Raw genomic sequence first — 57,215 nt, forward strand, 5'->3', positions numbered from 1 at the left:
GCCCCACCCCGGCCCCGGCCCCGCACCCCTCCAGGCGCCCGCCCCCGCCCAGCCGCTCCCCCACCCGGCACCCGCCTGGCAGCAACCCGCACCGCCCACCCAGCACCACCACCCACACGCCCACCACCCACACGCCCCCGACGCCAACGCAAACGCCCCCCTCGGCTACACCGCCGCCGTCGAACTCTCGGCCGACCGCCTGGTCAACAGCAAGCGGCAGAAGCAGCGGAGCAAGGCGCCCAGCGCGAGTGCCGGGCGGTTCAAGTTCGGGGGGAAGAAGGAAGAGGAGGAGCGGCAGCGGAAGCTGGACCTCATCCGCACTCCGGTCTCGTCCTGCTACCGGATCGCCGTGATCAGCCTCAAGGGCGGCGTCGGCAAGACGACCACGACGACGGCCCTCGGCTCGACGCTCGCCTCGGAGCGCCAGGACAAGATCCTCGCGATCGACGCCAACCCGGACGCCGGCACCCTCGGCCGCCGCGTACGCCGCGAAACGGGCGCCACCATCCGCGACCTGGTCCAGAACATCCCGCACCTGCACTCGTACCAGGACATCCGGCAGTACACCTCGCAGACCCCCTCCGGCCTGGAGATCATCGCCAACGACGTGGAGCCGGAGGTCTCGTCGACGTTCGACGACGCCGACTACCGCCGCGCGATCGACCTGCTCGGCCGGCACTACCCGGTCGTCCTGACCGACTCCGGAACGGGCCTGCTGTACTCCGCGATGCGCGGAGTCCTCGACCTCGCCGACCAATTGATCATCATCTCGACCCCGTCCGTGGACGGCGCGAGCAGCGCCAGCACCACCCTCGACTGGCTCTCCGCGCACGGCTACACCGAACTCGTCCGGCGCTCCCTCACCGTCATCTCCGGTGTCCGCGACACCGGCAAGATGATCAAGGTGGACGATATCGTCGGCCACTTCAGGACCCGCTGCCGCGGCGTGGTCGTCATCCCCTTCGACGAGCACCTGGCGGCCGGTGCCGAGGTCGACCTCGACATGATGCGCCCGAAGGTGCGCGAGGCGTACTTCGACCTCTCCGCGATGGTCGCCGAGGGCTTCGCTCGCACCCAGCTGCCACCACCGCCGCAGCAGTAGCCGCCCTGCACCCATACGGGTGCTATTACGGGTGCCATCCCCTGGCCTGCAAAGCATCAAAGGTCTCGACCAATGTGCGTGAAATGCAGGTCAACTCGTTATTTCCGCAGGCCACATGGGGTTCACCCACCGTTGACGTTCCTCAACTGCCGCTGATAAACCAACACTTCAGTCGACCTGAATTCTCAGATCCAGCCCAGCTGTGCGAGCGATGCGCGAGGTCACCGCCGATGGACACACCAGCTCAGCAAGACATGGACCACAGAACGGCCCGCCCCCAGCGGCGCGGAGTGCGGATACTCCTCGCGGCCGGCGCCGCGGCGTTCACCCTGACCGCAGGCCTCGCCACGCCGCTCAACCCGGCGCCGCAGCAGGCCGAGGCGAAGGCGGCGAGCGGCAACGCCGCGGCCAAGGCCGACAGCGGCAAGAAGAAGACGCTCACCGTGGCCGTCGCGCAGAGCGTCGACTCGCTGAGCCCGTTCCTGGCGACCCGCCTGGTCAGTACGAGCATCCACCGCCTGATGTACGAGTACCTGACCAACTACGACCCGAAGGACAACCACGTCATCCCGGGCTTCGCCACCGAGTGGAAGCCCTCGGCCGACAAGCTGACGTGGACGTACACCATCCGCTCCAACTCGAAGTGGTCCGACGGCCAGAAGGCCACCGCCCACGACGCCGCCTTCACCTTCAACAAGATGATGACGGACGACGCGGCGGCGACCGCCAACGGCTCGTTCGTCGGCAACTTCAAGAAGGTCACCGCGCCCAGCGACACCAAGCTCGTCGTCGAGCTGAAGAAGCCGCAGGCGACGATGACGTCCCTCGACATCCCGATCGTGCCCGAGCACATCTGGAAGGACGTCAAGGACTACTCGAAGTTCAACAACGACAAGGACTTCCCGATCGTCGGGAACGGTCCGTACGTCGTGACCGGGTACAAGACCGACCAGTACGTGAAGCTGAAGCGCAACCCGGACTTCTGGCGCAAGACGAAGACGCCGCAGTTCGACAACATCGTCTTCAAGACGTACAAGGACCAGGACGCCGCGGTCGCCGCCCTGCGCAAGGGCGAGGTGTCCTTCGTGGCCGGCTCCCCCGCCCTGACGCCCGCCCAGGCTGCGTCCCTCAAGGGCGAGAAGGACATCAAGGTCAACGAGGGGCCCGGGCGCCGCTTCTACGCGATCGCCGTGAACCCCGGCTGGAAGACCAAGAGCGGCAAGAAGTTCGGTGACGGCAACCCGGCACTGCTCGACGAGAAGGTGCGCCAGGCGCTGTTCAGGGCCGTCGACACGAAGACCATCGTCGACAAGGTCTTCCAGGGTCACGCCGTGCGCGGCCAGGGCTACATCCCGCCGCGCTTCCAGGACTACTACTGGCAGCCCTCGGGCGACCAGCAGCTGGGCTACGACCCGCAGGCCGCGGGCAAGATGCTCGACGACGCGGGCTACAAGATGAAGGACGGCAAGCGCGTCGGCAAGGACGGCAAGCCGATCAACCTGCGCATGCTGTGCCACGCCACCGACCCCAACGACAAGGCGGTCGGCAAGTATCTCAAGGAGTGGTGGGGCAAGATCGGCATCGGCCTCAAGCTCAACTGCGTCGACGATGTCTCCGTGCCCTGGTACGCCGGTGAGTACGACCTCGCCTTCGACGGCTGGTCGGTCAACCCCGACCCGGACTTCGTCCTCGGCATCCACACCTGCGCCGCCCTGCCGAGCAAGCCGAAGGAGGTCGCGCAGACCGACAACGGCATCTGCGACAAGACCTTCGACAAGCTCTACAACCAGCAGCTCGCCGAGTACGACCCGGCCAAGCGCGCGGACACCGTGAAGAAGATGGAGTCCTGGCTCTACGACTCCGGCTACATGAACGTCATGGCGTACCCGAACGCGGTCGAGGCCTACCGCACCGACCAGATCAAGTCGGTCCAGACGATGCCCACCGCGGCAGGCAACATCTACGGCCAGGACGGGTATTGGAGCTGGTGGTCGGCCGAACCCGCGTCCGCGTCCGACAGCGAGGACAGCGATTCGTCCAGCTCCACCGGCATCGTGATCGGCATCGTGGTCGCGGCACTCATCGTCATCGGCGGCGGAGTGTTCTTCGCGCGCCGCCGGCGCACGACGGCGGACGAACGCGAGTAGGCGACGCACAGCTACGCGAGTAAGAAGACATGTGAACCATGACAGCTGACAGCACTCCGGCGCTCGTGCGGCCCGCGGACGGCAGTGACGGCGACCCGGCTTCGGCCGGGCCGCCGTCGGCCGCCCGCGGGCCCCGGGCCCGCAACACCAAGGCGTACGTCCAGTACGCGCTCGCGAAGATCGGCGGCGCGATCGTCTCGCTCTTCGCCGTCCTCGTGACCAGTTTCTTCCTGTTCCGGCTCATCCCGTCCGACCCGGTCAAGCAGATGACCGGCGGCCGAAAGGTCTCCTCCGAGCAACTGCAGAACCTGCGCCACCAGTACGGCCTCGACCAGCCGATGTGGAAGCAGTTCACGTCGTACATCGGGGACGCGCTCACCGGTGACTTCGGGATCTCGTTCCAGTTCCACACCCCGGTCATGGACAAGATCCTCGACGCGCTCCCGGCGACGCTGCTGCTCACCGGCACGGCGTACGTCCTGTACTCGGCGCTCGGCATCTGGCTGGGCACGCGCACGGCGTGGCGCAACGGATCGAGGAGCGACCGCTTCAACACCGCCTTCGCGCTGACCCTCTACTCGGTCCCGGCGTTCTGGCTGGGCCTGCTCCTCATCATCGTCTTCGCCGTCGGTATCGGCCCGATCCCCGGCATGTTCCCGACGGGCGGCCTCGAATCGGGCGGCGAGACCGGGTTCGCGTACATCCTCGATGTCGCGCACCATCTGATCCTCCCGGTGATCACCCTGGTCGCGGTCGGCTACGCGCAGACGCTCCTCGTCATGCGCTCCTCGCTGCTCGACGAGATGGGCAGCGACTATCTGACGACCGCGCGCGCCAAGGGGCTCAGGGACGACCTGGTGCGCCGCAGGCACGCGGTGCCGAACGCGATGCTGCCGACGTTCACGCTGATGTTCGTGAACCTGGGGCACGTGGTCGCCGGGCAGATCCTGGTCGAGACGGTGTTCTCCTGGCCGGGCCTCGGCGGGCTCTTCTACTCGGCCCTGTCCGTGCCCGATCTCCCGCTCGTCCAGGGCCTGTTCTTCGTCTTCGCCACCGCGGTGATCCTCGCGAACACCCTCGCCGACATCCTCTATCCGCTGCTCGACCCGAGGGTGGGCCGATGACGACGACCGACACCGAGACCACGCCCACCGAAACACCGAAGGCGCCCAGCGCGCGCTCCCTCGCGCGCGCCCGCAAGCGCCAGTCCCTGGCCCGCTTCTGGCGGTCCTACCGCGCGCACCGCAGCGGTCTGTGGGGCCTCGGTCTGCTGATCCTGATCGCCCTGATCGCGATCTTCGCGCCGGTCCTGGTCGGCTCGGACGCGCAGAGCGTCACCGACGCGCCCGGCGGGCCCATGGAAGGTCCGAGCTCCGAATTCCCGCTGGGCACCGACCAGTTCGGCCGCAGCGTGCTCGCCCTGCTGGTGTACGGGGCGCGGGTCTCGCTCACCGTGGGCCTGCTCGCGGCGTTCCTGTGCGTGGCCATCGGCACCGTCATCGGCATCGTCGCGGGCCACTTCCGAGGCTGGTACTCGACCGTCCTGATGCGCGTCACTGACTGGTTCCTCGTCATGCCGACGCTGGTCCTGGCCATCGCTCTCGCGACCGTCATGGACCGCTCGATGTGGACCGTGATCATCGCGATCGGCGTGACGACCTGGCCGACGACCGCGCGCCTGGTGCGCGCCCAGACCCTCTCGGTCGAGGCGCGCCCGTACATCGAGCGGGCGCGCGCGCTCGGCGGCAGCCACAGCCACGTCATGACGCGGCACGTGCTGCCGAACGTGATGCCGCTGGTCCTCGCCCAGACCACGATGATCATCTCCTCGGCGATCCTGACCGAGGCGACCCTCGCGTTCCTGGGCCTGTCCGACCCGACGGTCACCTCCTGGGGCGGCATGCTCCAGGACGCGCGCGAGGCGGGCGCCGTCAGCGCGGGCGACTGGTGGTACCTGGCCCCGCCCGGCATCGCCATCGCCATCGTCGCCCTCTCCTTCACCCTGTGCGGCCGCGCGGTCGAATCCGTCCTCAACCCGAAGCTGGGGGTGCGGTCATGACGCTGCTTGAGGTACGGAACCTCGAAGTGACGTATGCCGGCGGGGCGCAGGCCGTCCGCGGCGTGAACCTCTCCGTGGAGGCGGGCCAGAAGCTCGGCATCGCGGGCGAGTCCGGCTGCGGAAAGTCCACACTGGCGCTCGCGCTCCTGCGCCTGCTCCCCAAGGACGCCGAGGTCACCGGCGAGATCCTGCTGAACGGCGAGGACGTCCTCGCCATGAAGTGGGGCCGGGTGCGGGCCGTCCGCTGGGCGGGCGCCTCGATCGTCTTCCAGGGCGCGATGCACTCGCTCAACGCGGTGCACCGCATCGGCGACCAGATCGCCGAGCCGATCCTCCTGCACAAGAAGGCGACGCAGGAGGGCGCGAAGAAGAAGGTCGCCGAACTCCTCGAACACGTAGGGCTCCCGGCCACTCGCGCGAACGCCTACCCGCACGAGCTCTCCGGTGGCCAGCGCCAGCGCGTGATGATCGCCATGGCGCTCGCCTGCGAACCGGACCTGATCATCGCCGACGAGCCGACGACGGCCCTCGACGTGATGATCCAGGCCCAGATCCTGCGCCTGATCGAGCAGTTGGTGGCGGAGGAGAACCTCGGCCTCATCATGATCAGCCACGACCTGGCGGTCCTCTCCGACACCTGCGACCGGCTCTCGGTGATGTACGCGGGCCGCGTCGTCGAGGAGGGCCCGGCCCTCCAGGTCTACGAGGATGCGGTGCACCCCTACGCGAAGGCGCTGTCGGCGGCGTTCCCGACGATCGGCGACCCGGCGTCCCGGTTCGCGCCGCGCGGCCTGCCCGGCGACCCGCCGGACCCGTCGGCCCTGCCGTCCGGCTGCACGTTCCACCCGCGCTGCCCGGTGGCGCTCGACGTGTGCGCGAGCGAGGACCAGGTGCTGCGGATCGCGGGCCCCGGGCGGCGGGCCGCCTGCGTCCACGTGGGCTCCGCCGAGGTCGCCGCGACGGAAGTTGAAGCAAGGAGCACCACGGCATGACAGAAACGCTGCAGACGCCCGAGGTGTCGAAGAACGCGCGGGCGCTGCTCAGCGCCGACCAACTGCACGTCACGTTCCCCGGCCGGCGCGGCGCCGCCGAGGCGCGGGCCGTGGACGGCGTCGACCTGGACATCGCGCCGGGCGAGATCGTGGCGCTCGTCGGCGAGTCGGGCTGCGGCAAGACGAGCCTGGCGCGCACCCTGCTCGGCCTGGAGAAGCCGACGACGGGCAAGGTCACCTTCGCGGGCAAGCCGCTGGACTACGCCTCGAAGGCGCTCAAGTCGTACCGCAAGCGCGTCCAGTTGGTCCTCCAGGACCCGAGCGGCTCCCTGAACCCACGGCACACGGTGTACGACGCGGTGGCCGAGGGCCTGCGCATCCACGGCTACACGGGCGACGAACGCGAGGCGGTCTCGAACGCCCTGTCCCGCGCGGGACTTCGCCCTCCGGAGCGCTTCTTCCTGCGCTATCCGCACGAGCTGTCGGGCGGCCAGCGCCAGCGCGTGGTCATCGCGGGCGCGCTGGTCCTCGACCCGGAACTGATCGTCGCGGACGAGCCGGTGGCGTCCCTGGACGCGTCCGTACGGGGTGAGATCCTCGCCCTGCTGCTGCGCCTGCGGGACGAGTTGGGCCTGTCCGCGCTCGTCGTCACCCACGACCTCGGCCTCGCGTGGAACATCGCGGACCGGGTGGCGGTGATGTACCTGGGCCGCATCGTGGAGACGGGCAGGGTGGAGGACGTCCTGACCTCACCCCAACACCCGTACACCCAGGCCCTGTTGTCGGTACTCCCGGAGGCCCCGGGCGAACCGGTGGTCCTCACGGGCGAGCCACCGGACCCGTCCCGCATCCCGGGCGGCTGCCGCTTCCACGCCCGCTGCCAAGTCCTGGCGGACGGCCGGGCGGACGAGGCCGGGGTCGCCGACGCGTGCCGGACGGTGGATCTGCCGGTACTGACGGGGGCTGCCACGTCTCAGGTGGCGTGCCACTGGGCGGCGGCCGGGGCAGAGGACTCCGGCGACTCCCGCTGAGCGACGTACCTGCTCGGAAAAGTGTCGCAGTTGTACGTATGACTGCGACACTTTTCCGAGCCGGGTCCACCCCTACCGCTCAGCCGTACATGCCGGGCACGTAGTCGCCCGCCGGCTGCTGGGTCATCACGTTGAACCGGTTGAACGTGTTGATCATGGCGATGCAGCCGACCAACGCACCGAGCTGCGCCTCGTCGTAGTGCTTGGCGGCCTTCGCCCACACCTCGTCGGAGACCCCGGCGCTGTCCGCGATGCGGGTGCCCGCCTCGGCCAGCTCCAGGGCGGCCTTCTCGGCCTCGGTGAAGACCTTTGCCTCGCGCCAGGCGGCGACCAGGGCGAGCCGGACCGCCGTCTCACCGGCCGCGGCGGCGTCCTTGACGTGCATGTCCAGACAGCCCGAGCAGCCGTTGATCTGGCTGGCCCGGATCATGACCAGGTTCAGCGTCGGCGTCGGTACGCCCGAGCCCTCGGCGGCCCTGCCCGCCGCGATGACGTGCTTGAGCATCTTGCCGATGACCGGGTTGGTGAAGAGGTCGAGTCGCGGTTCCATGAGGGGCTCCTTCGCACTCCGTCATAAGTGGTGACACCACTACGACGGAGCGCCCCGCCCCGATGTGACACACCCGAACGTGACCTGGGTCACTCCAGGGTGTTCAGGCCCTGGACGCCTCGACGAGCTCACGCGCCTGCTTCACGTCGTCCGCGATCGCGGCGACGAGTTCGTCCAGCGACTCGAACTTGGCCATCCCGCGCACGAACGCCACGAACTCCACGGCCACGTGCAGTCCGTACAGGTCGAGGCCGACCCGGTCGATGGCGTAGGCCTCGACCGTGCGCTCCGTCCCGTCGAACTGCGGATTCGTGCCCACGGAGATCGCCGCGGGCATCGCCTCGTCGTCCACGTACAGCCACCCCGCGTAGACCCCGTCGGCCGGGATCGCGGTGTGCGGGAGCGTCTCCACGTTGGCGGTCGGGAAGCCGAGCTCGCGCCCCCGCTGCGCGCCGCGCACGACGACACCCTCGACGCGGTGCGGACGGCCGAGGATCTCGGCGGCGCCCCGCACATCCCCCTCGGCGACGAGCCGCCGGGTCAGCGTGGACGAGAACGGCTGACCGCCCCCGGCCGACCCGCTGACGTACAGGTCCACGACCTCGACCGCGAAGTCGTACGTCTCGCCCTGCTCGGCCAGGAAGTCGACATTGCCCGCGGCCTTGTGCCCGAAGCGGAAGTTGGGGCCCTCGACGACCACGCGCGCGTGCAGCTTGTCGACGAGCACCTTCGCCACGAACTCGGCGGGCGACAGCTTCGAGAACTCGGTGGTGAACGGCAGGATCAGCACCGCGTCCACGCCCAGCTCGGCCATCAGTTCGGCGCGCCGGTGGTGCGGGGCGAGCAGCGGCGGGTGCGAGCCCGGGCGCACGACCTCACTGGGGTGCGGGTCGAAGGTGACCACGACGGCTGGGATGCCGAGCTCACGCGCCCGCTCCACGGCCCGCCCGATGATCAACTGGTGCCCGCGATGCACCCCGTCGTAGGAGCCGATGGTGACGACGCTGCGCCCCCAGTCCTGGGGGATGTCCTCCAAGCCACGCCAGCGCTGCACGGTGATTGCCCCTCGCAAACCTGAGTCCGACCGTCTGGAACGTTGCGTCTCTCTACCGAATACGCAGGTCTAAGAGTGCCATGCCACCCGCCCGCGCTTCGCATCGGGCGGGCCGCGACGCTATGCGGGTACCCGCACCCCTGCCAGGTTCTCGATCATGCGCCGGGAGCTCGGGCCGACGAGCGCCGTCCACTCGCGGGGCGCCCCCGCCAGCCACCCTGCCACCAGGCCCGCGAACCCCGGCACGGACCGCGCCAGCTCCACGAGCAGCCGGTCGAAGCGGGACGCCCCTTCCGGCGTCCGCACCAGCAGCATGCCCGTCCGGTGCACCAGGTCCCGCGTCCTGGCCTGCCCGCGCCGCGCCGCGTCCCGCGCGGCGGCGCACAGCAGCGCGTCGAGCACGGCGGGGTCCCGCTCCTCTTCCAGCAGTACGTCGAGCAGCTCGGCGCGCAGCGCGCGCGACGCCGTCGTGCCGGGCGCGGCGAGCACCCACGTCAGGGCGCTCCGCACGACCGGGGGCCGCTCCGACACCAGCCCCACGACCAGTGGGTACATCACGGCCCGCGCCCCGTCACCGTGCTCCAGACACCGGTCGACGAACGTCGCCACGTGCCCGGCCGCGGCGTCCGGCCACTCCTCGGCGAGCTCCCTCACGAGCGCGGCGGCGCGCCGGGCGAGTACGGGGTCGGCCAGTTCGGCGAGGGTCCGCAGGATGTCCCCGAGGCCGGGCCCTGGCTCCCGCAGCCGCGCCTGGAACGCCGCGAACACGGGTTCCGGGTGGGTGGCCGCGGCCGGGGCGAGCGCGTCGGCGGGCAGCTGCGCGTCACCCGCCGCGAACCACTCAAGGGCTCGCGCCAGATACGCCGGCCGGGAGTCCGGATCCCGTACGAGGAGGGCGAGCGCGGCGCCGTGCAGCGCCCGCTCGGAGGACCGCTCAAGGAGTGCGAACGCGGCATACCGCAGCAACTCCCGGTCGGCCGCGTCCTCGACCCGCGCCGCGACCCGCACGCCGTACACGGCGGCGGCGCCGCGCCGCTCGGGCCGCTCGTCGTGGGCCCAGCGGTCGACGGCCCGGCACAAGGCGGACGGCTCCTCCTCGGTCAAGGTCGCGAGCAGCTCGTCGGCGCGCGGGTGGGCGCACCCGACGAGGGCCTCGATCAGACCGTCGAGGTCGCGGTGGCGATGGGTGTGGAGCAGCGCCTGAGCGGCATCGGCGACGGTGGCGTCGGGCAGGGCGGGCAGCGCCCGCTCGTCGTCGAACCACCGTGTCAGCCTTTGCTGCACGCGTCGCGGCTCGGCGGCGAGCGCCTCCGCGACGGCATCCAGACACCGCCCACCGGCCTCGCCCGCGTCGTGCACCACGGCCCGCCGCAGCAGGTCGAACCGGGTGTCGTCGGCCACGGAGATCCGCATCCAGAACGCCCCGTCAAAGCCACCTCTCTCCGCGAGCGTCTCGAGCACCCCGGGGTACGCCCCCGCATCCGGCACCCGCCCCAATACCCCTCTCACCAACTCCACCCCCCACCACTCCGCTTCCGCTACGGCCCCGGTGCGGTCGGCCGCCACCGCCTCGGGGCTCCGCCCCGAACCCCGCTCCTCAAACGCCGGAGGGGCTTGATTGGCCCACCGAGCCTTGGGCAATCTGCCGCCTTGGGCGGCAGGGTGGGCAAGGCGGCCCCCGGCGCGGCCCGCACCCACGTCAGGCGTGTGCAACACCCACGGCAGCAACTCCCGCAACCGCCCCTCCAGTTCCGCGCAGCCCAGTTGCCGCTCGATCAACAGCAACGCCCGGACCACGGGCCCCGCCCGATGCCGCGGCACAGGGAACCCGTCCCCCCGCCGCCGGAACACCAACGCCTCCAACGCCCCGTCCACATCCAGATGCATCCCCTGGATCCAGTCCGCGACCTCCTCGTGCGCGAACCGGAACCCGCCCCCCGCCGGCACCAGCACCCCCTCCGTCAGCACCGCCGACGCCCACCCGGACACCCCGTCCCGTGCCCCCCACGGAAACAGCTCCTCGAACGACTCCCGGTCCAGCTCCCCCTGCCCCGGCCCAAGACTCCGCCGCGCGGCCTCGTGCACCTGCCCGGCCACCCGCGCCGCCAGCCTGCGCACCCCTCTCCCCCGTACCCCCGAGGGCGCGGCCAGCCGGACCGCCACGCGCAGACACATCAGGTCCAGGTACGCCCCGAAGATCTCGTCCCGGTCGGGGCACCCGGCCGCACCCCCTGGCAGCGCCGCCCGCACCTCGCTCAGCAGCCGCAACGACAGCGGATGCCCGGCCTCCCGCTCCGCGAGCGCCCCCTCCGGCACGCCGAGCCGCTCCCGCGCCCGCCGCGCCGCGTCCCCCACGAGGTCCCCGATCCGTACGCACGGAGGCAGCGCCGCGGGCCCCCCGGCCGCCGGCCCGTACAGCACATCCCCGCCGAACCGCGCGCCCGCCTGCTCCCAGTACTCGGCACGACACGCCACCACCAGTCGCACACCGCACGCCGCGAGCCACCGCTCGGTCCCCCGCGACCAGGCGCTCAGGCGGTGCGCGAGCACGGGCGGCATCTCCTCCGGCCCGTCGAGCAGCAGCACGAGCGACCGTCCGGTCTCCCGGGCGACCTCGGCGATCCGCTCGGCGGAGATGTCCCCCACGCCCCCCGCGACCGCCTCCTCCCGCGACGCCGCCACGATCCGCCCCGCCCGCGCGAGCGCCCGCCCCACCGCCTGCGCCACCGACGCGTCGTCCTCGCTGAGGTCCGCGCCCCGCAGCCACACCGTGGGAGCGGCGCCGTCCCCCTTGGCCCGCCGCTCGGCGAACGCGGCGAGTTCCGTGGTCCGCCCGCTCCCCGGGTCACCGACAAGGGCCAGCACCCGCGCCTCGCCACCGGCGCCCGCCGTGAAGGAGTCCAACTCCCGTACCACATCCGGCCGTTCGACCGGCTCGGGCCCGTCCGTCCCCGGCCCGTCGCTGCCCACCGAGATCCCGGCCAGCTGGAGCACCCCACCGAGATTCAGGTCGTCCCCGTACGCGGGCACGGTCGCGGCATTGCGCGCGAGCAATTCGGCCAGCGGCCCCCGTCCGCCCGCACCGGCGACCGCCGATCGCAGCGGCATCGCGAATCCGGCCGCCCGGTGCCCGGCCCGTAGCGCCGTACCGAGCACCGCGACCACCGCACCCGTGCGCGCGTCGAGCACAGGACCGCCCGCGGCCCCGCCACCGACGCGCAGCGCATCGGCCCCGTCCGTGCCGACGGCCAGCTCCAGGACGCCGTCCAACAGATGCCTGTGCCCCCCGGCCACGTACGCGACCGGTGAGCGCCCCAGGACGCGCGCCTCGCGCCATCCGCCCGCCGGGATCCGGACGTACGCCCCGGCCGCGGGCGGTCCGGAGGCGGCCACCGGCAGCGGCACAGCGCCGAGCCCCTCCGTGCGCAGCAACGCCAGGTTCGCTTCGGGAAGTTCGACGATCGACCCGGGATCCACCACAGAGGTCGCGCCGCCCGGTCCGTGCACCAGCAGGCGCCCGAGCCCGCTCACCACCTCGTGGCCGGTGACGACCGTCCCCCGGTCGTCCGCCGCGAAGCCCGCACCGCGCGGCCGCCCGGCCAGATCAGTGATCCGTACCAGCGGCGGGTCCACCATGACGCGACCCTCCCGCCGTCCTCCGCCACGCCCCGTGCCTCGACGGTAGGCGCGCGGTGATCAGCTGGACAGCGTCAGAGGCGAACGCGCCCCCTTGCGCTCCCCCTGTTCACTCCGAGCGCCCGCCCGAAGGGGTGAAGTGAACGGGCGCGCTGGATACACCCTTGAGAGGGGGACGTGGAGCGGCGGCCACCCAGAGACCGGAATCCGCCGCTCCACCGAAATCGCTCATGGCGCAGGCTCAGCCGAAGACGGCCAGGCTCTTCGCCTTCCCCTTCGACTCCTCGACCAGAGCGAGGAACTGATCATCGGGCCCGAACACGGCGACGGGACCCGCGCCCGCGTACTCCTCGGGCACCTCCAGGCGCACGCCGTTGAGCAGCAGCTTCCCGCGGCGCTCGTCGACGTCCCAGCGCGGGAACGCGGCGGCGGCCGCCTCGGCCACCGGCATCACGGTCAGCGACTCCTGGAGCTGGTCCAGGGTGCGCGCCGAGTCGAGCTTGTACGGGCCGACGCGCGTGCGCCGCAGCGCCGTCAGATGCCCGCCGACACCGAGCCCGGCGCCCAGGTCACGGGCGAGCGCCCTGATGTACGTACCGGACGAGCAGACGACGGACACGACCAGGTCGAGGACCGGCGTGCCGTCCTCGGCGACCGCGTCCCGGACGTCGTACACGGCGAAGGACGAGACCTTGACCGGGCGCGCCGGGATCTCGAACTCCTCGCCCTCACGGGCCCGCTTGTAGCTGCGGACACCGTTGATCTTGATGGCGCTGACCTTCGACGGCACCTGCATGATGTCGCCGCTCAGCTTGGCGATGCCCGCGTCGATGGCCTCGCGCGCGACCCCGGACGCGTCGGTGGACGAGATGAGCTCGCCCTCCGCGTCGTCCGTGAGCGTGTTCTGCCCGAGCCTGATCGTGCCCAGGTACTCCTTCTCGGTCAGCGCGAGATGGCCGAGGAGCTTGGTGGCACGCTCGACGCCGAGCACGAGCACCCCCGTCGCCATCGGGTCGAGGGTGCCCGCGTGGCCGACCTTGCGGGTCTTGGCGATCCCGCGCATCTTGGCCACGACGTCGTGCGAAGTGAAGCCCGACGGCTTGTCGACGATGACAAGCCCGTCGGGCGGAGGGGTGCGGTCGGACATGCTCAGGCTTCGCCGTCCTTCTCAGGGGCGTCGGCCGTGTCCTCGTCGGCATCCTCCGGCTTCCGGTACGGGTCCGCACCGCCGGCGAAGTCGGCGCCCGCGGATGCCTCGCGCACCTGCTCGTCGGACTGCCGGGCCCGGTCGAGGAGGTCCTCGATGGTGCGGGCGTTCTCCGGCAGGGCGTCCGCGACGAAGGCCAGGGTCGGCGTGAACTTCACACCGGCCGCCTGGCCGACCGCCGAGCGCAGGATGCCCTTGGCGCTCTCCAGACCCGCGGCCGCCTCGGCCCGCTCCTCGTCGCCCCCGTACACCGTGTAGAAGACGGTCGCTTCCCGGAGGTCCCCCGTGACGCGAGTGTCCGTGATGGTGATGTGGGTGCCGAGCCGCGGGTCCTTGATCCCGCGCTGCAGCTTCTTGGCCACCACCTCTCGGATGAGGTCCGCCAGCCTCTTGGCGCGCGCGTTGTCGGCCACTGGTCCGTCTCCTTTTAAGTGCTTACTTGCTTGTTGCTTCAGTCTGCGTCAGTCGTCGGCACTATGGATCCTTCGCCGAACCGAGAGCAGTTCCACCTCGGGCCGCCCGGCGACGAGCCGCTCACAGCGATCCAGTACGTCGGTCAGGTGGCCGGTGTCACCGGAAACCACCGCGAGCCCGATCTCGGCCCTGCGGTGGAGGTCCTGGTTGCCCGTCTCCGCGACGCTCACCGCGTACTTGCGGTGCAGCTCGGCCACGATCGGACGGACGAGGGAGCGCTTCTCCTTCAGCGAGTGGACGTCGCCGAGGAGCAGATCGAAGGACAGAGTCCCCACATACATGTGTGTCCGGATGTCCCGCCGGTCCGGGGTCGTATGGGCGACCGCTTCCGGCCACCGATACGGGAACGGTACACGCAACGGCCGGGGCCGATCGACGGAAATAAGTCCCGCCGACCGGCCCCAGTCGGTTACTGCGTGGTTCAGACGCGCGGCTTCTCGCGCATCTCGTACGTCGCGATGACGTCGTCGACCTTGATGTCGTTGAAGTTGCCGAGGTTGATACCGCCCTCGAACCCTTCGCGAATCTCGGTGACGTCGTCCTTGAAGCGACGCAGGCCCACGATGTTGAGGCTCTCCGCGATGACCTTGTTGTCGCGCAGGAGTCGCGCCTTCGTGTTGCGCTTGACCTCGCCGGAGCGGATGAGAACACCCGCGATGTTGCCCAGCTTGGACGACTTGAAGACCTCGCGGATCTCCGCCGTACCGAGCTCGACCTCTTCGTACTCCGGCTTGAGCATGCCCTTGAGGGCCGCCTCGATCTCCTCGATGGCCTGGTAGATCACCGAGTAGTACCGGACGTCGACACCCTCGCGCTCGGCCATCTGCGCGGCACGACCGGCCGCACGGACGTTGAAGCCGATGACGATGGCGTCCGAGCCCATGGCCAGGTCGATGTCCGACTCCGTGACCGCACCGACGCCGCGGTGCAGGACGCGGATGTCGACCTCTTCGCCGACGTCCAGCTGGAGCAGGGAGGACTCGAGAGCCTCGACGGAACCAGAAGCGTCACCCTTGATGATGAGGTTGAGCTGCTGGACCTCGCCGGCCTTGAGCACCTTGTCCAGGTCCTCGAGGGAGACACGGCGCACGCGCTTGGCGAAGGCCGCGTTCCGCTCGCGGGCGGCACGCTTCTCGGCGATCTGACGGGCCGTACGGTCCTCGTCGACCACCAGGAAGTTGTCGCCGGCGCCCGGGACGTTGGTGAGACCGAGCACGAGGACCGGGGTCGAAGGACCGGCCTCCTGCACGTTCTCGCCCTTGTCGTCGAGCAGGGCACGGACACGGCCGTAGGCGTCGCCCGCGACCAGCGTGTCGCCGACACGGAGCGTGCCTCGCTGGACGAGGACGGTCGCGACGGCACCGCGGCCCTTGTCGAGGTGGGCCTCGATCGCAATACCCTGCGCGTCCTGCTCGGGGTTGGCCCGCAGGTCGAGCGAGGCATCCGCGGTCAGGACCACGGCCTCGAGCAGGGAGTCGATGTTCTCGCCCTGCTTGGCGGAGATGTCGACGAACATGGTCTCGCCGCCGTACTCCTCGGCCACGAGGCCGTACTCGGTCAGCTGACCGCGCACCTTGGTCGGGTCGGCACCCTCGACGTCGATCTTGTTGACCGCGACGACGATCGGGACCTCAGCGGCCTTGGCGTGGTTGAGCGCCTCGATCGTCTGCGGCATGACGCCGTCGTTCGCCGCGACCACGAGGATCGCGATGTCGGTCGACTTCGCACCACGGGCACGCATGGCGGTGAACGCCTCGTGGCCCGGGGTGTCGATGAAGGTGATGGCGCGGTCCTCGCCATTGACCTGGGTCGCGACCTGGTAGGCACCGATGTGCTGGGTGATGCCGCCGGCCTCGCCCGCAACGACGTTGGTCTTGCGGATCGCGTCGAGCAGTCGCGTCTTACCGTGGTCGACGTGACCCATGACGGTCACGACCGGCGGACGCGCCATGAGGGCCTCTTCGCCGCCCTCGTCCTCGCCGAACTCGATGTCGAAGGACCCGAGCAGCTCGCGGTCCTCCTCCTCGGGGGAGACGATCTCGACCGCGTAGTTCATCTCGTCGCCGAGAAGCTGCAGCGTCTCGTCGGTGACGGACTGCGTGGCAGTGACCATCTCGCCGAGGTTCAGCATGACCGCGACGAGCGACGCCGGGTTGGCGTTGATCTTCTCCGCGAAGTCGGTGAGCGAAGCACCGCGCGACAGACGCACCGTGGCGCCGTTGCCGCGAGGCAGCATGACGCCGCCGACCGACGGGGCCTGCATGGCCTCGTACTCCTGGCGCCTCTGCCGCTTCGACTTGCGACCGCGACGCGCCGGACCACCGGGACGACCGAAGGCGCCCTGCGTGCCACCACGGGCACCCGGACCACCGGGACGACCGCCACCGGGACGACCGGCGAAACCGCCACCGCCACCGGGACGACCGGCGAAACCGCCACCGCCACCGGGACGACCGCCGAAGCCGCCGCCGCCACCACCGGGACCGGCCGGACGACCGGCGAAGCCGGGACGACCGCCGCCACCGCCGCCACCGGGACGACCGCCACCGGGGCCACCACGGCCACCGCCGGGGCCACCACCGGGACGCGGGGTACCCGCGGCCGGACGCTGCGGCATCATGCCGGGGTTCGGACGGTTACCGCCGCCACCGCCACCGGGACGCGGACCGGCCGCACCGGCGCCGCCGGCCTGCGGACGGGGCATGTTGCCCGGGCTCGGACGACCGGCGCCCTGACCACCCTGCGGGCGGGGACCACCCTGGCCGCCACCCTGCGGGCGCGGACCGCCCGGGGCACCCTGGCCACCGGGACGCGGGGCACCGCCCGGACGGGGCGCCTGCGGGCGCGCCATGCCGGTGGAGCCACCAGAGGTGAAGGGGTTGTTGCCCGGACGCGGGCCCGAGGGACGGGCGCCACCGGGACGCTGGCCCTGGCCGCCGGGACGCGGGGCGCCCTGACGGTCACCGCGGTCACCGCGCTGGCCACCCTGACCACGCTCCTGGCCACGGTCCTGACCGGGGGCCGGACGGCCCGCGGGCTTCGGGGCACCGGGACGCGGAGCGGCCTGGCCACCGGGCTTCGGGGCCGCGGGGGCCTGCGAAGCGGAGGCGGCGGGAGCCTGGAACTCCGGCGTGCTGGGCGCCGGGGAAGCGGGCTTCGGGGCCGGCTTCGGGCCGGGCGTCGGCCGCGGACCCGGGGCCGCCGGAGCGGCCGGGGCAGCGGGCTTCTCCGCGGCGGGCTGCTCCACGGCCGGCTGCTCGGCAACCGGCTGCTCAGCAGCGGGCTTCGGCGCAGCCGGGCCCGGACGCGGGCCGGCAGGCTTGGCGGCCTGCGTGGGAGAGGGGGTGGGACGCGGCGCCGCGGGCTTCGCGGGCGCGTCCTTCTTGGCGGCGGGCTTCTTGGCCGCGCCGTTGTTGCCCTGATTCAGGGCGTCAGTCAACTTGCGTACTACCGGCGCCTCGATCGTCGAGGACGCCGAACGTACGAATTCACCGAGTTCGGTGAGCTTGGCCATGACGACCTTGCTCTCGACTCCGAACTCCTTGGCGAGTTCGTATACCCGGACCTTAGCCACTTCGCTCCTTTTAGGTCCGGGTTACGCCGGACCGTCGCTACTTCATGGGCGTACTCATCGCGTGCTCATCGAGTGCTCATCGCAATCTCGACCTACTTCCAACTCGCGGGGTACCAGGGCCGCACAGGGGTTCTGCGCGGCGCTTCTTACGGTGTTGTCTGCTCGACGCGGTGACGCAGGGCCTCCGTGTCGAACGGTCCAGGGGCCCGATAAGCCCTCTGAAACCCCCGGCGGCGGACCGCCAGGTCAAGACAGGCCAGGGCGGGATGCACGTAAGCACCCCGGCCGGGCAGCGTACCGCGATCATCGGGGACGCATTGACCCTCGATCACCACGATCCGCAGCAGTTCGCTCTTGGCCGCTCGCTCCCGGCATCCCACGCAGGTTCGCTCAGGGCATGCGCGGGCATGCGTCCGACCAGACACTGTTAAGTCTACCTCCCCGTACCGACCTCACCCCTTTGGGGTAAGGATCGAACGGTTGGCTCGTCACATATTGTCGTGATCCAAGCGCTGAGCGCTCGGATTTATTCCCCTTCGGGAGCGTCCTCGGGGGAGCCGCCCTGCTCGGTGTCCGGGCGGATGTCGATGCGCCAGCCGGTGAGCCGGGCCGCGAGCCGGGCGTTCTGCCCTTCCTTGCCGATCGCAAGGGAGAGCTGGTAATCGGGCACCGTCACGCGGGCCGAGCGGGCCGCGAGGTCCACGATCTCGACCTTGGAGACGCGCGCCGGCGACAGCGCGTTGGCCACCATGTCGGCCGGGTCGTCCGACCAGTCGACGATGTCGATCTTCTCGCCGTTGAGCTCGCCCATGACATTGCGCACACGCCCGCCCATCGGGCCGATGCAGGCGCCCTTGGCGTTGAGCCCGCTCCGGGTGGAGCGCACGGCGATCTTCGTGCGGTGTCCTGCCTCGCGCGCGATGGAGCAGATCTCGACGCTGCCGTCGGCGATCTCCGGCACCTCCAGCGCGAAGAGCTTCTTCACGAGGTTCGGGTGCGTACGGGACAGGGTCACGGAGGGGCCGCGGACGCCCTTGGCGACGCGCACGACGTACGAGCGCAGGCGCAGGCCGTGCGGGTACTCCTCGCCGGGAACCTGCTCCTGCACCGGCAGGATGGCTTCCAGCTTGCCGATGTCGACCAGCACGTTCTTCGGGTCGCGGCCCTGCTGGACCTGGCCCATCACGATGTCGCCCTCGCGGCCCGCGTACTCGCCGAGCGTCGCGTCGTCCTCGGCGTCGCGCAGCCGCTGCAGGATGACCTGCTTCGCGGTCGTGGCGGCGATCCGACCGAAGTCGTCAGGGGTGTCGTCGAACTCTCGGGGCTCCTGGCCCTCTTCGAGGTCCGACGGGTCCTCCTTGGCCCAGACCGTGACGTGGCCGCTGTCGCGGTCGAGCCGCACGCGCGCGTGGCGGAAGCTCCCGTCGGTGCGGTGGTAGGCGATCAGGAGGGCCGACTCGATCGCTTCTACCAGCAGATCGAAGGAGATCTCCTTCTCACGGACCAGCCCCCGCAGGGCACTCATGTCGATGTCCATGGCTACGCCTCCTCTTCCTGAGCGTCGTTGTCGTCGTTCTCGTCGTTCTTGTTCTTGCGGTTGAACTCGACCTGGACCCGCGCCTTGGCGATGTCCGTGAAGTCGAGCCGTCGAGCGGTGGCCTTGCGGCCCTTCACGCCCGGTACTTCCAGGTCAAGACCGTCGTCGTCGACCTTGAGGATGCGCGCGACCAGCTCGGAGTCCCCGTTCTCGGAGGTCAGCGTGAACTTCACGAGGCGGTCCGTCGCGCGGACGTAGTGGCGGTGCTCGGAGAGGGGGCGCTCGGCGCCGGGCGTTCCGACCTCGAGTTCGTACTCGCCCTCGCCCATGGCGGCGTTGCCACCGGGCTCGTCGAGCTTCGCCGAGAGCGCGCGGCTCACATCGGCGATCACGTCCAGGTCGGCGCCCTCGTCGGAGTCGACGACGACGCGCAGCACACGCTTGCGTCCGACCGAGGCCACTTCGATCTCTTCGAGTTCGAGCCCCTGTGAGGTGACGAGCGGTTCCAGTAGTTCCCGCAGCCTCTCGTTCTGGGTGGTGCTCATCCGGGTGACTCCTCGGCCGCGTGTGCTGTTGTGGTTACTGACTTTCCTTGCGCGTCAGGTCAAAGGGTATCCGGTCCAGGGGGGTGTTGCCGTCCACCCGTGCGAGGGCGACGGTACGGTGATCACGGCCACTCCCCCTCGATCGGACCTGATCAGTTCCGATCAAGGGGCCGCCCCCTGAACGCCCTCTCTCCTCCCGCCTCTTCGCCCCGTGAGGACGCCTGCCGTGCCGCTGCCCCCTCTCGCCCGCTCCGGGCCACGCCGTAGGACCCTGCTCGCCTCGCTGGCCGGCGCCGCGCTGCTGACCGGCTGCTCGGACGCCGACGACGGCACCGACGGTGGCAGCGGAGCGCCCGCCGCCGCGCAGGAGAAGCGGCTGCGGACGCAGGCGGCTCGGGAGAGCGCGGATCTCCTTGGCCAGTACGACCGGGCGGTGTCGGCCCGTCCGGCGCTCGCGGAGCGGCTGAACCCGCTGCGGGCCGAGGTCGAGCGGCATGTGAAGGCGTTCGGCGGGGCGCGCCGGCCGTCGGGTGCGGCGGCGCCTCCGGGCCGGAAGCCGGCGGCGCCGGCCTCGGAGAAGGACATCCTCAAGGCGCTCTCGGTGGCCGAGCAGCGGCTCTCGGACCGCCGGATGTCCGCGCTCGTGGACGCCCCGGGTGAGCTGGCGCGGCTGCTCGCGTCGGTGGCGGCGGCAGGGGCCGGCCATGCGTACCTGCTGACGGAGGGCTGACGGGGATGAGCGAGAACGGGCTGCTCGCGGCGGTGCAGGCGGCGCTGCGCGCCGAGCACGCGGCGGTGTACGGCTACGGGGTGGTCGGCGGCCGGATCGGCGAGGACCGCAGGGGCCGGGCCAGGGACGCGTACGACGCGCATCGCGCCCGCCGCGACGAACTGCGGCGCACGGTGCGCGACTTGGGCGGAAATCCCGAGGAATCCGCGGGGGCGTACGCGCTGCCGTTCCCGGTACCCGACGCGTCGGCGGCGGCACGGCTCGCCGCGGACATCGAGAGCAGGGTCGCGGGCGTCTACTCGGATCTCGTACGGGCGGCGAGCGGCGAGCGGCGCCGCGGCGCGGCCGACGCGCTCCGTGAGGCAGCGGTCCGTGCCGTTCGCTGGGGCGGCGGCAGCGTAGCCTTCCCTGGGCTCTCCGAACGGGCCGCGGCGCCGTCCGCGGCGTCGTCCCCGCCGGAGGACCCCAGCACGTAGGCAGATCTGGAAGGAACACCCCGCGCATGGCATCCCCGCGCATGGCATTCGAACCGCCTCCGCGTCTTGTGAACGCGCTCGGCGAGGTGCGCGACGACGGGGCGTCGGCCTGGCTCGACCGGGTCGGCACGCTGCTCGACGAGGCGGCGGCGCGGCGTGATGTGACGGTGCAGCGGGTGCATGTGCCCGGGGGCCGCAGCAGCCTGGTCGCTCACGTCCGCAGGGCGGACGGCTCACCGGCGATCCTGAAGCTGGCGCCCGAGCGGTTCCGCCCGGAGGCGGAGCGCGCGGCGCTGACGCACTGGGACGGCTTCGGCTCGGTGCGCCTGCTGGACCCGGGCGTGAACGACGGCGCCCTCCTCCTCGAACGCCTCCACCCGGAGGTCTCCGTCCGTACGCTGCCGGAGGCGAAGGCGCTCCTGGAGGCGGCGGGCACGCTGCGCCGCCTGTGGGCGGACCCGCCCGAGGGGCGCAACTGCGAGACCGTTCCGGAGCGCACGGGCCGCCAGGCGGTCGCGATGCGGGCGACGGTGGAGTCGTTCCCCGACGTGGCGCCGCTGATCGACGCGGCCATCGGGACGCGGGACGAGCTGGTGTCCTCGCCTCCCGAACTCCGTCTGCTGCACGGCACGTTCCGGCAGTCCAAGGTGCTGTCCGGGGAGCGGCTGCCGTGGCTGGCGGTCGGCCCCGACCCGGTCGTCGGCGAGACCGCGTTCGACCTGGCGCGACTGGTCCGCGACCGGGTGGAGGATCTGATCGGCTCACCCTCGGGCCCGGCCATCACCCGCCGCCGGGTGAAGAAGCTCGCGGAGTCCCTGGAGGTCGACCAGGACCGGCTGCGCGGGTGGACGCTCTTCCGGGCCGTGGAGTCGGGTGCGCGGGCACTGCGCGTGGGGCGGCACCAGGATGGCGAGAACCTGTTGGAGTTCGCGGGGTGGCTGTGACCTCCGGTCGGGGCGGGCGATACCGGTAGGTACCGGTGGGCCGGGGCCGGGGCCGCGGGGCTCTGCCCCGGACCCCGCTGCTCAATCGCCGCAGGGGCTCAATCTGTGAGCCGGGCGATGGCCTCGGCGACCGTGAGTTCCTCGCGTTCGCCGGTGCGGCGGTCCTTCAGTTCCACGACGCCGTCGGCGCTGCGGCGGCCCGCGACCAGGATCTTCGGGACACCGATCAGCTCGGAGTCCGTGAACTTCACGCCGGGCGAGATGCCCGGACGGTCGTCGACCAGGACACGGACACCGGCGGCCGCCAGCTTGTCGGAGACCTCCAGGGCCAGCTCGGTCTGGAGGGCCTTGCCCGCGGCGACCACGTGCACGTCGGCGGGGGCGATCTCCTCCGGCCAGATCAGGCCCTTGTCGTCGGCGTGCTGCTCGGCGAGCGCCGCGACGGCACGCGAGACGCCGATGCCGTACGAGCCCATGGTGACGCGGACCGGCTTGCCGTTCTGGCCGAGGACGTCGAGCTGGAACGCGTCGGCGTACTTGCGGCCGAGCTGGAAGATGTGGCCGATCTCGATGGCGCGGTCGAGCTTGAGGCCGGTGCCACAGTTGGGGCAGGGGTCGCCCTCCTGGACGACGACCACGTCGACGTACTCGGAGACCTCGAAGTCACGGCCCGCGACGACGTTCTTCGCGTGCACGCCGTCCTTGTTGGCGCCGGTGATCCACGCGGTGCCGGGGGCGACCCGCGGGTCGGCGATGTACGTGACCTTCTCCAGGCCCTGCGGCCCGACGTAGCCACGGACGAGGTCCTCGCGGCCCTCGAAGTCCTCGGCGGTGACCAGCTCGACGGCGGCCGGGGCGAAGTGCGCCTCGACCTTGCCCATGTCGACCTCGCGGTCACCGGGGACGCCGACGGCGACGATCTCGCCGTCGACCTTCACGAGGAGGTTCTTGAGCGTGGCCGACGCCGGGACGCCCATGTACGCGGCGAGCGTCTCGATGGTCGGGGTGTCGGGGGTCGGGGTCTCCTCCAGGGCGGGCACGCCCTCCGCGTCGACCGCCTTCAGGGCGAAGCCGACCGCCTCGGTGTTCGCCGCGTAGTCGCAGTGCGGGCAGTCCGCGAAGGTGTCCTCGCCGGCCGCGGCCGGGGCCAGGAACTCCTCCGACTTCGAGCCGCCCATGGCGCCCGCGGTCGCGGCACAGATCCGGTAGTCGAGGCCGAGGCGCTCGAAGATGCGCTGGTACGCGGCGCGGTGCAGGCCGTACGACTCGGCGAGGCCCTCGTCGGAGAGGTCGAAGGAGTACGAGTCCTTCATCTGGAACTCGCGGCCGCGCAGGATGCCGGCGCGGGGGCGGGCCTCGTCGCGGTACTTGGTCTGGATCTGGTAGAGGATCACCGGCAGGTCCTTGTAGGACGTGCACTGGTCCTTGACCAGCTGGGTGAAGATCTCCTCGTGGGTCGGACCGAGCAGGTAGTCGCCGCCCCTGCGGTCCTGGAGGCGGAACAGCTCGGCGCCGTACTCCTCCCAGCGCCCGGTCGCCTCGTAGGGCTCCTTGGGCAGCAGGGCGGGCAGCAGGACCTCCTGGCCGCCGATGGCGTCCATCTCCTCGCGGATGACGCGCTCGACGTTCGCGTAGACCCGTCGGCCGAGCGGCAGCCAGGACCAGACACCGGCGGCGGTGCGGCGCACGAAACCGGCGCGGACCAGCAGCTTGTGGCTGAGGACCTCGGCGTCCGCCGGGTCGTCGCGCAGCGTCTTCACCATCAAGCGGGACATGCGCTGGACCTGGACCTTGGCCATGATTCTTGACTCCTGCGACGAAAGGGTGATGTCAGGAGGTTAGCCGGGCCGTGGGTGCGGCCGGAAATCGGTCATGGAGTACGCCTGAGCGGGAGTGGCGCGCCCATCACCGCGTACGGCCGCGGGGCGCTCGGGAACTGCACCTGGCGGGCCAGGTCCTCGTAGCCGAGGGAGTGGTAGAGGCCGCGGGCCGGGCTGTCGATGTCGATCGCGGAGAGGATCGAGCGGGGCTGGGTGGCGCCGTCGGTGATCGCCGTGATGAGCGCCCGGCCGATGCCGCGGTTCTGGTAGCCGGGCTGCACGTGCAACTCCGTGATCACGAAGGAGTCGTCGAGCCAGTCGTCCTCGCCGCGGGACCGCAGATACGGCTCGACGACGGTGGACCACCAGTGGGTGCGGTCGTTCGGCATCCCGTAGACGAAGCCGACGAGGCGGCCGGTTTCGGTCGTGGCGCCGAGGGAGCGGGCCCCGGGGTACGTGATGTGCCGCAGCACGATCTGCCGGCGGACCGCGATCTCGTCGTCGCTGAGCCCGAACGCGTACGCCTGCACGGCGAGCGCCTCGTCGACACGGCTGCGCAGGTCCAGGGGGCCGATGGTGACGGCGCGGTCGTCCGTGCGGTTCCGGTGCGGCATGCCCGGAGGGTACCCGGTGCGGCGGCCTGCTGTACGGGCAGCCGTGGTTGCGGCCTCGGGGCTCCGCCCCGGACCCCGCTGCTTAATCGCCGCAGGGGCTTGAGTTGTCCAGCCTCGCCGGCGTTTGAGGCGCGGGGTCCGGGGCGGAGCCCCGAAGCTACGGTGCCGCGGGGAGTCTCGGGACGCTGGAGAGGAGGCGTCGCGTGTACGGGTGGGTGGGGTCGCCCAGGACCGACGGCGTGGGGCCGGATTCCACCACCCGCCCCCGTTCCAGCACGGCAGTGCGCTCGCACAGCGCGGCCACCACCGACAGGTCGTGGGAGACCATCACGATCGTCAGGCCCGCCGTCTCCTTCAGCTCGGCCAGCAGGTCGACGACCTTGACCCGCGTCGTGACGTCGAGCGCGGAGACCGGTTCGTCGGCGAGGAGGACGCGCGGGTCGCAGACCGTGGCCCGCGCGATGGCGATGCGCTGGCGCTGGCCGCCGGAGAACTCGTGCGGGTACCGCTCCCCCGCGTCGGCCGGGAGCCCCACCCGTTCGAGGGCGTGCGCGACCTTCCGGTCCGCCTCGGCCCCGGTCGCGACGCCGAGCGAGCGCAGCGGCTCGGCCACGATCCGCCGCACCCGCTGCCGCGGGTCCAACGAGGCGTAGGGGTCCTGGAAGACGCACTGCACGCCGCGCCGGAACGCCTTCATCTGCGTACCGTCGCGCGGCCGCAGCTCGGCCCCGTCGAAGCGGACCGTCCCCGACGTGGGGCGGGCGAGCCCGAGGAGCATGCGCAGCAGCGTCGTCTTGCCGGCGCCCGACTCACCGACGAGCGCGAGGCTCTGCCCGGTCTCCACCGCCACGGACACGTCCGTGACGACAGGCGCCGCGGCGCCCCGGTACGCGTAGGACACCCGGTCCAGGTCCAGCACAGGGGCGCTCATCGCACACCTCCGAGGTCGAGCGCGGACTCCAACTGCCGCGCGCTGTCCACCAGCGCCTTCGTGTACGCCTCGCGCGGGGCCCGGACGACGTCGGCCACGGCGCCCGACTCGACCGCCCGCCCGTCCTTCATCACCAGGACGCGATCCGTCACCTTCGACACGACCGCCAGGTCGTGGCTGACGAACAGCACCGCCATGCCGCGCTCGCGCACAAGCCCGTCGATCAGTTCCAGCATCTCGGCCTGCACGGTCACGTCCAGCGCCGTCGTCGGCTCGTCGGCGATGAGCAGCGCCGGGTCGCAGGCGAGCGCCATGGCGAGGGCCACGCGCTGGCGCTGGCCGCCGGAGATCTCGTGCGGGAAGGCGCGGGCGATGCGGTCCGGTTCGGGCAGCCGTACCTGTGCCAGCAGGTCCGTCACCGCCGACTTCAGCGCCGCGCCGGTCAACTGCCGCCGTCTGCGCAGGGGTTCGGCGATCTGCTTGCCGACGCGCATCAGCGGGTCGAGGGCGGTGAGCGGCTCCTGGAAGACGACGGCCGCGCTGCGGCCCCGTACGCCCACGAGGGTCTTCTCGGCCGCGCCGACGATCTGTGTGTCGGCCAGCCGTACGCTCCCGGTCACCGTCATGTCCGCGGGCAGCAGCCCGAGCACGGCCAGGGTGGTGAGGGACTTGCCGGAGCCGGACTCGCCGATGAGGCCGAGGCGTTCGCCGCGAGCCACCTCGAAAGCCAGCTCCGACACGAGCGCGCGCCCGTCCCCCGTACGGATCGTGAGGCCGTCCACAGAAAGCAAGGGTTCGCTGGCAGGCAAGGGTTCGCTGGAAAACAAGGGGTCACTCATGTCGTCGCCCTCTCCTTCTTCCGCGCCGTCGGGTCGAGGACGTCCCGCAGCCCGTCCGCGACGAGGTTGACGCCGATCACCAGCAGGACGAGCAGCATGCCCGGGGCGAGCGCGCCCGCCGGTGCCGTCGTGAACGTCGCCTGCGCCTCCTGGAGCATCCGGCCCCACGAGGCGTTCGGCGGCGGTGCGCCGAGGCCGAGGTACGAAAGGCCCGCCTCCGCGAGGACGGCGAGGCCGAACTGGAGCGCCAGGTTCACCGCGAGCGTCGGCCAGATGTTGGGCAGGACGTGGCCCGCGACGATCCGCGGCCACGAGGTGCCGGACGTGCGCGACGCCGTGATGTAGTCCTGCGCGAGCACCCGCTTGACGAGGATCCGGGTCAGCCGGGCCACGACCGCGCTCTGCGCGAGGCCGATCGCGAGGATCGCCGAGCCGAGCGTCGCCGACCGCGCCGCGACGATCAGCATCGCGAGCAGCAGCGTCGGGAACGCGATGAGGATGTCGAGGAACGCGGAGAGCGTGTCGTCGAACCAGCCCTGTGCGAACGCGGCGAGGAGCCCGAGCGTCACGCCGAGCAGCGCCGCGACGGCGACCGAGCCGAGCCCGGCCTGGAGCGCGATCCGCGAACCCGTCATGAGCTGCGTGAACAGGTCACGTCCGAGCTTGTCGGTGCCGATCGGATGCCCGCCGCCGGGTCCGGCGAGCCGGCCGCCGGACGTGTCCTCACTGTCGTACGGCAGCCAGAACAGGGAGACGAGGGCCAGCAGCACGACGAGTCCCGCGAAGACGGCGCCCGTCCACAGGGTGACCGATGATCTGCGCTTCATCGCGCACCGCCTCCCGACAGCCGCCCGCGAAGCCGCGGGTCCACGAGCCGCTGCACGAGGTCGGCCACGAACCCGATGATCAGCACCCCGAACGTCGACACGAACAGCACGCCCTGGATCACCGGGTAGTCGTGCTGCGCGATCCCCGTGGCGAGCATGGAGCCGAGCCCCGGCAGCGCGAACACGGACTCGACGACGACCGCGCCGAGCAGGGTGGACGCCAGCTCGATGCCGAGGATGGAGATGACGGGCACGGACGCGTTGCGCAGCCCGTGCCGCCACATCGCCCGCCCGAACGAGGAGCCGAGCGCCCGCGCGGTGCGCAGGTACTCGCTGTCGAGGACGTCGAGCGTCGCGGAGCGTACGTAGCGGATGAGGGACGCCGACATCACGAGCGCCACCGTCACCACCGGCAGCACCAGTGACTGCACGGCCGCGCCCGGGGTGTCCCAGCCGTCCTGCGGGAAGCCGCCGGACGGCAGCCAGCCCGCGTTCAGCGCGAACACGGCGATGAGGATCATGCCGAGCCAGAACACCGGGACGGCGATGCCCAGTTGGGAGACGCCGCTGAGCAGCGCCCCGTACCAGGTGCGTCGCTTGTACGCGGCCACGAAGCCGGCCGGTACGGCGACGAGCACGGCGAGCACGAACGCGGAGAGCGTCAGCGGCACCGTCACGTTCAGGCGCTGCGACACCTCCGGGCCGACCGGCAGCGACGACACGAAGGACGTGCCGAGGTCACCGCTCGTCAACTGGCCGATCCAGTGCGTGAACTGCTCGGGCAGCGGCTTGTCGGAGCCGATGGAGTGCCGGGCCGCGGCGATCTGCTCCGGCGAGGCGCCCACCGAGGTGAGCGCGTTCGCCGGGTCGCCGGGCAGCATCCGCAGCAGCACGAACAGCACGACGGACGCGAGGACGAGGGAGACCAGCAGGAACACCAGCCTCCGCAGGAGGTATCTCAGCATGGCCGGTGCGTCAGCTGCTCTTCTTGATGTCGAACGCGGGGAACTGCGAGTTGAGGCCGTTGAGCGGGTAGCCCGACAGCTTCGTGTTCGCGACGACGATCTGCGGATACAGGTAGAGCCAGTCGCTGGCCGCGTCCTCGGCGGTCTTGCGGTTGACCTTCTTCAGCAGCTCGGTCTGCTCGGCCGTGCTCGACGCCTGCTCGGCCTTCTGGACCCAGTCCTGGACCTGCTTGTTGTCGTAGCCCCAGTAGAAGTCGGGGTCGCCGTACCAGACGAGGTCGCGGTCGTTGACGTGCTCCTGGAGCGTGGCCGTGAAGTCGCGGTTCTTGTAGACCTTCGTGTACCACTCGTCGGGCGTGATCGTGTTGATCTTGACGGTGATGCCGACCTTGGCGAGCTGCGACTTGATGAAGGTCGCGGCCGTGGGGTGCGGGTCGTAGTTCGGGGTGTCCAGCGTGAAGCTGAAGCCCTTCGCGTGGCCCGCCTCCTTCAGGAGCTTCTTGGCCTTGGCGACGTCGTGCGCGTTGACGTCGGTGAGGTCCTCGTACCAGGGGTCGGTGGGCACTGCCATCGACCCGATCTGCTTGCCGTAGCCGCCCCAGACCGATTCGAGGAGCTTCTTGTCGTCGATGGCGGCCGAGACGGCCTGGCGCACCTTGACGTCCGTGAACGGCTTCGCCTTGTCGTTGAAGGCGAGGAGCAGCTTGGTGGTGGAGTTGCCGTCGTTGACCTTGTAGTTCTGGTCCGACTTGAACTGGTCGAGGGCGTCGGGCGACTGCTCGCTGGTGACGACGTCGACGGCGTTGGTCTGGAGCGCGTTGTTGAGGGCGGTCGCGTCCTTGTAGTAGTGGAAGACGACCTGCTTGTTCTTGGCGGCGGAGCCCCAGTAGCCGGCGAACCGGTCGAGGCTGAGCGCGGAGCCGCGGGTCCACTTCTTCAGCTGGTACGGGCCGGTGCCGTCCTCCGTGATCTTCAGGTTCTTGGCGTCGGCGTTGATGATCCAGACGTAGCTGAGGTTGTAGACGAAGGAGATCGACTTCTTCGACAGCGTGACCTTGACCGTCTTCGCGTCCGGAGTGGCGACGTCCTTCATGACCTCAAGGTTCGACTTCCGCGCGGACTGCGAGTCCTTCGCGATCACCTTCTCCAGGCTGTACTTGACGTCCGCGCTGGTCAGCTTCTTGCCGCTGTGGAACTTCACGCCGTCGCGGAGGGTGAAGGTGTAGGTGAGGCCGTCGCCGGAGACCTTGTAGTCCTCGGCGAGGAGCTTCTCGACCTTGCCCTTGTCGGTGAGCTTGAACAGGCCCTCGTAGACGTTGCCGTTCAGGGCCTCGGTGACGCCCTGGCCGCCGCCCGCGGTGTTGTCGAGGTTCTGCGGCTCGTAGAGGGAGCCGATGTTGACCGTGGCGTTCTTGTCGTACGCGCCGCTGCCGGAGGCCGAGTCGGAGCCTTCGCCGCAGGCCGCGAGCGTGACGGCGAGGGCGACGGTGAGCACGCCGGCGGACAGGGGTCTCTTGGGGAAGCGCATGAGGGGGCCTTACGTGAAGGGGTGCGGGGGGGGATCGATCAGTGGGCGGTGCCGACGGCGCCGTCGCGGAGGACCGGGAGCTTCTCGCCCGCCTCGACGGGCAGGTGAAGTCGGTTCTGCCGCGGCGGCATCGGACAGTTGTACTGATCGGAGAAGCCGCACGGGGGCACGAAGGCCCGGTTGAAGTCGAGACGCACACGGCCCGCACCGGTGTGCTCCACGAAGAGGAAGCGGCCCGCACCGTAGGTGCTGTCGCCGTTCGTGGGGTCGCCGAAGACGAGGAGGAGGGTGCCGTCGTCGTCGAACGCGGAGAGCGTGTAGTCGGTGCCGTCGACGGTCAGGGCGATGTCGCCGGGGACGACCTTCTCGCGGGTCCCGCCGTTGTCCCGCAGGTGCTCGAAGGCGACGGTGCGGGCGCCCTCGACGGGCGTGTACGTGGCGTCGAGGACCCAGGCCGGGTCGTAAGGGAAGGCGTCGACGTCCTCGAAGTCCTGGATCGCCGGGGAGTTCGCGTCCCAGAACCGCAGGCCGTGCTCGGGGGCACCGGTGACCATGTCGGTGCGCTCCAGGGCCGTCACGGTGACGGTGCCGGGCTGCCCCGCGCGGGCGGCGTCGAGGTCGGGGGTCTCGCCGGGCGGGAGCCAGCGGGTCTCGACGAGGGCGAGGTTGCCCGTGGGGGCGGTGAGGGAGCGGCGCCGGTCGGCACGCCATTCCTGCCAGGCGGCCATGCCGGAACCGGAAGCAGACATCGTGAGGGCACCTACAGTCAGTGAAGCTTGAACCAAAGCTATCCCTTTATGGTCCATAAGGCTTACTAATGTCAATGTGCGCCAAAGAGATGAGACGGGCAACACAACCCGCTCACCAGGGAATTCCTGGAGCGCTTCCTAGAACAGCACGCTCATGAACGCCCCGACCTCTTCGAATCCCACGCGCCGGTACGCGGCGCGCGCCGGGGTGTTGAAGTCGTTGACGTAGAGGCTGACCACGGGTGCGACATCGGCGAGGGCGTAGCGCAGGACCGCCGCCATGCCGGGGGCGGCGAGGCCCAGGCCCCGGTACTCGGGGGCCACCCACACGCCCTGGATCTGGCAGACCTGATCGGTCGCGGCGCCGATCTCCGCCTTGAAGGCGACCTTGCCGTGCTCGTCGAGGCGGGCGAACGAGCGGCCCGAGCCGACCAGTTCGGCCACCCGCGCCTGGTACAGCAGGCCGCCGTCACCGACCATCGGGGAGACGCCGACCTCCTCGGTGAACATCGCCACGCACGCCGGCATGATCGTGTCCATCTCGTCCTTGCGGACGCGGCGGATGTACGGGTCGGGGGTGATGTCCGTGGGCATCCGGTCCGTCACCATCAGCGGCTGCCGGGAGCGGATCTCGCGGGCGGGGCCCCAGCCCGGTTCGAGCAGCTGCCACAGGCGGGCGGTGGCCTCCGCCGGGCCGACGATGGAGGAGCAGCGGCGTCCGGCCCGCCGAGCGCGGTCGGCGAAGCCGCGGATGGCGCGGTCGGTCGCGCAGATCGGGACGAGGTTGGCGCCCGCGTAGCACAGGGACTCCAGCATCCCGTCCTCGTACCAGCCCCACATCTCGCCGCCGAGCCGCCACGGGTCGAGGCCCGCGACACGGACCCGGGCCGTGACGAAGGCGTTCGCGACGGGCTCGCGGTCGAGGACGGCGAGCGCTGCGTCGAGGTCACTCGGTTCGAGCACCCGAGTGGTGGTCTGAGTCAACACGTGCGGAGGGGCCTCACCAGATGGGCTACTGATCTCCGCACTGTACCTGGCGCTCCGCGGGTGTGGCGGGTCGACGTTTCGGCCCCCTCGACTCCGGCCGGTTCCGCGTGGGGCGTCCGCCGACGCGAAAGGCCCGCCCACCCGGAACGGGCGGCGGGCCTGAGGCATGGTCGGGGTCAGCCGGCCACCGACACCGACGGTTCGCCGGAGGTGATGCCGTCCTTCTCCATCTGCTCGGCGATCTTCATCGCCTCGTCGATCAGCGTCTCCACGATCTTCGACTCGGGCACCGTCTTGATGACCTCGCCCTTGACGAAGATCTGGCCCTTGCCGTTGCCGGAAGCGACACCGAGGTCGGCCTCGCGGGCCTCGCCCGGTCCGTTCACGACGCAGCCCATGACGGCCACGCGCAGGGGCACCTCCATGCCTTCGAGGCCGGCGGTGACCTCCTCGGCGAGCTTGTAGACGTCGACCTGGGCGCGGCCACAGGACGGGCAGGAGACGATCTCCAGGCGGCGCGGCTTGAGGTTGAGGGACTCCAGGATCGCGTTACCGACCTTGATCTCCTCGACCGGCGGGGCGGACAGGGAGACGCGGATCGTGTCGCCGATGCCCTCGGCGAGCAGCGCTCCGAAGGCGACCGCCGACTTGATCGTGCCCTGGAACGCCGGGCCCGCCTCGGTCACACCGAGGTGCAGCGGGTAGTCGCACTGCGCGGCGAGCTGCCGGTACGCGTTGACCATGACCACCGGGTCGTTGTGCTTCACGGAGATCTTGATGTCGCGGAAGCCGTGCTCCTCGAAGAGGCCCGCTTCCCACAGGGCCGACTCGGCGAGCGCCTCGGGGGTCGCCTTGCCGTACTTCTTCAGGAGACGGGCGTCCAGCGACCCGGCGTTGACCCCGATCCGGATCGGTGTGCCGTGGTCGTTCGCCGCCTGGGCGATCTCCTTGACCTTGTCGTCGAACTGCTTGATGTTGCCGGGGTTCACCCGGACCGCCGCGCAGCCGGCCTCGATGGCCGCGAAGACGTACTTCGGCTGGAAGTGGATGTCCGCGATCACGGGGATCTGCGACTTCCGGGCGATGACGGACAGCGCGTCGGCGTCGTCCTGCGTGGGGCAGGCGACACGGACGATCTGGCAGCCGGACGCCGTCAGCTCGGCGATCTGCTGAAGCGTCGCGCCGATGTCGGACGTGCGCGTCGTGGTCATGGACTGCACCGACACGGGTGCGTCTCCGCCGACCGCCACGGTGCCGACCTGAATCTGGCGGCTCTTGCGCCGCTCGGCCAGCTTGGTCGGTACCGACGGAATGCCGAGAGAAATCGCAGTCATCTGCTGTGCAACCCCAAGGATGTGGATCGAGTCCAGAGGCTTCCGAGATTACGGCACCGGCGCGTGCTCCAGCACATCGCGCCCCCGCAAACCCTCATAAAGAGGTACTGCCCGGCCATCATGCTGCCGGGCGGTACCCAACCGCGTTCAAACGGTGCCTGTCCGGCGCCTGATCAGGAGATTTTCACCGGGTTCACCACGTCAGCGATCAGCACGAGGATCGTGAAACAGACGAAGACTCCGGCCACCACGTACGCCACCGGCATGAGCTTCGCCACGTCGAACGGGCCCGGGTCGGGGCGCCGGAACACCTTCGCGAGGTTCCTGCGCAGCGCCTCCCACAGGGCGCCCGCGATGTGCCCGCCGTCGAGCGGCAGCAGCGGCAGCATGTTGAACAGGAAGAGCGACAGGTTGAAGCCGGCGACCAGCATCAGCGCCATCGCGAGCTGCTGCGTGGCCGGGATGTCCATGGTGAAGATCTCGCCGCCGACCCGGGCCGCGCCGACCACGCCCATCGGCGAGTCCTGCTCGCGCGGGCCGTCGCCGAACGCCGCGTCCCACAGGGCGGGGATCTTCGCGGGCAGCGCGATGATGGAGTCCACCGCGTCGCCGACCCGGTCGGACATCCACGTCACGGAGGAGCCGAAGTCCTGCCGTACGACTCCGGTGGCGGCGGTGAAGCCGAGGAAGCCCGCGTTGACGTAGCCGTCGGTGATCTGGCCGCTGGCGTCCTTCTTCGGCACCTGGTTGGTGGCGATCTTCGCGGTCAGCGTCTGCTGCTGCCCGTCGCGCTGGACCACGATCGGCACCGTGTCGCCCGCGCTCTTGCGGATCTCATCGGAGAGCGCGTTCCACTCGTCCGTCGCGACGCCGTTGAAGGACACGATCTTGTCCTTCGGCTGCAGTCCCGCCGCCTTCGCCGGGGACTGCGGGTCGGAGGCCTTGCAGCTGTCGCGGTGGGCGCTGGCCTGGATGACGCAGGACGAGACGGACGAGACGACGTTCGTCTGCTGGGTGACGCCGAAGCCCATCAGGACCGTGAGGAAGAGCCCGATCGCGAGGATCAGGTTCATGAAGGGGCCCGCGAACATGACGATGACGCGCTTCCACGGCTTGCGCGTGTAGAAGAGCCGGGTCTCGTCACCGGGCTGCAGCTCCTCGAAGGCCGCGGCGCGCGCGTCCTCCACCATGGAGCGGAACGGCGAGGTCGACCGGGACTCGATCCGGCCGTCGGCACCCGGCGGGAACATGCCGATCATGCGGATGTAGCCGCCGAGCGGGATCGCCTTGACGCCGTACTCGGTCTCGCCCTTCTTCCGCGAGAAGACGGTCGGCCCGAAGCCGACCATGTACTGGGGCACGCGGATGCCGAAGAGCTTCGCCGTCGACAGGTGGCCCAGCTCGTGCCAGGCGATGGAGAAGAGCAGGCCCACCGCGAAGATGACTACGCCGAGGATCATCATCAAGGTCGTCATGCACGGGCCTCCGCGGCTGCCTTGTCCGTTGCGGTCAGTTCACGGGCCCGGGCGCGTGCCCAGGTCTCCGCTTCGAGGACGTCCGCGACGGTGAGTGAAGTTCCCGTTCCGGGTGTGCCGTGTTCCCGCACGACCTTCGTCACCGTCTCCATGATCCCGTTGTACGGCAGGGCGCCCTTCAAAAAGGCGTCCACGCACTCCTCGTTGGCGGCATTGAACACCGCCGGGGCCGTGCCCGCGAGCTCCCCCACGTGCCGGGCGAGCCCCACCGCGGGGAACGCCTCGTTGTCGAGCGGGAAGAACTCCCAGCTGGAGGCCTTCGTCCAGTCGAAGGCGGGCGCGGCGTCGGGGACCCTCTCGGGCCAGCCGATGCCGAGCGCGATGGGGCCGCGCATGTCGGGCGGGGTGGCCTGGGCGAGCGTCGAGCCGTCGATGAACTCGACCATGGAGTGCACGTAGGACTGCGGGTGCACGACGACTTCGATGCGGTCGAAGGGGATGTCGTACAGCAGGTGCGCCTCGATGACCTCGAGCCCCTTGTTGACCAGGGTCGAGGAGTTGATGGTGATGACCGGGCCCATCGCCCAGGTCGGGTGCGCGAGGGCGTCCTCGACGGTGACGTTCGCCAGGTCCGCCTTCGTACGTCCGCGGAACGGGCCGCCGGACGCGGTGACGACGAGCTTGCGGACGTCGGCGCGGGTGCCGCCGGCGAGGGCCTGGAAGAGCGCGGCGTGCTCGGAGTCGACCGGGATGATCTGGCCGGGCTTGGCGATCGCCTTCACCAGCGGGCCGCCGACGATCAGCGACTCCTTGTTGGCGAGGGCGAGGGTGCGGCCCGCCTGGAGCGCGGCGAGCGTGGGGGCCAGGCCGATGGAGCCGGTGATGCCGTTGAGGACGGTGTGGCAGTCGCCACGGCCCGCGATCTCGGTGGCGGCGTCGGGTCCTGCGAGGATCTCCGGGAGCTTGACCCCGGCCCCGTACCGCGCGGTCAGCGCCTCGCGCAGTGCGGGCAGGGCGTCCTCGCGGGCCACGGCGACGGTGCGCACGCGCAGCCGGTGTGCCTGCTCGGCGAGCAGTTCGACGCGGCCGCCGGCGGCGCTGAGCGCGGTGACGCGGAACCGGTCGGGATTGCGCAGGACGAGGTCGACGGCCTGCGTGCCGATGGAGCCCGTGGAGCCCAGGACGACGACGTCCCTGGGGGCGTCGGCCGGGGCCGGGTCGAAGACGAGGTGCGGGTCCGCGAGGGGGGATGGGCTGTCGCTCATCCCCCCATTCTTGCGTGAACTCCCTGTGCGTCCGACACGGGATGGCACACGCGTGACGAGGATCAGCGAATCGGGCGGTGCACGTTCTCCCGTTTGCTCGGCCCCGGCGTCGCCTCCGCAATCCAGGGGCCGTCGCCGCTCGGGTCGACGACGCCCTGCTCCAGCCACGTGTACGTACCGCCGATGACGCCCTTGACGACCTTGCGGTCCAGCTCGTCGGTGTTGGTCCACAGCCGGTCGAAGAGCTCGTCGACGCGGATCCTGGACTGCCGGCAGAAGGCGTCGGCGAGCTGGTAGGCCTCGCGGCCGTACGCCTCCGTGGAGCGCAGCAGTTCGGCGCGTACGCAGACCGCGCTCATGGCGAAGAGTTCGGCGCCGATGTCGACGATCCGGCCGAGGAAGCCCTGCTTCGTCTCCATGCGGCCCTGCCAGCGGGACATGGCGTAGAAGGTGGAGCGGGCGAGTTTGCGGGCCGAGCGCTCCACGTAGCGCAGGTGCGTGGAGAGGTCCGGGTGGCCCTTCGGGTGGAACTCGGCGTACGTGCGCGGGAGTTGGCCGGGGCCCGCGACCAGCTTCGGCAGCCACTTCGCGTAGAAGCCGCCCGCCTTCGCGCCCGCCTTCGCCTTGTCCGAAAGGGACTTGTCGGGGTCGATGAGGTCGCCCGCGACGGACAGGTGGGCGTCGACGGCCTCGCGTGCGATCAGCAGGTGCATGATCTCGGTCGAGCCCTCGAAGATGCGGTTGATGCGCAGATCGCGCAGGACCTGTTCGGCGGGGACGGCGCGTTCGCCGCGGGCCGCGAGGGACTCGGCCGTCTCGAAGCCGCGGCCGCCGCGGATCTGGACGAGTTCGTCGGCCATCAGGCAGGACATCTCGGAGCCGTAGAGCTTGGCGAGGGCGGCTTCGATGCGGATGTCGTTCCTGTCCTCGTCCGCCATCTGGGAGGAGAGGTCCAGTACCGCCTCCAGCGCGAACGTCGTCGCCGCGATGAAGGAGATCTTCGAGCCGACGGCCTCGTGGAACGCGACCGGCTTGCCCCACTGTTCGCGCTCCGCCGACCACTCGCGGGCGATCTTGAGGCACCACTTGCCCGCGCCGACGCACATCGCGGGCAGCGAGAGGCGGCCGGTGTTGAGGGTGGTGAGCGCGATCTTGAGGCCCGCGCCCTCGGGCCCGATCCGGTTCGCCGCGGGGACCCGGACCTGGTGGAAGCGGGTGACGCCGTTCTCGATGCCGCGCAGCCCCATGAAGACGTTGCGGTTCTCCACGGTGATGCCCTCGGAGCCCGCCTCGACGACGAACGCGGTGATGCCGCCCTTGTGCCCGTCGGACTTCGGTACGCGGGCCATCACCACCAGCAGGTCGGCGACGACTCCGTTCGTCGTCCACAGCTTCACACCGTCGAGGACGTACGTACCGTCCTCTTCGGGGACGGCGGTGGTGGCAAGCCGGGCCGGGTCGGAGCCGACGTCGGGCTCGGTGAGCAGGAAGGCCGAGATGTCGGTGCGGGCGCAGCGCGGCAGGAACGTGTCCTTCTGCTCCTGCGTGCCGAACTGCTTCAAGGGCTGGGGAACGCCGATGGACTGGTGCGCGGAGAGCAGCGCGCCGATGGCGGGCGAGGCCGAACCGACCAGGGCGAGCGACTTGTTGTAGTAGACCTGCGTGAGCCCGAGGCCGCCGTACTTCGTGTCGATCTTCATGCCGAGCGCGCCGATCTCCTTGAGCCCGTTGATCGTCTCGTCGGGGATCTTCGACTCGCGCTCGATGCGGGCCGAGTCGATCTTCGTCTCGCAGAAGTCGTGCAGTTTGGCGAGGAATTCCTCGCCGCGCTGCGCGTCCTCGTCGGCGGGCAGCGGATGCGGGTGGATGAGGTCGAGCCTGAGCCGGCCGAGAAACAGTTCCTTGGCGAAGCTGGGCTTGCGCCAGTCCTGTTCACGAGCGGCCTCGGCCACCTGGCGTGCCTCCTTTTCGGAGACCTTCGACCGGTCCTTGCCGTCCTTGCCTACGGGGGATGTTGCGGACATGAGGTTCACCTCGCCGCGCGTCGGGTCCACCGCCCGGCTCGTTACCGACCGGTGCTACTGGATCGTATGTACCCGATAACGGGCATGTCGACCAGTCCCCGCGCACCCGAACGCCGACGGCCGGAGCCCCCGCACAGTGGGCTCCGGCCGTCGTGACCGGCGCGTGGATCAGGCACGCGCCGGGGTCTTCGCGTACGTACTGAGGACGTACTGGAGGACGTACTACAGGGCGAGGCCCGTCAGGACGAGGACGCGCTCGTACGTGTAGTCGTCCATGGCGAACTTGACGCCCTCGCGGCCGACGCCGGACTGCTTGGCGCCGCCGTACGGCATCTGGTCGGCGCGGTAGGACGGGGCGTCGCCGATGACCACGCCGCCGACCTCCAGCGCGCGGTGGGCGCGGAACGCAGTCTGGAGGTCGTGCGTGAACACGCCCGCCTGGAGGCCGTACTTGGAGTCGTTGACGGCGGCGAAGGCCTCGGCCTCACCGTCCACCTTCTTGACCGTGAGGACCGGGCCGAAGATCTCCTCGCAGGAGATCGTGACGTCGGCCGGGACCTCGGCGAGGACGGTCGGCGCGTAGGTGGCGCCGTCGCGCTTGCCGCCCGCGAGGAGCTTGGCGCCCGCGGTCACGGCCTCGTCGACCCACGACTCGACGCGCTTCGCCGCGTCCTCACTGACCAGCGGGCCGACATCGGTGGCGTCGTCCGCCGGGTCGCCGGTGACCTGCGCCTCGACGGCCGCGACGATCTTCGGCAGGAGCCGGTCGTAGACGGTGGCGTCGGCGATGACGCGCTGCACCGAGATGCAGGACTGGCCGCCCTGGTAGTTGGAGAAGGTGGCGATGCGGCCCGCCGCCCAGTCCAGGTCCGCCTCGGAGGCGTAGTCGGCGAGAACGACGGCCGCGCCGTTGCCGCCGAGCTCCAGGGTGCAGTGCTTGCGCGGCACGCTGTCCATGATCGCGTAGCCGACCGGGCCCGAGCCCGTGAAGGAGATGACCGGGAGGCGCTCGTCCTGGACCAGGGCGGGCATGCGGTCGTTCGGGACCGTGAGCACCGACCAGGAACCGGCCGGGAGGTCCGTCTCCGCGAGCAGCTCGCCGAGGATCAGCGAGGAGATCGGGGTGGCCGGGGCCGGCTTGAGGATGATCGGGGCGCCGACCGCGATGGCCGGGGCGACCTTGTGGGCGCTCAGGTTCAGCGGGAAGTTGAACGGGGCGATGCCGAGGACGACGCCCTTCGGGATGCGGCGGGTGATCGCCATACGGCCTGTGCCGCCCGCGTCCGTGTCGAGGCGCTGGGCCTCACCGCTGTTCCAGCGGCGGGCCTCCTCGGCGGAGAAGCGGAACACGGAGACGGCGCGGCCGACCTCGCCGCGGGCCCACTTGATCGGCTTGCCGTTCTCCGCGGAGATCAGCTGGGCGATCTCCTCGGTGCGCTCGATCAGTCGGTCGGCCACGTGGTTCAGGGCCTTGGCCCGTACGTGGGCGGGGGTCGCGGCGAACTCGTCGACCACGGCGTGGGCGGCGGCGACGGCCTCCTCCACCTGGGCCTCGGTCGGCTCGGCGACGGTGCCGACGAGGCGGCCGTCGTAGGAGTTGTGGACGTCGAACGTCGTGTCACCGGTGGCCTGGCGGCCGGCGAGCCAGAAGGCGTGGGTGGTCATGGGTGCGTGTACCGGCCTCTCCGTGGTGGGTGGGGGTGCGTGTGACCACGGTAGGGCGGGTGTGTGGGGTCGCGGTTTGGCCACGGTGGAGTGGTCGCGGGTGGGGGTTCGCCGAATTGGAGCGCCGCACCGGCGTTACGGTCTCGGGGCTCCGCCCCGAACCCCGCTGCTCAATCGCCGCAGGGGCTTGATGTGCCCAGCCCCGCCGGGCGGCGCTGGGTGCGTATTTCCAGCCCCTCCGGCGCTTGAGGAGCGGGGTTTGGGGCGGAGCCCCAAGGCTGTGGCGGCTCCTACGCCCCCGTCGCCTTCAGTGCCAGCCACAGCTCCATGCGGACGTCCGGGTCGTCCAGGGAGCGGCCGAGGATCTCCTCGACCCGGCGCATCCGGTACCGCAACGTATGACGGTGGACCCCCAGATCCGCCGCCGCCGCGTCCCACTGGCCGTGCCGGGAGAGCCACGCCCGCAGGGAGGCCACCAGGTCCCCGCGCCCCGTCGCGTCATGGTCGCGCAGCGCCCGCAGGAGGCCGTCCGCGAACGCCCGTACCGCGTCGTCACCCAACAACGGCAACACCGAGCCCGCCGCCACGTCCTCGTGCTCCACGAGGATGCGGCCGCGTCTGCGGGCGACGGAGAGCGCCTGTTCGGCCTGCTTGTACGCGGACACCGCCGCGATCGGCCCGGCCGGCGCCGAGAAGCCGATGACCAGCTCGTCCTCGGACGAGCCCTCCCCCCGCGTCGACTCCAGCGCCTCCGCGTACAGGAGACAGGCCTCCGCCGCCGCCCCGCCGTCGACGGCGAGCAGCACGAGGCGCTCGCCGTCGGGGACGACGAGCAGCGCCTCGCCGGAGCGCGCCGCGGCGGACTCCATGACGTCGGCGAGGACCGGGAGCGGGCCCGAGCCCTGCCCGCCCGATCCGGTCACGGCCTCGGCCAGCAGCGCCGCCGTCCCGTTCGAAGGCGTCCCGGCCGGACGCGCCGTGCCGTTCTTCGGTGGCGCCACGGCGTCCGCGATCACCATCCGGAACGGCGCGTCGAGCAGCGCCCCGTACAGGTCGCCCGCGACGGCCCGCGCGTGGTCGGGCTCCCCCGCGAGCAGCATCCGCAGGACGGCCGAGCCGATCCGCTGCTCGGCCGCGTACAGCGCCCGGGAGCGTTCGGTGGTGAGGGTCAACAGGGCGATCGCCGAGTGCAGGGCGTAGCGCTCGGCCGTGCCGAGGGCCGCGGCCGTGCCCACCGCGAGCGCCGCGCGGGGCCGCCGTCCCGCGCCGATGGAGTGCAGTTCGACCCGGTCCTCTGAGCCGCTCTCCACCACCGCGCTGGCCGGCGCGGGCCGGTCCCGCAGCCGCTCCACGTCGCCGGTCAGGCGGGCGGCGCGGCGGCCCGCCCAGTCCGGGGCGGTACCGACGACGGCGCCCGACGCGTCGTACAGCGCGGCCCACCCGTCGACCTGGGCGGCGAGCACGGCGAGCACCCCTTCGGGGCCGCTGCCCAGCGCCTGCTTGGTGAGTTCGCGCTGGGCGGCGAACCCGGAGGTGACGGCCTTGTACTGCTCGGCGGCGATCGCGGCGGAGACCGCCTTGCTGATGGCGATGAACGGCGTGCGCGGCGGCACCGCGAGCAGCGGCAGTCCCTGGTCCTTCGCGGCCTTCACCAGAGCTTCGGGGACGTCGTCGTAGTTGACGCCGACGGCGAAGCCGAGGCCGACGACTCCCGCCTCGGCCAGCCGCTTCACGTAGCGGCGCATGGCGTCGGGGTCCTCGGCGTCCAGCTTGAGCGCGGTCATCAGGAGGAGCTCGCCGCCCTCCATGTACGGGACGGGGTCGGCGAGCTCGCTCACGTGCGCCCAGCGGACCGGCGTGTCCAGGTGCTGCTCGCCCGCGCGCACGCTGAGCTTGAGCGCCGAGTGGTGGACGAGCGAGGCGAGCGTGGGCGGCATGGGCCAGGCCTTCGGGTGAGCGGGGTGTACACGGGGGCAGGGCGTACAAGTGAATCTTGTGAAGCTTTTGGCCGCTCCGTATGAACGACCAGTGTCGATTCTGCCTCACCGTACGTACTACTGGGGCCCGGCCCCCTGAAAGCTCAGTCAACCTTCGGGCTCACTCACGCGACTTTCAGCCACGCAGGTCCACGAGCAGCGGCGGAGCGTGCTCCCCGCGCACAGTGGTGAGCGAGAGCACCGCGTGCCCCGGCGGCACCGCGTGCGCCAGGTCCGATGCCGACCAGCGCTCGCGCTCCACCTTGCGGACGGTGACGGCGTCCGTGGTGACGGCCTTCCCGGTCACCATCTGGCGCGCCTTGTGCAGGGCGCGGGTCAGCGGCTGCTGCGCGAACACCGCGTGCTGCGCGACCTCCTCGGTCTCCACCCACTCCGTGCCCCACGCCTCCGCGAACCGCCGGCCGTCCCACGTCGTGACCCCGGAGAACGCCATGCGGCAGCCGACCGCCGCGTACAGCGGGCCCTGCAGGGGCTCGGCGACCTCGCCGATGGTGCGCAGGCCGAGCACCACTCCGGCGTGCGCGGACCGCAGCCGCTGGATGCCGCGGACCGTCTCGGCGGTGACGGTGCGCGCCGCGTCGTCGAGGACCATGCAGGCGAAGTGGGAGCGCCCCGCCCGAGCTCGTACGACGGAGGTGAACTGGGCGAGCAGCAGCCGCGCGAGCAGCCGGGACGCCTCCTCGTGGCCCTGCTCCGGCAGGTCGACGCGGACCCGCAGCGGGTGGTGCGCGAGGGCCCGTACGGAGAACGGGCGGGCGGCCGCCGGGTCGAAGAAGCCGGCGAAGACCGGCCGGTCCAGGAGGGCAAGGCGGTCGGCGAGCATCGGGCCCGGGTCGCCGGCAGTGCCGAACTGGCGCTGCCGCGCGTCGAGTTCGCGCCGCATCGCGGAGTCCACCGACAGCCGCCCCTTGAGGTCGGCGAAGGCCTCAGGGTCGCCCTCCAGGAGTTCGCGCAGCACCGGCACCGCGGGGAACGTGCCGTGCGCCTCGCGGTAGGGGCCGAGGAGCTGGGCGAGCGCGGTGGCGGCGCGCCGGGTGTCACCCTGCTCGCCGGGTGACAGGTCCCCGACCAGGCCCTCGGCGAGGAAGCCCGCCGCCTCGTCCGCGTCGGTGGTGTCCGCGTACAGGTCGAGGTCGTGCACCGACGCCCGGTCGCCCGGCCCGACCACCACGTCGTACGCGTCGTCGGGGCCGAGCGGGGTGCCCTTCGCGCAGACCGCGAGCACGGCGCACTGCCCGGTGAGCGCCTGGAGCGCCAGGGACTCGACCACGGGGCGGACGACCCCCGCCGTCTTGCCCGCGCCCGGCGGGCCGACGGCGAGGAGCGAGGTGCCCAGCAGGCCCGGGTCGAGGGCCACGCCCGCGCCCCGCAGCACATACGGATTGCGCTCGTCGCTCGCGAAGGAGCCGATCCGCACCTGGCCGACGAGCAGGTCGTGCGCCGCCGCGCGGGCCGGCAGATCGCGCTGGCCCGAAGGGTGCGCCCAGGCGCCCGCGCCCTGCTTGAGCACGGTCTTGGCGAAGGCGGCCGGGTCCGCGGCCTGCCGCCAGGCGTGGGTGACGCGGGCGCAGTCGACGTCGTTCATGCGCCCGCCCGCCACCTCGGCGGTGAGCACGTCGGCGGCCTGACCCTGCCCCGCCTCACGCAGCTCGGCCCACTCGGCGCGGGCGGGCAGTGCGGCAGGACGCGGCGGCGCCTCCTTCTTGCGGCGCGCGGACCAGACCTCCAGCCAGCCGCCGATCCGGGCGAACGGGTAGAGGACGGCCGCCGTGATCAGGGCGTACAGAAGATAGGCGAGCACCGGCACCGTGAAGAAGCCGTAGCCGCCGGTGACGAGGACGACGAGGGAGAGGACGGGGTCGGCGATCGGCAGCGGCCGCCAGGACAGACCGAGCGCGTCCGGCCAGACGAACACCAGCACGCCCACGGCGGCCACTGAGGCCACGATGGCGCGGGCGGGCTGCGGACGCCGCACGACGAAGTGCTGGATGCCTTCTCCCCAGGCCCCGAAACGCCCCACCAAGTAGACGAGCAGGGCGAAAGCCAGCCCTTCGTAGACGACGAGTGCGTCCTGCGCCTTCCGGTCGCGGACCGACGTCGTGCCCGGCCACCACCAGCTGTCCGGCGTGAAGATCTTGAGCGGGGCCCACTGGTACGGCAGCGTGCCGCGCCGCCACAGGCTCCACAACAGGACGCCGACCAGGAACGACACCGCCATCCACACGAGCAGTTTGCGACCGATCGCGGACGTGTCCTGCTCGGGAGGCCGGGGCACGAACCCGTACCGCCACACACCCGGCTGCGCCTTGGGGCGGCGCGCGGCGAGCCACTCCGCCACCGAACCGCGGGACGCGCTCGGCGCCTGCCGGGGCATCGGCGGGGCGGCCGGGCGGGGCGGCCGCGCGGGACGCGGCACGGGCGCGGCGGCCCGCCAATCGCCTCCTGCCCCGTGCGTCTCCCGCATCCCGCTGTCGCTGTCCATGGCGTAGCCCCCTGACCTGCCGGTCCGTTCGTGCCGTGTGCGTCGATCGCGCCTCAATCTAATGCCCGTACCAGGGGAGTTCACCGCTTACGCGCCCCATGGGCGGACATGGGGCGGCACCGGCACCGACACGCACACCTGTCCACGACGGACAACACGCACCACCGACCCCGCCCCGATGGAGCATGACCACCCCGCTCCCCCGCCCCTAACCTGCGAGAAACCCCCCGAAAGCAGCCCCGGCGGCATCGGCCTCGACACCGAACCCGGGACCGGATCAAGAACCAGGAGCCCCGCATGAGCGACATCCCGCAGGAGCGCCGCGTCGTCACCGCCATCCCCGGCCCGAAGTCGCAGGAGCTGCAGGCCCGCCGCACCGCGGTCGTCGCCGCAGGCGTGGGCTCCACGCTGCCGGTGTTCACCGCCAAGGTCGACCGCGGCATCATCGAGGACGTCGACGGGAACCGCCTCATCGACTTCGGTTCCGGCATCGCCGTGACCTCCGTCGGCGCCTCCGCCGAGGCCGTGGTCCGCCGCGCCTCCGCCCAGCTGCAGGACTTCACCCACACCTGCTTCATGGTCACGCCGTACGAGAGCTACGTCGCGGTCGCCGAGGCGCTCGCCGAGCTGACGCCGGGCGACCACGCCAAGAAGTCGGCCCTGTTCAACTCGGGCGCCGAGGCCGTCGAGAACGCCGTCAAGATCGCCCGCGCCTACACCAAGCGCCAGGCGGTCGTCGTCTTCGACCACGGCTACCACGGCCGGACGAACCTGACGATGGCGCTCACGTCGAAGAACATGCCGTACAAGAACGGCTTCGGCCCGTTCGCCCCCGAGGTCTACCGCGTCCCGGTGGCCTACGGCTACCGCTGGCTGACCGGCCCGGAGAACGCCGGTGCCGAGGCCTCCGCCCAGGCGATCGACCAGATCACCAAGCAGATCGGCGCGGACAACGTCGCCGCGATCATCATCGAGCCGGTGCTCGGCGAGGGCGGCTTCATCGAGCCGGCCAAGGGCTTCCTCCCGGCGATCCGCCAGTTCGCCGCCGACAACGGCATCGTCTTCGTCGCGGACGAGATCCAGTCCGGCTTCTGCCGCACCGGCCAGTGGTTCGCGTGTGAGGACGAGGGCATCGTCCCGGACCTGATCACGACCGCCAAGGGCATCGCCGGCGGCCTCCCGCTCGCCGCGGTGACCGGCAAGGCCGAGATCATGGACGCCGCGCACGCGGGCGGCCTCGGCGGCACCTACGGCGGCAACCCGGTGGCCTGCGCCGGTGCGCTCGGCGCCATCGAGACGATGAAGGAGCTCGACCTCAACGCCAAGGCGAAGGAGATCGAGACGACGATGAAGGCGCGCCTGTCGGCGATGCAGGAGAAGTTCCCCGCCATCGGCGACATCCGCGGCCGCGGCGGCATGATCGCCGTCGAGCTGGTGAAGGACCCGGCGACGAAGGAGCCGAACCCGGAGGCCACCGCCGCGCTCGCCAAGGCCTGCCACGCCGAGGGCCTGCTCGTCCTCACCTGTGGCACGTACGGCAACGTGCTGCGTTTCCTGCCGCCGCTCGTCATCGGCCAGGAGCTCCTGAACGAGGGCCTCGACATCATCGAGAACGCGTTCGCGGCGCTCTGAACGGTCCCAGGACACCGCTCCGGTAACAGGAGCCACACCGCCCGATCGTGACGACGCGGACCGCGACAATTCCGTGACCTGCGACGACGGTCGGGCCGTGTGAAGAAGGTGTGCGAGGCCGATGGGATGTTGTCCAAGCGGCTGTCGCACCCTCAGCCCCTGCCGTACGGTTTCTGCAGATGAGAGAAACACCCCGCTCGCAGGTGACTGCGGGCGATACCGGGTCGAGGCCTCCCCAGCTTCGCCCTGGTCGTGCCCTCGCGCACACACCCGGAGCTTCCGGCTCCGGAACTCCTCACCGGTCGGACGGTCGCCCGCCCCAAACCCCCCGGGGCGCGCGATACGCCGGCCAGTTCGGCCGGTTCGGAACTACCCCCCCTGTTCCGAACCGGCCGACCATTTTTCTCATCCTCTTCGCAGCGCTTCTCTTCGCCGCGCTCACCTGGCAGGTCGCCTCCGACGGCCCCCTCCTCGCGTACGACGAGCGCCTCGGCGACGCGATCCGCACCAGCGCGATCCCCTCGGGCCCCGCCGAATTCTTCGCCGACCTCGGCAACATGGCGGTCGCCCTCCCGGTCCTCGCGGGCACCCTCGCGTACGTCACCTGGCGCACCAGGACCTGGCTCCCCGTGATCTCCACGGTCGTGGCGATGGCCCTGGTCCCCACCCTGGTGGCCCCGCTCCAGTCCCTCATCGCCCGCCCCGGACCGCCACCCATGGCACCGGACACGGGCTTCTACCCCTCGGGCCACGCGGCGACGGCGGCGGTCGCGTACGGGCTGTGCGTGCTGCTGCTGCGTTCACGCCGACTGGCCTACGGCTGCGTCCTGTTGAACGCGGCCGTAGGCCTGGGACTCGTACGGCAGGGGTATCACTGGCCGGCCGATGTGCTCGGCAGCTGGTGTCTGTCGGTGGTGCTGCTGTGCGCGGCGGCGTACGCGGTCAGCCGAAGTAGCCGTCGAAGTTCTTCTGGAACTCCCAGTTGTTGAATCGGTCCCAGTTCACCGACCACGTCATCAGGCCGCGCAACGCGGGCCAGGTGCCATGGGTCGCGTACGAGCCGCAGTTGGTCTTCTTGGTGAGGCAGTCGAGGGCGTTGTTGGTCTCCGCCGGGGAGACGTAGCCGTTGCCCGCCTGGGTGGAGGCCGGCATGCCGATCGCGATCTGGTCGGGGCGCAGGGGCGGGAAGACGTTGTTCGCGTCGCCCGCGACCGGGAAGCCGGTGAGCAGCATGTCGGTCATCGCGATGTGGAAGTCGGCGCCGCCCATGGAGTGGTACTGGTTGTCGAGGCCCATGATCGAGCCGGAGTTGTAGTCCTGGACGTGGAGAAGCGTCAGGTCGTCGCGCAGGGCGTGGATGACCGGCAGGTACGCTCCCGCGCGCGGGTCCTGGCCGCCCCATTTGCCGGTGCCGTAGTACTGGTATCCGAGCTGGACGAAGAACGTTTCCGGCGCCATGGTCAGGACGAAGTTTCATCTACGACCCACTTAGCAGCGATGCTGTCGTGCGCAGCGGTGCGCTTCGCAGAGGGAGTGACGAACGATTCCCGAGCAGCCAATCCCTTTACAGAACTCGCTAGTTGAGAGCGCGACAGGGGGCGTCGGGGCGCGCGGTGCGGCGTACGTTGAGGATTCAACGCAAGGCAAGCGGCGCCGCCGGGTGTGCAACCACCCGACAGCGCCTTGATCGACACCTGATGAGAGCAGGCGACGACCCATGAGTGATGCTAACCATGCCCATGAGCTAAGCAAGTGCCCGGACTTCATCGATCCGGACACATGGATCTGGGCAGGCGAGATGGTGCGCGGCCTTCCGCCCATTCCGCGCGACACCGTGCTGAAGATCGAGACCTACCGCAGCGCCTTCCCGTGGATGCCCCACAGCCTGAAGCACAACGCCGTGGCGACGGACGTCCGGGACTGATCATGCACAACGAACCAGAGCCCCGCCTGTGCCAGCAGGCGGGGCTCTGTGCTGCGCCCCCGGCCTGGTGCAACAGGTCGGGGGCGCTTTCATGGGCGGGGACGGGCCGTTGCAGCGACCCACCGCCGCCCGGTCTCGTGCGGGCCGTCGGCTACTCCGTGCCCTCGGTCGGCATGGCCATCTCGTCGGGCCGGAGCCGCGCGAAGCGGGCATGCGCCCGGTGCGCCCACACAGTGAACGGCGGCCCGGAGACGGACATCTTGGTGGCCACCATGACGGCGTCGTCCGGGTCGGTGATGTCGTGATCGCAGAACCGGCAGACCTGACGCCACGCCGTCGTCACGGCCGCGCCGGTCAGGGTCTCGTAGTGGTCGCACAACGTCTCCACCGACCGTGAGAGCCGCTGAGCGTGCCCGACGCGCGAGAGCAGTCCCGGCAAGGGCTCCACGTCCCGCCGTGCCCGAGCCGTGCCGATCTCCGCTCGTGCGCGCGCGGCGGGCGCGTCGTCACAGGGCAGATCGGCCGCGATGTTCTCGACCTCGGAGATCAGCAGCGCGGCCATGCCGCTCAGGGTGCGCGTCAACACGTCCAGCTCCTCGGGGGTGGGCACGTCGGCGTCCGGACCCAGTAGGCGGTGTGCCGCGGTACGCATCACGGCGATGTCCGGCGGGCGGGGATCACGCCCTTGGGCGGTTGGCGGGCGGGCGGTAGTTTTCATGGCGTCGGCCTGCTTTCTCAGGTTGACCATGCCCCCGGGCGCCGGCCGCGCCGCGGGGGTCCTTCGCATACCGACACTACTACTGGTATGGGGTAGTACACCCCCCTGCGCTACCGATCGCACCCGTGCAGGGGCCATGCCTACCGTGCACTCATGATCGAGTTCGCCGAGGACCGCCCGAAGTGGGAGCAGATCGCAGAGGTGATCCGGCAGCGGATCACGGACGGCACGTACCCGCCGCGCACGCGCGTGCCCTCGGTGCAGCAGATCGTGGAAGAGACCGGCGTCGCGGTGGATACCGCACAGAAGGCTTTGCGCGCACTGCGTGACGAGGGCTGGACGTACACCGTGCGCGGCATGGGCAGCTTCGTCACGACCGAGCCCCCGGCGGCCGGCCCGCGCAACGCCTAGCAACGACCGATCCACCACCGCAACACCCCGTTGCAGGCCGTTGCGGTGATCGCCGCGCAGGGGTTGCTAGTTGCTAGGCCCCTGGTCGGGGTGGTTTCGGTCGCTAGAGGGGTCGCTAGGCCTAGCAACGACGGTCGCTAGGTCGCTAGGCGCTGCTAGGCGGGTCACGCGCTTGTGATGGCGGGTCGACTCCCCCTCGGAAAGTCGCTCCACGGCCGTTGCCGGGGTCTGTACGACCAGGGGGTGCCACCGCCGCCAGGGCAGGTCCACCGAAGATCGCCCCCGCCATCAGGGGCGCCATCAATGACACGTCGCCCCGCCACCGATGGCGGGTGGTTACGCCTCGCGGCACACCCGGAATCCCGCGCTGAGGGCCGTTTCCGGCACCACGGCGTGAAGGGCGTAACCCGTAACCAGGGCAGGCCAGAGGGCGCGCGAGGGGGTAACCAGGGGCGCAACCGGTTACGCCCGACCCGTAACCCGGTTGCGCCCCGGAGCACATCGAGGAACCTCGAACCTGATCGACGCTCCGTGACAATCCAGGGCGTGATCTTGAGTTCACCAAGATGGGTGGACTCAAGATCACAGACGTAGGCGCGCCGACCACGCGTAGCACCGCCCTCCCCACTGCAACGCCCCCCGTTGCACCGGCCGTTGCAGTGCAACGGTGCGGCAGGCTGCTACCCGCTACAGCGCAGGTCGGGCGGTAGCCGAGGTGCTGCACGGCCTGCTACGCGTCGCAGCCCGAGGTGCTACGCGCGCCGGGGTGCGACGCCCCTCGGGCACCACACCGCCACGGCCGCAACGGGGGCGTTGCAAAGATCGCGGACGCCCACGACCCGGCGTTTGCAGTGCAAAGTGGATCATTCGCGTGGCGCCCCACCTGCATGATCACCGCCCGGCGGCCCGGGTGATCTAGGTCCGCGACGCCGCCACACGGGGCCGATCATGCCTCTGACCTGCGGGTTTGCAGGCGTTTGCACAGGCTCCGCAGAGGGTTATCCGGGAGACAGGGGCGTTTGGGGTCACCCAGTAGATTGATCACGGTCGACCCCCACCCCCCTGTTTGCAGTTGCGATGCGAGCATCAGTGCAGGTCAGCGCTTGATCGACGCGCTCCCCTCCGATCGGACGATCACTCCCCGCGTCAACTGTGGATCACAGCACGACGATCAACGCCTTGCGGATCATTCACTCATGCAAAGGGCCGCGCCCGTGGTCATGCGCGGCCACGGGCGCGGCGGTCGGCGACGCGCAGGAGAGGACACGTCGCCGATCCGAGTCGACGGAGGCACGGACGCCGACTCGGACGTCATCAGTCGGCGTCGGGCAGTGCGCGCCACATCTCCAACGGGACGCGCTCGCGCCGGTCGTGCAGCGCGTCAGCAAGGCGCTCGTACTCGACCTCACGCGCGCGCTCGTTGTCGCGCTTCACGTCGCGCAGCACCTCGAAGCCATCGATCACGATGCGGTCCTCACAGACTTGGGCTTGGGCACCTCGGCACGCGGCACACGAGGCAGGTCGACCAGGTGCGCGGGCACCTCGTCGCCGCGCACGACGAGCGTGAACATCTCGGGCCCGAGATCCTCGCGCACGATCAGCACGTCCTCTGTTGCTTTCATCAGCCACGAACTCCCGTGTCGACGACGAATGCGCCGGGCTGGAAGCACTGCACATCGGCACGCATCCACGCAAGGAATGCGTACTGACCGTTGTCGGCATAGCGCTCTCGCAGGAACTCGATCCTGAATTCCGTACGTATCCCTACGCCCAACATGTCCCACTGCCCCGTATACACCTCCGAGCAGTCCGAGGAGCTACCCACCGTCAAGTTGGTCGGTACCTGCTTTGTGGTGAGCCGGGGGATGTTGTCGAGATACCGGGGCGGTGCGATGTACTGATTGGTCGTGTCCCGGAGAAGGGAAAGGGACTGGTTCGTGCGCGGCGCCATGATCTGAGCGTTGGGGGTGAAGTTGTTGTTCTCGACGGCACCCGCCGCCTGAACGGCGAATTCCCATCCCATGGTTCCTGCGGCCGGAGGGGAGCCGATAACCGACCCGTTCGTGCCATGCGTCGTGAGAGTGACCCCACTCTGATTGAGCACCCCCCGAGGTTCGGGCGCCGAACCGGTACCCCGGAGCGCTGCACGGTCGAGTTCGAGCGCGATCTGCTGAGCGAAGCTGTTCGCGATGACGTCGGACGCCGACGGGTCGGAATCCTCGAAGAGTTCCACGGACATGGTGACAAGCCTATTCAGCGAACGGGCCGTAAACGTCACGGAGTCGAAGGTCATGTCCGCCGCCGAAATGGCAGCATTCTCGGCACGCCATCCCGGAGTTCCTTCGCCGGTAAGCCGGGGGATCTTCAGGGTCTGCGCCGTCATCGGCACGAACGTCGCGCCGGCCTGCGCCACGCGCATCTGATTCCGCGCGAGGTCGATGATGCTTCCGGCGAGCGGCGTCGGCACCAGATGCCCACCGGCCGTGAGGGTTCCCTCGGAAAGGGCCTTCTTCTCGGCTTCGGCGTTCTTCCAGTTACCGGTGGCGAGGCCCTTGATGTATTTGTCGAACGACAGGCCCTCTTCGGCGCGCTCAACGGAGCCGTTGTCCCGGAGCCAGTTCGTGAACGACTGGCCCTTGTGCAGGATTTGGGACCCCTTCATATTGCGGGCCCCCTGACTGCCGTATCCGAGAGGGCGAGTACCGTCACCGGATTCGGTGCCATAGCCGGACGCCGCCGTGTCGGCCACCGCCTTCAGGCGATCGATCTCGTCATTCAGCTTGCGGACGTACCCGACCTTCTCGGCGTTGGAATGATGGTTCTTGATCTGAACATGCGTCAGGTCATAGTCGGGCCCTGCGTCGTCAAGAATGCGCTTGAGTTCGGCCCGAGCCGATTCGAGCGCCGGAAATGAGTGCATGCGATGTCCCGGGATGATGGCACGCCTCAACGGGCGTGCAAGCTTGGGGAATTCGGCTCTAGCGCGTCCACGCTGCATCCCGGGCCGCTCCGGTCGGCGTCTACGGACGCCCCGAACGACGGCGGTGCCGACCGCCTGTCGCCCGCGTTCCCGCCGGGCCCTGCCCGGCTCTCGCGACTGCTTGCAGGATACCCGTTCTGACGAGACGTCACCCGGAGCCGGACAGTGTGGCGGCGCGGTCGGCGGTCGCAGACCACGCGACCCATGTCAGATCGCCCGACGCGCGATGGTGGGTCGCCAACGCCCGCGCGGCGTCGGCGGGATCGGCGACGGACAGCCCCGCGGCGCGGCGCGCCTCACAGGCTTGTGTGAGCATGTCCAGCTCGGCGCTGAAACGTGCCCGGTCGTCAGGCTCAAGGACAACCAGGGCAAGCGTCAGCGGGTCGTCGGGAGTCGCATCGGTCATGGTCGGTTCCTTCCTTGTGGTTCATGGATGTGCGGCTCCGTGTCGCCCTCACGGCGCGGCGGCGTCCACGGAGTCGACCAGCGGGGGCGAGGCGCTCACGGGGGCGTCCAGCGCGGCGGGCGGGGGCTGCATGCTGGTCGTCCAGCGTCTGCCTCTGCATCGCGTTGCCTTGAGCACCGCAACGCCCCTCGTATCCCTCCGGGGCCCTCTATAGGGCCCCCGGGGGAGGTATACGGATGGGGGAAATGGCACGGCGTCAGGGATATGACAGGGATACGTGCTGGTCGGAAGGGATACGGATGTGGGTACGCCGTGGGTACGGGGGATACGGGCGAGGGATACGAGAGGGATACGGAGTGCCCTTCGTATCCCTCGCCAGGGATACGGCGCCGGTCGTCAGTCGAGCGGCTCCTGGATGTGCTGGGCGGATTCGTTGATGACGTGCCAGACCGCGCCCGTGCCCGCCACCCGGTAGCGGCTCGTGCCGGGGACCTTCTCGGCCAACTCCTTCTTGAGCAGCCCGTTGATGGCCTTCTGCGCCGCGCTGCGGGCCTTCCCCTTGTCTCCCGCGCACTCGCGGACCAGGTCGGACTCGACGGCCAGCTGCGTCGGCGAGCCGCCCACGTCCCCGAAAGGGGCCATGGCCACCAGTACGGCGCGCTGCCTGTCGGTCACCTCCGGCACGCGCGGCCGGTAGCCGTCCTGGACGCCGTCGCGCACCACGCTGTAGTGCATGGGCGAGTTCAGGTCCTTGGGATCGTCGGCCCGTACGCGGCGGATCAGCGTCACTTCCTGGTCGGGGATCTCGTCCCCGGCGAACTGCCACTTGAGGGTGGCCGTGGACTCCTTCGTCTGCTGGTCGGTGTACCTGTCCACGACGGCCACGGCGATCAGGAAGCGCCCCCATTCCTGCGGCCCTACGCCGCTCGACCGGTCATGACCGTTGCCTGATCCACTTTTGTTCCAGTGGTGCGACACGAGGAACGTCGCGCCCGCGTCCTGGACGATGCGCTGAATGCCCCCGAGCAACTCGCCCATGGCGTACAGGTCCGCGCCCTTGGCGCCGCCCACGGAGAGATACAGCGGATCCAGAACAATCAGGCGTGGGCGGTATTCCGCAAGGGCCTTCGTGATGAGGTGGAGGTGCTGCGCATCGGTGAGTTTCGGCGCACGGCAGCAGATGACGATGTCGAGCGCGTCGGCCTCTTCGCGAGCGAGGCCCTTGGACGCTGCAACCGCGTGAATGCGGCGCGTCAGCTTCGCGTCGGAGCCCTCACCGTAGAAGAACACCACGGGGCCGGCCGCGCGGCACGGGAACTCCCCGAGCCACGGCAGTCCGGCGGCACAGGAGACTGCCGCGTCGACACCTCCCCAGGACTTTCCCGCCTTTCGCTCTGCGGACATCACGCCGTAGTCCCCGGCGACAATGACGGGCTCGAAGAGAAACTGCCGCGGTTCCCGGTTCGCCACGTCGGCCGCGATGTCCGCGAACTTCCGGAACACCAAGTCGGCTTCGGGCTCGCTTGCGTCCGCGAGCCTCGCGGCGCGCATCTCCCTGTCCAGCTCGTTCACACACGCCCAGAAGTCTGCCGGGAGAGCGCTCCCGAAGACGTTGAGGAAGTCAGTGCGAGCGTTGTTGCCGTCCTCCTTGGGCAGCGCGTGATAGATACGAGCGGCCTGCATTCCCTGCCCTGTTGGCTGCCGGTGGTCGGCGTGCTCGCACGGTTCGGGCTGTTGGTGCGTCGGGCACTGCGCGTAGGCCGGAGTCGTCATTCCGCGCCCCCGTCGAAGTTCCCGAGAAGGAGCAGGAGCGGTTCCCCGGCCGCCGCGGCGGCGCGCAGTACATCGGGTGCGTCGTCAACGGTCCCGAGCAGTACGGGACATGAGTCGTCGTGACCGACATGCAGGCGATTGAAGCCGTGGCTGTCGACCGTCACCCCGAGAACACTGCTTTGACAGTGCCCGCACTCATACGCCGCCGCTGCTTTCATGGCTACGGCATCGGGCTTGCGCTTGCGGGGATCGCCGCTATTCGCCTTACGTCGGCGGCTCATGAGGCGTCACCGCCGTCCGAGGTGTTCAGGTGCGCCTTTTGGTACTCCTGAACACCGCAACGCCCGCACTCCCAGTCCTTCAGGGCACCGGCGACCCACCCCACGGAGCGCCGTACATTGTGTGCCTCCGCGAGGGCGGCGAGGATCTGACGGACGGAGAGCCCTTCGACGTGACGCAGGTAATGGACCCTGGTGACCAGGAACTCGCGGTCGTCCGCCGACAACCACTGTTGCGGGTAGGTCTTTCCGTCCGTTCCGATACAGCGTCCAGCGGGTACCGAGTACGTCGCCTGGTCGCTCGAATGGCCATGGCGTTCAAGGGCGGCCCCACGTACCGTCAGTCCTGAAGCCGTTGCCGTGGCTATCGTTGAGCGGGGCCCTTTGCCGGGGGCCCCGCCGCCATGTTCACGCGGCATGCGCGCCACCGCCGTTCACGGCGGGGGCCAGCAGAAGGGCGAGCCGGGCGCGCTGTTCTTCACTGAGGGGCGGGAATTCGTCCACAACGCGCTCGATGTGCTCTTGGAGCGAAATGGCCCTGAGTTCGCGCTGATCTTCGGTGACGTCGGCTTGGGGATCTTGTGACTTCTTACCTGCGATGCGCGCACGGACGCGTGCGGCTTCGGGCGATATAGGCAAGGTTCCGGACCTTCGGGATGAGACCGTCCGGCCGGTTCGCGACGCGTTCCCAGGGCGTCACCGGCGGGGCCGCCGTCAGTCGGCCTGCTCCGTCCCATCGCGCGAGGCCAGCGGCTACAACGAGCTTGCCTCGCAAGTCACTTGGGCGCAATGCCCGTTTACGTCCCAGTGTGCGCCGTTGTATCACCATGTCCGACTTGAAGACGTGAAGGTTTCGTGAAGGTGATCGCGTGTCAGGTCGCGAGGGAGGTCGCAGGCTGCTCCTTCGGCACGATCTCGATCGTGGACGCGTCGAAGTAGCCGATCCCGCTGCCGGGCACGTACCCCTTGGGTCGCCCCCGTTTCGCAGGGTGCACCCGCACGGTCATGATCAGGTTGATGATGGACCGCTTACGGTCCAGCTCGAAGCCCTTCCACGCCGCCGCTATGTCCGGCGTCCCCAAGGGCAGCAGCGCGAGCACGGAGCTGCCCGCACCTGCGGCCATCTGTAGCTCGACCTCGGCCAGCCGCGCCCGGACGCGCGCGGTCCCTTCGAGCATCTGCTGCCGAGTGATCAAGTCGTTGTCGTAGTCCTCGGCATAGCCACTCAGCTTGGCCCGCAGCACGTCCGCGAGCCCGAGCAGCTCCCTTCGGTCGCTCTCGTCGTCCTGTCGCGGCAGGAAGAGATCCGCTGCGTCCTCGCGGGACAGCAGCTTCACGGCCACTCCCTCCACCAGTGCTTCGAGGGAATCCGCGTTCCTACCGATCTTCTGGCACGAGTCGCACCGATACGTCGGCTGCGGTCCCTTCGAGCCCCCGCCACTGGTCGTCACGTACAGGGTGCTGCCGTCGTCGCAGCGCCCGCACTCGAAGAGGCCCGTGCCGAGCCACCTTCGCCCGGTGCGCAGCTTCGGCCTCCGACTGGGGTTGTCCAGCACCTCCGTGCAGTCGCGCCACGCCGTCTCGGAAACGATCGCGGGCCATGCCGCCCTGCCGACGACCTCTCCCTTGTAGTCGATGAGACCGGCGTTCCGGGGCCGCCTGAGCAACTTCCGCATCGCGGTCGGACCCCACGGCCGCCCGGCCGGGTCCCCCCGAGTGCCGTCGGCCTGCCGCGTACGGCGAGCCGGGGTCAGCAGCCCCTTCTCCGTCCAGTCCCGGCAGACCCCGCGCAGCGAACCGCCGCGCGCCACCGTGTCGATCGCCTGCTCGATGTACCAGGCTTCGGAGCCCTCCTTGTTGACGGCACCGGCTCCGCACGCCCGGCACTCCCGGTCGGCCGTGAAGCCGTCCGCGCCGGGGCATGAAGGACACACGAGGGTGCGCACGGTCATGCCGTCCGCCTCGTAGCCGAACGGGCGCGGTCCGCCGCGGTAGGTGCCTTCACGCAAGTTGTCCTGCTTGGCGTCCCATACGCGCTCGCCGATCTCCTCGCTCTCCTCCTGGGCATCGATGGCGGCCCGCCGCGCCTGGGCCCTGCCCTCTGCCGTGTTCAGGTTGTAGCGACCCGCCTTGATCGTGTCGACCGCAATGTCCCGCTCCTGGGCCAGGTCGAGGAACGCGAACGCGTCACGCCAGTCGCGTTGCAGCCGCTTGCCGGACAGCGCGATCACGGCGTTTGCCTCGCCGGCCCGCAGCATGGTCAAGAGCCGTTGGTACTTCGGGCGGACCTTGCCTGAGTACGCGGAGATGTCGTTCTCAACGAGGACTTCGACGACGTCCCAGCCGTTCTGGTCGGCCCGCTCGCGGCATACTCGCTCTTGGCGGTCGACGCCCCACCTGCGCCCCTCCCGGTCATCCGAGATGCGGCAGTAGATCACTACGCGACGTTGTGTAGCCATGTAACTACCGTAGAACTTAAGGGCGTTGATCGTGCTCCTTCGTCAGCACGAACTTGTCGCCGTACTTGGCCTTGAGGGTCTTCACCGCCGAGATCAGGTTCACGATCACCGGGGTCTTCGGGTTCTTGAAGTCGGTGTCGTCCGCGGCGAGGGAGAGGGAGTGGCCCTCGAAGTCGATGTCGAGGCCGTCGAGGCCGTACTCGTCGATGATCTTCGAGACGGAGGAGACGAAGGTGTCGCGGGCCGCGGCCGTGGTGAGCTGGACCTGGCCGTTCTGGCCGCCGATCGAGATCAGGACCTTCTTGCCCGCCGCCTGCTTGGCCTTGATCGCGGCCTTGAAGTCGGCGTCCGACTCGACGCCCGGGCACTCGGCGGCCGGGCAGCGGTCGAAGCGGATGTCTCCGGAGGTCGTCGAGGTGGGTTCGCCGAAGGCGAGGTCGATGACGTCCCAGCTGTCGGGGACGTCGGCGAGGCGGGTGTAGCCGGCGCCGTTGGCGAAGCTCGCGTGGAGGTAGCCGACGAGGGCGTGCGCCGGGAGGTCCGCGGAGCCGGAGTCGCCGGGGCCCTGGGCGGTGGTCGCGGTGACGGTCGCCGACTTCGCGGACTCGCCCGCGTCGTTCACGGCGGCGACCTGGAAGCTGTGCGCGGTGGCGGGCGTGAGGCCGGTGACCGTGGCCGAAGTGCCGGTCACCGTCCGGGACTTGGCGCCGTTGCGGTACACCGCGTAGCTCGTGGCGCCGGGGACCGCCGACCAGGACAGGCCGACGCTCGTGGCGGTGACGGTTCCGGTCTTGAGGCCCGTGGGCGCGGCGGGCGGGGCGGGGGTCTCGGTGCCGGGGCCGAGCAGGGTGAGGTCGTCGGCGGTGTAGGCGGGGCTGCCGTACCAGCCGTGCGTGTAGATCGTGACCTTGGTGGTGGCCGGTCCCGTGCGGAAGGTGGTCTTGAGCTGCTGCCAGTCGGACGCCGACGGGGTCCAGGTCGACACGTCCGTGGTGCCGGTGCCGCTCGCACCGAGGTAGACGTAGCTGCCGCGGACGTATCCGGACAGGGTGTACGTGGAGTCGGGCTTGACCG

At 70.4% G+C, this 57,215-nt stretch carries 49 protein-coding genes and 2 pseudogenes (1 of these 51 running past the window's edge); 14 read left to right on the top strand and 37 right to left on the bottom strand.

Translation table 11 applies throughout. The features are described from left to right. The 6 genes from OKJ99_RS30045 to OKJ99_RS30070 form a co-directional block, all read left to right on the top strand. A partial coding sequence (locus OKJ99_RS30045) for a MinD/ParA family ATP-binding protein (RefSeq protein WP_326021080.1) occupies window positions 1-1,102 on the top strand: 1,102 nt, incomplete at its 5' end. Window positions 1,103-1,356: 254 nt separating this feature from the next. Continuing rightward, a complete protein-coding gene (locus OKJ99_RS30050; RefSeq protein ID WP_326021081.1) occupies window positions 1,357-3,249 on the top strand; it encodes an ABC transporter substrate-binding protein in 1,893 nt (630 codons plus the stop codon). A 38-nt stretch (window positions 3,250-3,287) separates the two neighbouring features. Then, a complete protein-coding gene (locus OKJ99_RS30055) occupies window positions 3,288-4,373 on the top strand; it encodes an ABC transporter permease (protein ID WP_326021082.1) in 1,086 nt (361 codons plus the stop codon). Beyond that, window positions 4,370-5,308 (top strand): ABC transporter permease, encoded by a 939-nt coding sequence (locus OKJ99_RS30060; RefSeq protein ID WP_326021083.1) that lies wholly within the window; start codon window positions 4,370-4,372, stop codon window positions 5,306-5,308. Before OKJ99_RS30055 ends, OKJ99_RS30060 begins: the two co-directional genes overlap by 4 nt. Further along, complete coding sequence (locus OKJ99_RS30065) at window positions 5,305-6,300, top strand: ABC transporter ATP-binding protein (RefSeq protein WP_326021084.1); 996 nt, start codon at window positions 5,305-5,307, stop codon at window positions 6,298-6,300. Before OKJ99_RS30060 ends, OKJ99_RS30065 begins: the two co-directional genes overlap by 4 nt. Continuing rightward, a complete protein-coding gene (locus OKJ99_RS30070) occupies window positions 6,297-7,331 on the top strand; it encodes an ABC transporter ATP-binding protein (protein ID WP_326021085.1) in 1,035 nt (344 codons plus the stop codon). The genes OKJ99_RS30065 and OKJ99_RS30070 overlap by 4 nt, the downstream gene beginning before the upstream one ends. Before the next feature lie 79 nt (window positions 7,332-7,410). On the opposite strand, the gene OKJ99_RS30075 is transcribed toward OKJ99_RS30070, so the two are convergent. From OKJ99_RS30075 to rimP, 10 genes are all read right to left on the bottom strand, one after another. Continuing rightward, on the bottom strand, window positions 7,411-7,881 hold the full coding sequence (locus OKJ99_RS30075; RefSeq protein ID WP_326021086.1) for a carboxymuconolactone decarboxylase family protein: 471 nt from the start codon (window positions 7,879-7,881) through the stop codon (window positions 7,411-7,413). A gap of 103 nt (window positions 7,882-7,984) precedes the next feature. Further along, the gene (locus OKJ99_RS30080; protein ID WP_326021087.1) at window positions 7,985-8,935 is read right to left on the bottom strand and encodes a bifunctional riboflavin kinase/FAD synthetase; all 951 of its coding nucleotides are present in this window, start codon (window positions 8,933-8,935) and stop codon (window positions 7,985-7,987) included. Window positions 8,936-9,055: 120 nt separating this feature from the next. Continuing rightward, window positions 9,056-12,571, bottom strand: coding sequence for a trypsin-like peptidase domain-containing protein (locus OKJ99_RS30085; RefSeq protein ID WP_326021088.1), 3,516 nt, complete (start codon window positions 12,569-12,571; stop codon window positions 9,056-9,058). A 241-nt stretch (window positions 12,572-12,812) separates the two neighbouring features. After that, a complete protein-coding gene (truB, locus tag OKJ99_RS30090; protein ID WP_326021089.1) occupies window positions 12,813-13,718 on the bottom strand; it encodes a tRNA pseudouridine(55) synthase TruB in 906 nt (301 codons plus the stop codon). 2 nt (window positions 13,719-13,720) lie between these two features. After that, on the bottom strand, window positions 13,721-14,191 hold the full coding sequence (gene rbfA, locus OKJ99_RS30095) for a 30S ribosome-binding factor RbfA (RefSeq protein ID WP_326021090.1): 471 nt from the start codon (window positions 14,189-14,191) through the stop codon (window positions 13,721-13,723). Between the two features lie 48 nt (window positions 14,192-14,239). Continuing rightward, complete coding sequence (locus OKJ99_RS30100; RefSeq protein ID WP_326021091.1) at window positions 14,240-14,533, bottom strand: DUF503 domain-containing protein; 294 nt, start codon at window positions 14,531-14,533, stop codon at window positions 14,240-14,242. Window positions 14,534-14,673: 140 nt separating this feature from the next. Then, a complete protein-coding gene (infB, locus tag OKJ99_RS30105; RefSeq protein ID WP_326021092.1) occupies window positions 14,674-17,826 on the bottom strand; it encodes a translation initiation factor IF-2 in 3,153 nt (1,050 codons plus the stop codon). Window positions 17,827-17,972: 146 nt separating this feature from the next. Beyond that, window positions 17,973-18,251 carry a YlxR family protein gene (locus OKJ99_RS30110; protein WP_326021093.1) on the bottom strand — a complete coding sequence of 93 codons (279 nt, stop codon included), beginning with the start codon at window positions 18,249-18,251 and terminating at the stop codon, window positions 17,973-17,975. 101 nt (window positions 18,252-18,352) lie between these two features. Continuing rightward, complete coding sequence (nusA, locus tag OKJ99_RS30115; protein WP_326021094.1) at window positions 18,353-19,363, bottom strand: transcription termination factor NusA; 1,011 nt, start codon at window positions 19,361-19,363, stop codon at window positions 18,353-18,355. A gap of 2 nt (window positions 19,364-19,365) precedes the next feature. Beyond that, a complete protein-coding gene (gene rimP / locus OKJ99_RS30120) occupies window positions 19,366-19,908 on the bottom strand; it encodes a ribosome maturation factor RimP (protein WP_326021095.1) in 543 nt (180 codons plus the stop codon). Window positions 19,909-20,134: 226 nt separating this feature from the next. Here rimP and OKJ99_RS30125 point away from each other — a divergent pair, with 226 nt between their 5' ends. Genes OKJ99_RS30125 through OKJ99_RS30135 form a run of 3 tightly spaced genes read left to right on the top strand, consistent with a single transcriptional unit; the run spans window position 20,135 to window position 22,058 of the window. After that, window positions 20,135-20,638, top strand: a complete 504-nt coding sequence (locus tag OKJ99_RS30125; protein WP_326021096.1) for a hypothetical protein — start codon at window positions 20,135-20,137, stop codon at window positions 20,636-20,638. Between the two features lie 5 nt (window positions 20,639-20,643). Next, window positions 20,644-21,114 carry a ferritin-like domain-containing protein gene (locus OKJ99_RS30130; protein ID WP_326021097.1) on the top strand — a complete coding sequence of 157 codons (471 nt, stop codon included), beginning with the start codon at window positions 20,644-20,646 and terminating at the stop codon, window positions 21,112-21,114. A gap of 41 nt (window positions 21,115-21,155) precedes the next feature. Then, window positions 21,156-22,058 carry an aminoglycoside phosphotransferase family protein gene (locus OKJ99_RS30135; RefSeq protein ID WP_326021137.1) on the top strand — a complete coding sequence of 301 codons (903 nt, stop codon included), beginning with the start codon at window positions 21,156-21,158 and terminating at the stop codon, window positions 22,056-22,058. Between the two features lie 98 nt (window positions 22,059-22,156). Here OKJ99_RS30135 and OKJ99_RS30140 read toward each other — a convergent pair whose 3' ends face one another. The 16 genes from OKJ99_RS30140 to OKJ99_RS30215 all read right to left on the bottom strand — a co-directional run bounded on the left by OKJ99_RS30140 (window position 22,157) and on the right by OKJ99_RS30215 (window position 43,560). Next, entirely contained in the window at window positions 22,157-23,857 is a 1,701-nt protein-coding gene (locus tag OKJ99_RS30140) for a proline--tRNA ligase (protein WP_326021098.1), read from the bottom strand. A gap of 71 nt (window positions 23,858-23,928) precedes the next feature. Next, window positions 23,929-24,492 (bottom strand): GNAT family N-acetyltransferase, encoded by a 564-nt coding sequence (locus tag OKJ99_RS30145; protein WP_326021099.1) that lies wholly within the window; start codon window positions 24,490-24,492, stop codon window positions 23,929-23,931. 157 nt (window positions 24,493-24,649) lie between these two features. Then, the gene (locus OKJ99_RS30150) at window positions 24,650-25,423 is read right to left on the bottom strand and encodes an ABC transporter ATP-binding protein (protein ID WP_326021100.1); all 774 of its coding nucleotides are present in this window, start codon (window positions 25,421-25,423) and stop codon (window positions 24,650-24,652) included. Next, window positions 25,420-26,262, bottom strand: coding sequence for an ABC transporter ATP-binding protein (locus OKJ99_RS30155; protein ID WP_326021101.1), 843 nt, complete (start codon window positions 26,260-26,262; stop codon window positions 25,420-25,422). The genes OKJ99_RS30150 and OKJ99_RS30155 overlap by 4 nt, the downstream gene beginning before the upstream one ends. Then, window positions 26,259-27,089, bottom strand: coding sequence for an ABC transporter permease (locus tag OKJ99_RS30160; protein ID WP_326021102.1), 831 nt, complete (start codon window positions 27,087-27,089; stop codon window positions 26,259-26,261). The genes OKJ99_RS30155 and OKJ99_RS30160 overlap by 4 nt, the downstream gene beginning before the upstream one ends. Beyond that, window positions 27,086-28,054 (bottom strand): ABC transporter permease, encoded by a 969-nt coding sequence (locus tag OKJ99_RS30165; RefSeq protein WP_326021103.1) that lies wholly within the window; start codon window positions 28,052-28,054, stop codon window positions 27,086-27,088. The genes OKJ99_RS30160 and OKJ99_RS30165 overlap by 4 nt, the downstream gene beginning before the upstream one ends. 10 nt (window positions 28,055-28,064) lie before the next feature. Then, window positions 28,065-29,582: an ABC transporter substrate-binding protein gene (locus tag OKJ99_RS30170; RefSeq protein WP_326021104.1), complete on the bottom strand. Its 1,518-nt coding sequence runs from the start codon at window positions 29,580-29,582 to the stop codon at window positions 28,065-28,067. Between the two features lie 38 nt (window positions 29,583-29,620). Continuing rightward, entirely contained in the window at window positions 29,621-30,331 is a 711-nt protein-coding gene (locus OKJ99_RS30175; RefSeq protein WP_326021105.1) for a DUF1684 domain-containing protein, read from the bottom strand. 138 nt (window positions 30,332-30,469) lie between these two features. Beyond that, complete coding sequence (locus OKJ99_RS30180) at window positions 30,470-31,318, bottom strand: GNAT family N-acetyltransferase (protein WP_326021106.1); 849 nt, start codon at window positions 31,316-31,318, stop codon at window positions 30,470-30,472. A gap of 176 nt (window positions 31,319-31,494) precedes the next feature. Next, the gene (gene ispG / locus OKJ99_RS30185) at window positions 31,495-32,652 is read right to left on the bottom strand and encodes a flavodoxin-dependent (E)-4-hydroxy-3-methylbut-2-enyl-diphosphate synthase (protein WP_326021107.1); all 1,158 of its coding nucleotides are present in this window, start codon (window positions 32,650-32,652) and stop codon (window positions 31,495-31,497) included. A gap of 173 nt (window positions 32,653-32,825) precedes the next feature. Continuing rightward, window positions 32,826-34,127, bottom strand: a complete 1,302-nt coding sequence (locus OKJ99_RS30190) for a M50 family metallopeptidase (RefSeq protein WP_326021108.1) — start codon at window positions 34,125-34,127, stop codon at window positions 32,826-32,828. Then, window positions 34,124-35,392 (bottom strand): 1-deoxy-D-xylulose-5-phosphate reductoisomerase, encoded by a 1,269-nt coding sequence (gene dxr, locus OKJ99_RS30195; protein ID WP_326021109.1) that lies wholly within the window; start codon window positions 35,390-35,392, stop codon window positions 34,124-34,126. The genes OKJ99_RS30190 and dxr overlap by 4 nt, the downstream gene beginning before the upstream one ends. Before the next feature lie 62 nt (window positions 35,393-35,454). Continuing rightward, on the bottom strand, window positions 35,455-37,416 hold the full coding sequence (locus OKJ99_RS30200; protein WP_326021110.1) for an acyl-CoA dehydrogenase family protein: 1,962 nt from the start codon (window positions 37,414-37,416) through the stop codon (window positions 35,455-35,457). A 222-nt stretch (window positions 37,417-37,638) separates the two neighbouring features. After that, complete coding sequence (locus OKJ99_RS30205; protein WP_326021111.1) at window positions 37,639-39,081, bottom strand: aldehyde dehydrogenase family protein; 1,443 nt, start codon at window positions 39,079-39,081, stop codon at window positions 37,639-37,641. A 290-nt stretch (window positions 39,082-39,371) separates the two neighbouring features. Beyond that, entirely contained in the window at window positions 39,372-41,018 is a 1,647-nt protein-coding gene (locus OKJ99_RS30210) for a PucR family transcriptional regulator (protein WP_326021112.1), read from the bottom strand. A 175-nt stretch (window positions 41,019-41,193) separates the two neighbouring features. Beyond that, window positions 41,194-43,560: an ATP/GTP-binding protein gene (locus tag OKJ99_RS30215; RefSeq protein WP_326021113.1), complete on the bottom strand. Its 2,367-nt coding sequence runs from the start codon at window positions 43,558-43,560 to the stop codon at window positions 41,194-41,196. Window positions 43,561-43,857: 297 nt separating this feature from the next. On the opposite strand from OKJ99_RS30215, the gene gabT reads away from it, so the two are divergent. Then, window positions 43,858-45,192, top strand: a complete 1,335-nt coding sequence (gabT, locus tag OKJ99_RS30220; RefSeq protein WP_326021114.1) for a 4-aminobutyrate--2-oxoglutarate transaminase — start codon at window positions 43,858-43,860, stop codon at window positions 45,190-45,192. Window positions 45,193-45,749: 557 nt separating this feature from the next. Continuing rightward, entirely contained in the window at window positions 45,750-46,181 is a 432-nt protein-coding gene (locus OKJ99_RS30225; RefSeq protein ID WP_326021115.1) for a phosphatase PAP2 family protein, read from the top strand. On the opposite strand, the pseudogene OKJ99_RS30230 reads toward OKJ99_RS30225, so the two are convergent. Next, window positions 46,135-46,662, bottom strand: a pseudogene (locus OKJ99_RS30230) (chitinase); the annotation flags it as partial. The gene OKJ99_RS30225 and the pseudogene OKJ99_RS30230 overlap by 47 nt on opposite strands. Before the next feature lie 247 nt (window positions 46,663-46,909). On the opposite strand from OKJ99_RS30230, the gene OKJ99_RS30235 reads away from it, so the two are divergent. Continuing rightward, a complete protein-coding gene (locus tag OKJ99_RS30235) occupies window positions 46,910-47,116 on the top strand; it encodes a hypothetical protein (protein WP_326021116.1) in 207 nt (68 codons plus the stop codon). Between the two features lie 151 nt (window positions 47,117-47,267). Here OKJ99_RS30235 and OKJ99_RS30240 read toward each other — a convergent pair whose 3' ends face one another. Continuing rightward, a complete protein-coding gene (locus OKJ99_RS30240; RefSeq protein ID WP_326021117.1) occupies window positions 47,268-47,768 on the bottom strand; it encodes a DUF6415 family natural product biosynthesis protein in 501 nt (166 codons plus the stop codon). A gap of 219 nt (window positions 47,769-47,987) precedes the next feature. Between OKJ99_RS30240 and OKJ99_RS30245 the strand changes: the two genes are divergently transcribed. Further along, window positions 47,988-48,245, top strand: coding sequence for a GntR family transcriptional regulator (locus tag OKJ99_RS30245; RefSeq protein WP_326021118.1), 258 nt, complete (start codon window positions 47,988-47,990; stop codon window positions 48,243-48,245). Between the two features lie 1,314 nt (window positions 48,246-49,559). On the opposite strand, the gene OKJ99_RS30250 is transcribed toward OKJ99_RS30245, so the two are convergent. From OKJ99_RS30250 to OKJ99_RS30280, 7 genes are all read right to left on the bottom strand, one after another. After that, entirely contained in the window at window positions 49,560-49,709 is a 150-nt protein-coding gene (locus OKJ99_RS30250) for a hypothetical protein (protein WP_326021119.1), read from the bottom strand. After that, window positions 49,706-49,867: a hypothetical protein gene (locus OKJ99_RS30255; protein ID WP_326021120.1), complete on the bottom strand. Its 162-nt coding sequence runs from the start codon at window positions 49,865-49,867 to the stop codon at window positions 49,706-49,708. Before OKJ99_RS30255 ends, OKJ99_RS30250 begins: the two co-directional genes overlap by 4 nt. After that, window positions 49,867-51,165, bottom strand: a complete 1,299-nt coding sequence (locus tag OKJ99_RS30260) for a phage major capsid protein (protein ID WP_326021121.1) — start codon at window positions 51,163-51,165, stop codon at window positions 49,867-49,869. The genes OKJ99_RS30255 and OKJ99_RS30260 overlap by 1 nt, the downstream gene beginning before the upstream one ends. Before the next feature lie 208 nt (window positions 51,166-51,373). Then, entirely contained in the window at window positions 51,374-51,631 is a 258-nt protein-coding gene (locus OKJ99_RS30265) for a hypothetical protein (protein ID WP_326021122.1), read from the bottom strand. A gap of 396 nt (window positions 51,632-52,027) precedes the next feature. Beyond that, a complete protein-coding gene (locus OKJ99_RS30270) occupies window positions 52,028-53,404 on the bottom strand; it encodes an AAA family ATPase (RefSeq protein ID WP_326021123.1) in 1,377 nt (458 codons plus the stop codon). Then, window positions 53,401-53,685, bottom strand: coding sequence for a hypothetical protein (locus OKJ99_RS30275; RefSeq protein WP_326021124.1), 285 nt, complete (start codon window positions 53,683-53,685; stop codon window positions 53,401-53,403). The genes OKJ99_RS30270 and OKJ99_RS30275 overlap by 4 nt, the downstream gene beginning before the upstream one ends. Continuing rightward, on the bottom strand, window positions 53,682-53,909 hold the full coding sequence (locus OKJ99_RS30280; RefSeq protein WP_326021125.1) for a hypothetical protein: 228 nt from the start codon (window positions 53,907-53,909) through the stop codon (window positions 53,682-53,684). Before OKJ99_RS30280 ends, OKJ99_RS30275 begins: the two co-directional genes overlap by 4 nt. 190 nt (window positions 53,910-54,099) lie before the next feature. On the opposite strand from OKJ99_RS30280, the gene OKJ99_RS30285 reads away from it, so the two are divergent. Further along, complete coding sequence (locus OKJ99_RS30285) at window positions 54,100-54,267, top strand: hypothetical protein (RefSeq protein ID WP_326021126.1); 168 nt, start codon at window positions 54,100-54,102, stop codon at window positions 54,265-54,267. A gap of 287 nt (window positions 54,268-54,554) precedes the next feature. On the opposite strand, the gene OKJ99_RS30290 is transcribed toward OKJ99_RS30285, so the two are convergent. Both OKJ99_RS30290 and OKJ99_RS30295 read right to left on the bottom strand, forming a co-directional pair. After that, window positions 54,555-56,141: a recombinase family protein gene (locus tag OKJ99_RS30290; RefSeq protein WP_326021127.1), complete on the bottom strand. Its 1,587-nt coding sequence runs from the start codon at window positions 56,139-56,141 to the stop codon at window positions 54,555-54,557. Between the two features lie 40 nt (window positions 56,142-56,181). Beyond that, window positions 56,182-57,215 (bottom strand): annotated as a pseudogene (locus tag OKJ99_RS30295) (carbohydrate binding domain-containing protein); its annotated part runs 289 nt beyond the window's last position; the annotation flags it as partial.

This window comes from Streptomyces endophyticus (assembly GCF_035798155.1).
GTDB lineage: Bacteria > Actinomycetota > Actinomycetes > Streptomycetales > Streptomycetaceae > Streptomyces > Streptomyces endophyticus.

Bases quoted from the DNA above. Each gene is read 5' to 3' on its own strand.
- OKJ99_RS30050 (WP_326021081.1), top strand. From the start codon at position 1,357: ATGGACCACAGAACGGCCCGCCCCCAGCGGCGCGGAGTGCGGATACTC.
- OKJ99_RS30055 (WP_326021082.1), top strand. From the start codon at position 3,288: ATGACAGCTGACAGCACTCCGGCGCTCGTGCGGCCCGCGGACGGCAGT.
- OKJ99_RS30060 (WP_326021083.1), top strand. From the start codon at position 4,370: ATGACGACGACCGACACCGAGACCACGCCCACCGAAACACCGAAGGCG.
- OKJ99_RS30065 (WP_326021084.1), top strand. From the start codon at position 5,305: ATGACGCTGCTTGAGGTACGGAACCTCGAAGTGACGTATGCCGGCGGG.
- OKJ99_RS30070 (WP_326021085.1), top strand. From the start codon at position 6,297: ATGACAGAAACGCTGCAGACGCCCGAGGTGTCGAAGAACGCGCGGGCG.
- OKJ99_RS30075 (WP_326021086.1), bottom strand. From the start codon at position 7,881: ATGGAACCGCGACTCGACCTCTTCACCAACCCGGTCATCGGCAAGATG.
- OKJ99_RS30085 (WP_326021088.1), bottom strand. From the start codon at position 12,571: ATGGTGGACCCGCCGCTGGTACGGATCACTGATCTGGCCGGGCGGCCG.
- truB (WP_326021089.1), bottom strand. From the start codon at position 13,718: ATGTCCGACCGCACCCCTCCGCCCGACGGGCTTGTCATCGTCGACAAG.
- OKJ99_RS30100 (WP_326021091.1), bottom strand. From the start codon at position 14,533: ATGTATGTGGGGACTCTGTCCTTCGATCTGCTCCTCGGCGACGTCCAC.
- nusA (WP_326021094.1), bottom strand. From the start codon at position 19,363: ATGGACATCGACATGAGTGCCCTGCGGGGGCTGGTCCGTGAGAAGGAG.
- rimP (WP_326021095.1), bottom strand. From the start codon at position 19,908: ATGAGCACCACCCAGAACGAGAGGCTGCGGGAACTACTGGAACCGCTC.
- OKJ99_RS30130 (WP_326021097.1), top strand. From the start codon at position 20,644: ATGAGCGAGAACGGGCTGCTCGCGGCGGTGCAGGCGGCGCTGCGCGCC.
- OKJ99_RS30135 (WP_326021137.1), top strand. From the start codon at position 21,156: ATGGCATTCGAACCGCCTCCGCGTCTTGTGAACGCGCTCGGCGAGGTG.
- OKJ99_RS30140 (WP_326021098.1), bottom strand. From the start codon at position 23,857: ATGGCCAAGGTCCAGGTCCAGCGCATGTCCCGCTTGATGGTGAAGACG.
- OKJ99_RS30145 (WP_326021099.1), bottom strand. From the start codon at position 24,492: ATGCCGCACCGGAACCGCACGGACGACCGCGCCGTCACCATCGGCCCC.
- OKJ99_RS30150 (WP_326021100.1), bottom strand. From the start codon at position 25,423: ATGAGCGCCCCTGTGCTGGACCTGGACCGGGTGTCCTACGCGTACCGG.
- OKJ99_RS30155 (WP_326021101.1), bottom strand. From the start codon at position 26,262: ATGAGTGACCCCTTGTTTTCCAGCGAACCCTTGCCTGCCAGCGAACCC.
- OKJ99_RS30160 (WP_326021102.1), bottom strand. From the start codon at position 27,089: ATGAAGCGCAGATCATCGGTCACCCTGTGGACGGGCGCCGTCTTCGCG.
- OKJ99_RS30165 (WP_326021103.1), bottom strand. From the start codon at position 28,054: ATGCTGAGATACCTCCTGCGGAGGCTGGTGTTCCTGCTGGTCTCCCTC.
- OKJ99_RS30170 (WP_326021104.1), bottom strand. From the start codon at position 29,582: ATGCGCTTCCCCAAGAGACCCCTGTCCGCCGGCGTGCTCACCGTCGCC.
- OKJ99_RS30175 (WP_326021105.1), bottom strand. From the start codon at position 30,331: ATGTCTGCTTCCGGTTCCGGCATGGCCGCCTGGCAGGAATGGCGTGCC.
- ispG (WP_326021107.1), bottom strand. From the start codon at position 32,652: ATGACTGCGATTTCTCTCGGCATTCCGTCGGTACCGACCAAGCTGGCC.
- OKJ99_RS30190 (WP_326021108.1), bottom strand. From the start codon at position 34,127: ATGACGACCTTGATGATGATCCTCGGCGTAGTCATCTTCGCGGTGGGC.
- dxr (WP_326021109.1), bottom strand. From the start codon at position 35,392: ATGAGCGACAGCCCATCCCCCCTCGCGGACCCGCACCTCGTCTTCGAC.
- OKJ99_RS30200 (WP_326021110.1), bottom strand. From the start codon at position 37,416: ATGTCCGCAACATCCCCCGTAGGCAAGGACGGCAAGGACCGGTCGAAG.
- OKJ99_RS30205 (WP_326021111.1), bottom strand. From the start codon at position 39,081: ATGACCACCCACGCCTTCTGGCTCGCCGGCCGCCAGGCCACCGGTGAC.
- OKJ99_RS30210 (WP_326021112.1), bottom strand. From the start codon at position 41,018: ATGCCGCCCACGCTCGCCTCGCTCGTCCACCACTCGGCGCTCAAGCTC.
- OKJ99_RS30215 (WP_326021113.1), bottom strand. From the start codon at position 43,560: ATGGACAGCGACAGCGGGATGCGGGAGACGCACGGGGCAGGAGGCGAT.
- gabT (WP_326021114.1), top strand. From the start codon at position 43,858: ATGAGCGACATCCCGCAGGAGCGCCGCGTCGTCACCGCCATCCCCGGC.
- OKJ99_RS30225 (WP_326021115.1), top strand. From the start codon at position 45,750: ATGGCGGTCGCCCTCCCGGTCCTCGCGGGCACCCTCGCGTACGTCACC.
- OKJ99_RS30235 (WP_326021116.1), top strand. From the start codon at position 46,910: ATGAGTGATGCTAACCATGCCCATGAGCTAAGCAAGTGCCCGGACTTC.
- OKJ99_RS30240 (WP_326021117.1), bottom strand. From the start codon at position 47,768: ATGCGTACCGCGGCACACCGCCTACTGGGTCCGGACGCCGACGTGCCC.
- OKJ99_RS30245 (WP_326021118.1), top strand. From the start codon at position 47,988: ATGATCGAGTTCGCCGAGGACCGCCCGAAGTGGGAGCAGATCGCAGAG.
- OKJ99_RS30255 (WP_326021120.1), bottom strand. From the start codon at position 49,867: ATGAAAGCAACAGAGGACGTGCTGATCGTGCGCGAGGATCTCGGGCCC.
- OKJ99_RS30260 (WP_326021121.1), bottom strand. From the start codon at position 51,165: ATGCACTCATTTCCGGCGCTCGAATCGGCTCGGGCCGAACTCAAGCGC.
- OKJ99_RS30265 (WP_326021122.1), bottom strand. From the start codon at position 51,631: ATGACCGATGCGACTCCCGACGACCCGCTGACGCTTGCCCTGGTTGTC.
- OKJ99_RS30270 (WP_326021123.1), bottom strand. From the start codon at position 53,404: ATGACGACTCCGGCCTACGCGCAGTGCCCGACGCACCAACAGCCCGAA.
- OKJ99_RS30275 (WP_326021124.1), bottom strand. From the start codon at position 53,685: ATGAGCCGCCGACGTAAGGCGAATAGCGGCGATCCCCGCAAGCGCAAG.
- OKJ99_RS30285 (WP_326021126.1), top strand. From the start codon at position 54,100: ATGCGCGCCACCGCCGTTCACGGCGGGGGCCAGCAGAAGGGCGAGCCG.
- OKJ99_RS30290 (WP_326021127.1), bottom strand. From the start codon at position 56,141: ATGGCTACACAACGTCGCGTAGTGATCTACTGCCGCATCTCGGATGAC.